This is a genomic window from Streptomyces sp. NPDC057249 (assembly GCF_042669245.1).
Classification (GTDB): Bacteria; Actinomycetota; Actinomycetes; order Streptomycetales; family Streptomycetaceae; genus Streptomyces.
Genome location: NZ_JBHUXS010000013.1, coordinates 112,925 through 169,062, shown reverse-complemented (window position 1 = coordinate 169,062; position 56,138 = coordinate 112,925). Strand labels below are relative to the sequence as shown.

The following is a 56,138-nucleotide window of genomic DNA, read 5'->3' as shown; positions in this document are numbered from 1 at the left end:
TACACCGGAGGACGCACCCTGCTGACGCCGTCACGGCTCAGCGGCATCGACGGCGACGACGAGGTGGACGCGCCCTCCATCGTGGTCTACGGCGGCTGACGGTCCGAAGCATCACGACGGCATCACGGCCCGGTCCTCCCTTGGGAACAGGGGCGGACCGAACCGGAGGACGCCCTCGGACGGGTGGTACAAAGAAGTCCCGCTCGACTGACGTGACACTGCGGAATCCATGCCCGATTCGCTCCATTTCGCCGTGCTCCAGGGGGCCTTGCCCCCGGTGCCGGCGAGATCGCGGGGGAGTCCGGAACGGGCACCGGACCGCACGAAGGGGGACGCGCTGATGACCCAGCCGCCCGGACAGCAACCGCCGCAGGGAGGCTTCGGCGCTCCGCAGGAGCCGCCGCACGGGGTACCGCAGCCGCCCCAGGGCCCGCCGCAGACTCCGCCGCCCGCCGCGCCGCCCCAGGCCCCCGCCGCGCCGCCGACCCCGCCGCCCACGCAGCCGGGCTACGGCTACCCGCAGCAGCCCGGCCCCTACGACAAGCCGCAGCAGCCGGGCCCGTACGGCCAGCAGCCCGGCCCCTACGGACAGCCGCAGCCCGGCCCGTACGGCCAGCAGCCCGGCCCGTACGGGCAGCCGCAGCCGGGTCCGTACGCCCAGCAGCCGCAGGCCGGTTACGGCTTCCCGCCGCAGCAGCACCCCGGCGCGCCCGTGCCGCCCGGTCCGAACGGCCCCGGCGGCGGCAGCCCGTTCAAGCGCAAGCCGACCATGATCATCGGCGCCGCGGTCGCCGCGCTCCTGGTCATCGGCGGCGGCGTGTACTTCGCGACGAGCGGGGGCGACGGCGACGACGACAAGCCGGTCGCCAAGAAGAGCGAGCAGGTCACCAAGCCGTCCGGGTCGCCCTCCGTCGACCAGGGCGACGGGAACGGCACCGGCCGGGAGGAGGACGACGACCTCAACAGCGGCCGCAAGGACGGCGAGGCCAAGGTCCTCTGGCTCCAGAAGAACGACGTCGACCTCCCGCGCAACGGCGCGGACGTCTACGGACCCTGGATCGTCGGCGACACCATCGTCAAGGGCATGTACCGCACGGTCTCCGGCTACTCGGTCGCCGACGGCAAGCAGGCCTGGACGCTGAAGCTGCCGGCCGACATCTGCTCCGCGCCCGAGCAGACCACCTCCGACGGCAAGATCGTCATCGCGATCAAGAACGGCACCACCGACAAGGCCGACTGCTCCGCCCTCCAGCAGATCGACCTCAACACGGGCAAGGCCGGATGGAAGAAGGAGGTCAAGAAGAGCGGCCTCTTCGACATGATGTCCGACCTCTCCATGGCCATCAGCGGCGACACCGTCACAGCCGGCCGCACCGGCGCCTCCGACGCCTTCCGGGTCAGCGACGGCAAGGAGGTCTTCGGCAAGCGGAGCGGCAACTGCCAGCCGTTCGCCTTCGCCGGCGGCCCCAAGCTCATCGCCGCGGTCAACTGCCGCACCGACGACGTCAACAACCCGCAGCAGGAGATCGAGGAACTCGACCCCGCCACCGGCAAGGCGAAGTGGACCTACAAGCCCCCGCGCGGCTGGGAGGTGGAGAAGGTCTACTCGGTGACCCCCCTCGTCGTCTCCCTCACCAAGGGCAATACCAGCGACGACAAGGAGTGGAGCATCCTCGCGCTCCGCGAGAACGGCACGCTGCGCTCCCAGATGAAGAGCGACAAGGGCGACAAGTTCTCCCCGGACTGCGGTGGCGGCTTCACCATCTTCGGCCAGCGGCTCCAGGGCTGCGTCGGCGTGGCCGCCGACGCCAACACCTTCTACATGTCCACCACGGACGACTCCAGCGGCTCCGACCGCACCAACAAGGTCGTCGCGTTCAACCTGAACACCGGCAAGACGAAGTGGAAGGCGAACTCCCCCGCCGAGCAGACCATGCAGCCGCTCGGCATGGAGGGCGGCAACGTCCTGCTCTACATCGACGGCGGCTACAGCAAGGGCGGCGGCATCGCGACCCTCTCCCCGACCGGCGGCAGCCCGAAGATGGTGCTCCAGCACCCGGACTCGACCTCGGAGATCGAGCGCTCCTTCTACAACCCGAAGATCCAGTACGTGGATGGGCGTTCGTTCATCACGAGCGGGCGGGTCAGCGCGGGCAACGACAAGGAAGAGCTGGAGACGAACACCATGATGGCCTTCGGCAACTGACGGCTCCCCCCACCCGGACGAACCCGACCGATCCCCTTTCCCCGAGGTACGCAACGCCATGACCCAGCCGCCCCAGCAGCCGCCCAACGACCCGCCCCAGGGCGGTTTCGGTGCGCCGCAGGACCCGCCGCCCGGCGGTTTCGGCGCGCCGCAGGACCCGCCCCCCGGTGGCTTCGGCGCCCCGACCCCGCCGCCCGGCCCGCCCCAGCAGCAGCCGGGCTACGGCTACCCGCAGCCGCCCACGCAGCCGGGCTACGGCTTCCCGCAGGGCCAGCCGCCCCAGCCGCCCACCCAGCCCGGCTACGGCTTCCCGCAGCAGGGCCAGCAGCAGCCGTACGGCTACCCGACCGCACCGATGCAGCCGGCCTACCAGCCGCCGCAGCAGGGCGGCGGCGGGAAGAAGTTCTCCACCCAGGCCCAGATCATCGTCGCCGCCGTGGTCGCGGTCGCCCTGATCGTCGGCGGCGGCATCTGGTACGCCTCCAGCGGCGGGGACGACAAGAAGGACGAGGCGGGCTCCTCCGCCGGCACCTCCGGCGAGAACAAGGGCGGCAAGGGCGACGACGGCGGGAAGGGCGGTGGCACCGGCGGCAAGGAGAAGGCCCCGGCGAACGTCGACTCGGCCGTCGGCTTCCAGCTCCCGCAGCCCAAGGTCACCGACGTCACCACCGTCGACGGCTCCTGGATCACCGACAAGGCGTACGTGAAGACGGGCGTCAACGAGGTCGTCGGCTATGACCTGGACAAGGGCACCAAGCTCTGGTCGGTGCCGCTGGACGGCCAGGTGTGCGCCGCGTCCCGGCACATGAGCAAGGACTACAAGACCGCCATCCTCTTCGAGGAGGCCAAGCGGACCAAGGCCAAGAGCTACCAGAGCTGCAACAAGGTCGGTGCCCTCGACCTGGCCACCGGCAAGCTGCTGTGGAGCAAGTCGATCACCGCCGCCACCGGCGGCGACCGCCCGATCCGCTTCGCCGAGGTCACCCTCAGCGGCAACACGGTCGCCGCGGGCGGCACCGACGGCGGCGCCGCCTTCAAGCTGGACACCGGCGCCGAGCTCTGGAAGCCGAAGGCCAGCACCGACGGCTGCTACGACGCCGGGTACGGCGGCGGCGAGGCCCTGGCCGTCGTCCGCAAGTGCGGTACGTACGACGACCCGCAGCTGGTCATCCAGGCGCTGAACCCGACGACGGGCGCCCCGCTCTCCTCGTACAAGATGCCGGCCGGCGTCGACTACGCGAGCATCGTCTCCACCAAGCCGCTCGTGGTCGCCGCCGACGTCGGCGACACCGCCGGCGACGGCAGCAGCATCTCGGACTTCTTCTCGATCGACGAGGCCACCGGCAAGCTGAAGATCCGTATCTCCGCCGACGCCGAGAAGTACGCGGCCCGGTGCGGCTCCACCGAGGTCGAGCAGTGCCAGCACCTCGCCGTCGGCAACAACCGCATCTACCTGCCGACCGAGGAGCACGAGGGCACCGGCGAGAGCTTCAGCCGGACCAACGAGATCGTCTCCTTCGACCTCACCACCGGCAAGCAGACCGGCGACCGGGCCGACGCGGGCGAGAAGTTCACGATGTTCCCGCTGCGCATGGACGGCGACAACATCATCGCGTACCGGGAACCCCCGTACGACAAGGGCGGTGAGGTCGTCTCGATCGACGGCAGCACCTTCGAGCAGACGGTCCTGATGCGCAACCCGTCCGACGAGGCCGTCCGGGACGCGGAGACCAGCTTCTCCTCGGACTACGCGGAGTTCCGCTACGCGCAGGGACGCTTCTTCATCTCCGAGACGATGATCAGCGCACCGCGCAAGAGCTCCCTGGATGACAAGGAGTACCTGGTGGTGTCCTTCCGCACCAGCTGAGTGCGGATCACGGATGTGGGGGTGGAACCGGCCGGTTCCACCCCCACTCGCGTACCCGGCCGTGTAACTTGCAGGCCCTGGAGGGGCCGGGGGGTCCGTGCCGCGGTGACGGGGGGAATGGGCGATGGGTGTCCGGCTGATGGTGGTGGACGACCACCGGCTGCTCGCCGAGGCGCTGGCGTCGGCGCTGAAGCTGCGCGGCCACCGGGTGCTGGCCGCCGCCGCGCCCACCACCGGGGCGGCGGACCTCGTCGTCGGCCGGGCCCCGGAGGTCTGCCTGTTCGGCACCGCGTCGCCCGCCGTGCCCGGCACGTTCGACCCCGTCGTCCGCATCCGGCGCGAGCGCCCGCAGACCGCGGTGGTCGTGCTCGGCCCGGTCCCCAGTCCGCGCGGGATCGCCGCCGCGTTCGCGGCCGGGGCCGCCGGGTACGTCCGGCACGACGAGCGGATCGAGGGCGTGGAGCGCGCCATGGCCAAGGCCCGGTCCGGGGAGGTGGCCATCGCGCCCCAGCTCCTCCAGGGCGCCTTCGCCGAACTGCTCGACCCGGTGGCCCAGCCGGACGACGAGGGCCGCCGGCTGCTGCGGCTGCTCACCCCGCGCGAGGTCGAGGTGCTGGTCCGGGTCGCGGAGGGCGAGGACACCCGGCTGATCGCGGCCGGGATGCGGATCGCGCCGAGCACCGCCCGTACGCACGTCCAGCGGGTCCTGATGAAGCTCGGCGTCGGCTCCCGCCTCGAGGCCGCCGCGCTGGCCGCCCGGACCGGGCTGCTGGACCGGGCGGCGGTGACACGCCAGGGGCCGGACCCCGTCGGCTGACGGTGTCCGGCCCCTGTCACGCAAGGTCCTAGCTCCCCGGGGTGTCCTCCGGGGCGGGCTCCGGGGCCTGGGCCGGGCGCAGCTTCATCCAGACCAGGAAGAACAGGCCGAGCGCCAGCATGGCGAGGCCGGTCCACAGGTTGATGTGGACGCCCTGGGCCTTCTCCAGGTCCTCGTCGGACGGGCTGATCCCGGCGATCGTCACGATGATCCCGTAGACCACGAAGAGGCCGCCGATGATCCGCCGGATGTCGAAGAGGCGGGCCGCCGTGGCGGACTTCTGCTCCAGGTCGGAGACTTCCTTGTGCAGGTCGGACATGGTGGGGTGCTCCGATCAGAACGAGTAGGGGACGTAGCACAGGGCGGCGAGCACGATGGCTCCCCAGCCCAGGAGTGCGGGCCTGCGGTACCAGGCGCTGTCGCCCTCCTCGGGCACCTCGGGGGCGCCCGGGGACTCGGTTCCGTAGACGAGGCCGGCGAGTTCGGCCTCGGGCTTGGGAGCGGTGAAGAGCGTGACCGCGATCATGACGACCGCTCCGGCGACGAAGCCGACGATCGCCGAGACGAAGTTGGCGCCCTGGTCGCTCGGGATGTCGATGACGCCCTGCTTGTAGATGACGAAGTAGTTGACCATCGCGGCCGTGGTGCCCGCGAGCAGGCCCCAGACACCGGACTTCATCGAGGCGCGCTTCCAGAACATGCCGATGATGAAGACGACGAAGAGCGGCACGTTGAAGAACGAGAAGAGCGTCTGGAGGTAGCTCATGATGTTCGAGAAGCTGGCGGCGATGAACGCGGTGCCGATGGAGGCCAGCACGCCGAGCGCCGTGATCAGCCGGCCGAAGCGCAGGTAGTACGCGTCCGACTGGTCCTTCTTCACGTACCGCGCCCAGATGTCCGTGGTGAACACGGTGTTGAACGAGGAGACGTTGGCGGCCATGCCCGCCATGAACGCGGCCAGCAGACCGGTCACCGCGATGCCGAGCACACCGTTCGGCAGCAGCTCGCGCATCAGCAGCGGGATCGCGTCGTTGTACGTGGTGCCGGAGCCGGCGGTGCCGATGTTGGGCACGACCACGGCGGCGACCAGACCCGGGATCATCACGGCGAAGACGATGAACATCTTCGGGAAGGCCGCGATCAGCGGGGTGCGCTGGGCGGCCGAGAGGTTCTTCGCGGACAGGGCGCGCTGCACCTCGGCGAAGTTCGTCGTCCAGTAGCCGAAGGAGAGCACGAAGCCGAGGCCGAGGACGATCGTCAGCCAGTTGGCGCCGAGCGGGTTGGCGTCACCGATGCCCGTGCCGCCCCAGGCCGACATGAAGTTGGAGCCGTGCTGCGACGTCAGTGAATCGCTCAGCCCGTCCCAGCCGCCGACGCGCTTGAGGCCCAGCAGGGTCAGCGGGATCAGCGCGGCGAGGATGACGAAGAACTGGAGCACCTCGTTGTAGATCGCGGAGGAGAGCCCGCCGATCGTGATGTAGACGAGGACGAAGAGGCCCGCGACGACGATCGCGACCCACTGCGGCCAGCCGAGGAGCGCCTCCACGACGATCGACAGGGCGTACAGGTTGACGCCCGCGATCAGGATCGCCGAGAAGGCGAAGAGTATGGAGCTCAGCAGGTGCGCGGACTTGTCGAAGCGCTGGAGCAGGAACTCCGGCACCGAGCGCACCTTCGAGCGGTAGTAGAACGGCATCATCACGAGGCCGAGGAAGACCATCGCGGGGATGGCGCCGATCCAGTACCAGTGCACCACCGCGACGCCGTACTGCGCGCCCGTGGCCGCCATGCCGAGGATCTCGGTGGCGCCCAGGTTGGCCGCGACGAAGGCCAGACCGGTCACCCACGCGGGCAGTGACCGTCCGGAGAGGAAGAAGTCGAGGCTGGTCTTGACACTCGCCCGGGCGGCGAAGCCGATGCCGAGCACCACGACGAAGTAGATCGCCAGGATCGTGTAGTCGAGCCCGTTCGTGGGGAGCCGGAGCCCTGCTGCCAGATATTGCATGTGGGGGTCTCGCTTCGTTGCGCGAACTGAACCCGAAGGAAACTACGCTCTTGTGTTCAGAAAGTGAACAGTTCCCAAGAGGTTCTTTGTTTGTTTGTGATCGTATCGACGGAATCACCGCCTTCAACCAGCCGTGAGCCCGCTCGCATCGCCCGTATGCCCCCGCCGTCGACTCATTGACGCATCTGTTGACTTGTGGTTCATTGTGTTTGCTTATGTTTGGTGGGAGGAGTCTGGTGAAGAAGACGGTTACGACGCTCGCCGACGGCCGGGAGCTGATCTACTACGACAGCCGCGACGACCTCGTGCGCGAGGCCGTCGACACACGGCCCCTCGACGCCGTCTCCACCTCGTCCGAGATCCGGCGCGACCCCCTCCTCGGCGACAGCGTGGCCGTCGCCTCGCACCGCCAGGGCCGGACCTACCACCCGCCCGCCGACGAGTGCCCGCTGTGTCCCTCGCGCGAGGGCCGGCAGAGCGAGATCCCGGAGCCCGACTACGACGTCGCCGTCTTCGAGAACCGCTTCCCCTCGCTCGCCGGCGACTCCGGCCGCTGCGAGGTCGTCTGCTTCACCTCCGACCACGACGCCTCGTTCGCCGACCTGACCGAGGAGCAGGCGCGGCTCGTGCTGGACGCCTGGACCGACCGCACCGCGGCCCTGGCCCGGCTCCCGCAGGTCACGCAGGTGTTCTGCTTCGAGAACCGGGGCGCCGAGATCGGCGTCACGCTCGGCCACCCGCACGGCCAGATCTACGGCTACCCCTTCGTCACCCCGCGCACCGAGCTGATGCTCCGCTCGATGGCCGCCCACCACGCGAAGACCGGCCGCAACCTCTTCGACGACGTGATCGCCCGCGAGGAGGAGGACGGCTCCCGGATCGTGCTCGCCGCCGAGCACTGGATCGCCTTCGTCCCGTACGCGGCCCACTGGCCGTACGAGGTCCACCTCCACCCGCGCCGCCGCGTCGCCGACCTGCGGGAGCTGGACGAGGAGGCGCGCACGGAGTTCCCACAGGTCTATCTGGAACTGTTGCGGCGATTCGACCGGATCTTCGGACCCGGAGAGCCGCCGACCCCGTACATCTCCGCCTGGCACCAGGCCCCGTTCGGGGTCCCCGGGCGTGAGGACTTCGGGCTCCACCTCGAGCTTTTCACCATCCGACGGACCTCCGGCAAGCTGAAGTTCCTCGCGGGTTCCGAATCCGGCATGAGCGTGTTCATCAACGACGTGCCGCCGGAGACCGCGGCCCAGCGACTGCGAGAGGTAGCGAGCCAGTGAGCAAGACCCCGAAGAAGTACCTGGTCACCGGTGGTGCCGGTTACGTGGGCAGTGTCGTCGCCCAGCACCTCCTGGAGGCCGGCCACACCGTCACCGTCCTGGACGACCTCTCCACCGGCTTCCGCGAGGGCGTCCCGGCCGGGGCCGACTTCATCGAGGGCCGCGTCCAGGACGCCGCGAAGTGGCTCGACCCCTCCTACGACGGGGTGCTCCACTTCGCCGCGTACTCCCAGGTCGGCGAGTCCGTCACCGACCCCGAGAAGTACTGGCTCAACAACGTCGGCGGCTCCACCGCCCTGCTCGCCGCCATGCGCGACGCCGGGGTGCGCACCCTGGTCTTCTCCTCCACCGCCGCGACCTACGGCGAGCCGGTCTCCAGCCCCATCACGGAGACCGACCCCACCGCGCCGACCAGCCCGTACGGCGCGACCAAGCTCGCCGTCGACCACATGATCACCGGGGAGGCCGCCGCCCACGGCCTGGCCGCCGTCTCGCTGCGCTACTTCAACGTGGCCGGGGCCTACGGCGCCTGCGGCGAGCGGCACAGCCCCGAGTCCCACCTCATCCCGCTCGTGCTCCAGGTCGCCCTCGGACAGCGGGAGTCGATCTCCGTCTACGGCGACGACTACCCGACCCCGGACGGCACCTGCGTCCGCGACTACATCCACGTCGCGGACCTGGCCGAGGCGCACCTCCTCGCGCTCGACGCGGCGGTCCCGGGCGAGCACCTGATCTGCAACCTCGGCAACGGCAACGGCTTCTCGGTCCGCGAGGTCATCGAGACGGTCCGCGAGGTCACCGGCCACCCCGTCCCCGAGACCGCGGCCCCGCGCCGCGCCGGCGACCCGGCCGTCCTCGTCGCCTCCGCGGCCACCGCCAGGGAACGGCTCGGCTGGCAGCCGTCCCGCGCCGACCTGACCGGAATCGTCTCCGACGCCTGGACGTTCGCCCGCCGAGAGGAGCCCACCGCACCATGACCGAGGACCACGCAGAGCTCGCCGCTTCCTTCACCGCGCTGTACGGAAGCGAGCCCGAGGGGATCTGGGCCGCCCCCGGCCGGGTCAACCTGATCGGCGAGTACACCGACTTCAACGACGGCTTCGTCATGCCGCTCGCCCTCCCGCACACCGCGCGCGCCGCGGTCTCCCGCCGCACCGACGGCGAGCTGCGGCTGCACTCCACCGACGTGCCCGGCGGCGTCGTCCGGCTCCGCGTGGACGGGCTGACCCCGAACGAGGGCCACGGCTGGGCCGCCTACCCGGCCGGCGTCGTCTGGGCGCTGCGCGAGGCGGGCCACCAGGTCACCGGCGCCGACATCCAGCTGACCTCCACCGTCCCCACGGGCGCCGGGCTCTCCTCGTCCGCCGCCCTCGAAGTGGTCACCGCCCTCGCCCTCAACGACCTCTTCGGCCTCGGGCTCGACGCGGCGGAGCTCGCGGTCCTCGCCCAGCGCGCCGAGAACGCCTTCGTCGGCGTCCCCTGCGGGGTCATGGACCAGATGGCGTCCGCCTGCTGCACCGAGGGCCACGCCCTGCACCTGGACACCCGGGACCTCGGCCGCCGCCAGGTGCCCTTCGACCTGGCCGCGCACGGGCTGCGGCTCCTGGTGGTCGACACCCGCGTCAAGCACGCGCTCGGCGACGGGGCCTACGCGGAGCGCCGGGCCGGCTGCGAGGAGGGCGCCCGCCTGCTCGGCATACCCACCCTGCGCGACCTGCCGTACGAGGAGCTGGGCGCCGCCCTGGACCGGCTCGCGGAGTCCGGCGCGGACGAGTCCGTGGTGCGGTACGTGCGCCATGTGGTCGGCGACAACCAGCGCGTCGAGCAGGTCATCGCGCTGCTCGACGCGGGCGACGTGCGCGCGGCGGGCCCGGTCCTCACGGCGGGGCACGTCTCGCTCCGCGACGACCTGCGGGTCTCCTGCGTGGAGCTCGACCTGGTGGTCGAGGCGGCCAACGCGGCCGGGGCGCTCGGGGCGCGGATGACCGGGGGCGGCTTCGGCGGCTCGGCGATCGTGCTGGTCGAGGAGGAGCGGGCGGACGCGGTCACCACGTCCGTCCTGGAGGCGTTCACCGCGGCCGGCTACGGCAACCCGGGCGTCTTCCCGGCGGTGCCGTCGGCCGGGGCGCACCGGCTGGTCTGACCGGAGCCCGCCGAGTCCGGCGCGGTGTCGCCGTCCCGCGGCAACCGGTGCGGCTGTGCACGCCGTTCCCTGTCCACTTCTGTCTCACGATGCAACATGCGCCCCACTCCAGGGCGCACCCCTGGACAACTTCCGCCAATTCCCCTCCCCCCAGGCCCCCCGCCCGTACGCTGATGCTCAGCGCCGGCGGGGGGCCTGCGCCGTATTCAGGGGTACGAGACAGCCGGGCGCAGCACCGTGCGGGTCCGGCCCCGCCGGGGGACGCACGCGTGGGGCGCCCCGTCATTCACAGCATGGGGGTGCCTGTGGCCCGTATCCGGGTTCTCGTGGTGGACGACCACCGGATCTTCGCCGAGTCGCTGGCCGCCGCGCTCGCGGCCGAACCGGACGTCGAGGTGGCCGCGGCCGGCAGCGGCCCGGCGGCGCTGCGCTGTCTGGAGCGCGCGGCGGCCGAGGGCCGGGAGTACGACGTGCTGCTGGCCGACGCGGAGCTGGGCGCCCTCGCCGCGCCGGCCCGCACCGGCGCGGGCCCGGTGCCCGCCCCGCGCTCCGGACCGGTCAAGGCCGGTCCGGTCGACGGGATCGCCCTGGTCGGCGCGGTCCGCCTGGCGCGGCCCTCGGTGCGTACGGTGGTGCTCGCCGAGAAGGACGATCCGGCCCGGGCCGCGCTCGCCCTCCAGGCCGGGGCCTGCGGCTGGGTCGCCAAGGACAGCTCGCTGCAACGGCTGCTTGCGGTGATCCGGGGGGTGCTGCGCGACGAGACGCATCTGCCCGCCGCCCTGCTGACGGGGGTGCTGCGCGAGCTGCTGGCCGACCGGAAGCACCGCACCGAGAGCGAGAAGCTGGTCGAGTCGCTGACCCCGCGCGAGCGCGAGGTGCTGCGGTGCATGGTGGCGGGGCTGGGCCGCAAGGCGGTCGCGGAGCGGCTGTTCCTCTCCCCGCACACCGTGCGGACGCACATGCAGAACGTGCTGGGGAAGCTGGGCGTCCACTCGACGCTGGCCGCCGTGGCGCTGGCCCGGCGCGCGGGCGTCGGCCCGGTCGAGCTGGAGGAGCCGGCGCTAACCGGGGATGTTGTCGAACGGGGCAGTCAACTGGCGTAGCAGACCGGCCAGTTCGGCGCGCTGCTGGCGGGAGAGCTCGCCGAGGATGGCGCGCTCCTGGGCGAGGAGGCCCGCCAGGGACTGGTCGGCCTTGTCGCGGCCCTCGGCGGTGAGCCGGACCAGGACGCCGCGCCGGTCGCTGGGGTCGGGCAGCCGCTCGACCAGGTTCTTCTTGGTGAGGCGGTCGATGCGGTTGGTCATCGTGCCCGAGGTGACCAGGGTCTGGGTGAGCAGCTGGCCGGGGGAGAGCTGGTAGGGGGCGCCGGCCCGGCGGAGCGACGTGAGGACGTCGAACTCCCACGGTTCGAGCTGGTGCTCGGCGAAGGCGATGCGGCGGGCCCGGTCGAGGTGCCGGGCCAGGCGGGAGACGCGGCTGAGGACCTCGAGCGGTTCCACGTCGAGGTCGGGGCGCTCGCGGCGCCATGCAGCGACCAGACGGTCGACCTCGTCCTCCATGTGGATCAGTGTAGATGGTCTGTCGACATGAAGTCTCTTGAATTCGAGTGTCTTGACATCAAGATACCGTCGGCCGACCCTGGAACCCATGACCACACCCCTCTGGGACCCGCGGCAGTACCTGCGCCACGCGGACCACCGCACCCGCCCCTTCCACGACCTCCTGGCCCGCGTCCCCGACCCGCCGGACAGCCCCGGAGACACCCCCGCGCCCCGCATCGCCGACCTCGGCTGCGGCGCCGGCAACGCCACCGCCCTGCTCGCCCGGCGCTGGCCGCACGCCCGGATCACCGGCTACGACAACTCCCCGCAGATGCTGGAGCGGGCCCGCGCCCACACCACGGAGCTGCTCGACTTCGCCGAGGCCGACGCGGCCGTCTGGACGCCCCCGGAGCCGTACGGCCTGATCGTCTCCAACGCCCTGCTCCCATGGGTCCCCGGCCACGCCGCCCGCCTGCCGCTCTGGCTGGACGCCCTGCTCCCCGGCGGCACTTTCGCCCTTCAGGTCCCCGGCAACTTCGACCAGCCCTCGCACGTCCTGATGCGCGAACTCGCGGAGTCCCCGCGCTGGCGTCCCCGCCTCGGCGGCCTGCTGCGCCACGCGGACGCCGTGCTGAGCCCCGCCGGATACCTGGACGCGCTGACCGGGCCCGGCACCGCCGCCGACGTCTGGGAGACCACCTACCTCCACCTGCTGCCGGGCGAGGACCCCGTCCTGGACTGGGTCAAGGGCACCGGACTGCGCCCCGTGCTCACCGCACTCGCCGAGGACGAGGAGGCCCGGGACGCCTTCCTCGCCGACTACCGCGACCGCCTGCGCACGGCCTACCCGCGCGGCCCGCACGGCACGGTCTTCCCCTTCCGCCGCATCTTCGCCGTCGCCCACCGGGAGCCTTGATGATCGCCTTGCTCGACCACGTCCAGCTCGCCGCGCCCGCCGGCAGCGAGGAAGCCCTGCGCGCGTACTACCGGGACGCCCTCGGCATGACGGAGATCCCGAAGCCGCCGGTGCTCGCGGCCCGGGGCGGCTGCTGGTTCGCCGCCGGACCGGTCCAGCTGCACCTGGGCATCGAGGCCGACTTCCGCCCGGCCCGCAAGGCCCACCCGGGCCTGCGCGTCACGGACATCGAGGCGTACGCGGCCCGGCTGGCCGGGCACGGCGCCGAAGTGGTCTGGGACGACGCCCTGCCGGGCCACCGCCGCTTCTACAGCCACGACCCGGTGGGCAACCGGCTGGAGTTCCTGGAGCCGGTGACCGGCTGAGCCCCGGCACACGGCAGCGCCCCGCCCCCGCGGGTGCGGGAACGGGGCGCCGTACGCCACGCCGGCCTAGTACAGACCGTTGTAGATGTCCCAGCCGTAGCCGATCTTTACGCGCTTCTCGATGTCGCCGGTGCCGGTGGACGAGTAGCGGTACACGTCGCCCGCGCCGTCGACGCCGACCAGGTCGGCGAAGCCGTCGCCGTCGAGGTCGCCCGGGGCGGCGAACAGCTCGTACGTGTTGTAGCCGTAGCCGATCTTGACGCGGGCCGACAGCGGCTTCGCGGCGTCGCCGGTCCCCTTGTACAGGTAAAGGTCGCCCTTGGTGTCGCGGGCCACGACGTCCGCGATGCCGTCGCCGCTGAGGTCGCCGGCGCCGACGATCTTGTTGTACGTGTCGTAGCCGTAGCCGACCTTGACCTTGGCCGCGAACTTCGTGGCGGACCCGTCGCCCTGGTACAGGTACAGGTCGCCGCTGGTGTCGCGGGCCAGCAGGTCGCCCTTGCCGTCGCCGCTCAGGTCGCCGGGGCCGGTCAGGCTGTTGTAGACCTGCCAGCCGGAGCCGATCTGCTCGGCGCCGACCCAGAGGGTGCCCTTGTAGACCTGGAGGAGCTCGGCCCAGCCGTCGTTGTCCAGCGAGGAGGCCAGCGACAGGCTCACCTGGTTCCAGCCGGTGTCCGAGCTGTCCAGGTAGCGCGGGAAGAACTTCTCGTTGTTCCGGCTCTGGTACCAGTACAGGCTGCCGCCGGTGGTCCGCGCCTCCAGCTCCTGCTTGCCCCAGTGCGGGTTGCCGCCGGCGCCGGCGAACAGCGCGGCGGCGTTCCAGCCCTTGCCCGCCTCGACGCGCGCCTCGAACGTGCCGTCGCCCTTGGAGAGGTACGTGTACAGGTCGCCGCCCGGCTTACGGGTGACGATGTCGCCCAGGCCGTCGCCGTCGAGGTCGTCGAAGCTGACCAGCTGGTTGTAGATGTCCCAGCCGTAGCCCACCTTCACGCGCGCCGCGAAGGGCTTCGCCGCGTCACCGGTGCCGGCGTAGAAGTACACGTCACCGGCCGGCGTACGGGCGATGACGTCGCCCAGGCCGTCGCCGTTGACATCGCCGGCGCCGACGATCTGGTCGTACGTGTCCCAGCCGTAGCCCACCTTGGCACCGGCCTGGAAGGGCTCGCCGCTCACGTCGCCGGTGGAGATGTAGACGTAGATGTCACCCGCGGGCGTACGCGCGATCAGGTCCCCGCGGCCGTCGCCGTCCAGGTCGCCGGGGGCGGAGACCTTGTTGTACCTCTGCCAGCCGTTGCCCGACCAGGAGACGGGGCCGGTGCCGTCCGCGCCCTGGCTCCGGTGGAGCGAGAGCGTGCCCGTCGCCGAGAGCGTCAGGACCTCGGCCATGCCGTCGCCGTCGAGGTCGCCCGGCGTGATGATGTCCTTGGCCATCTCGAACGCGTCGGCACTGTCGATCGTGTACGTGTGCGAGTCGCCCCCCGAGTCCGTGACGGCGTACAGATTGCCGTCGAGGCCCCGGTACAGCATGTCGCCGGCGCCGTCGCCGTCGAGGTCCGCGCGCGGCTTGGCCGGGACGACGGAGGACGGGGACTGGGCCCCCGCCACGCCCGACGCGCCGGACTTCTTCTCCGCGGTGCGCTTCGGCAGGCCGAGCGTCGGCTGCCCGCCGAGCGCGGGAGTGGACTGCGCGGTGGCGCCGACCGGGGCGGGCGCGGAGTCATCGGCCGAGGCCGGGGCCGCCAGCAGCATGCCGGCGGAGAGAACGAGTGCGGTGCAGGCCGCGATCCGGCTCGCGCGCTTCGGGCGCGCGACGAAACGGCCGGGTTCCACAGAAGTCAAAGCCCCCCCAGGGGTGAAGTGGTGGAACCGGGAGAGACGCCTTCACGGGCACGCTACGTGCAAGGTGAAGCATTCCCGGGATGTGCCCAGACTCTACAGCGCCCCGCCCCCGCGCGTGCGGGAACGGGGCGTCATGGTCCGACTGTCGGACGGGCCTAGTACAGGCCGTTGTAGATGTCCCAGCCGTAGCCGATCTTGACGGGCTCGGAGAGCGGCTCGGAGGGCACGCCGGTGGACGTGTGGAGGTAGGCGTCGCCCTTGCTGTCGACGCCGATCAGGTCGGCCTTGCCGTCACCGCTGATGTCGCCCGGTGCGACCCACTGGCGGTAGATGTCGAAGTTGACGCCGATCACGGTGCGGTACTTCGTGAACGGTGCGGAGGCGTTGCCCGTGCTTCGGTACATGTAGAGCGTGCCGCTCGGCGTACGGCCCACCACGTCGCTCAGACCGTCGCCGTCGAGGTCGCCCGCGCCGATGATCTTGTCGTAGATGCCGTAGTTGAAGCCGACCTTGATCCGGGCCGCGAATCCGGTGCCCGATCCGTTGCCCCGGTAGAGGTACAGGTCGCCGGACTTGGTGCGGGCGAGCAGGTCGCCCTTGCCGTCGCCGCTCAGGTCGCCGGGGCCGATCAGGGCGTCGTAGTCGCCCCAGCCACCGCCGAGGCTCGAACCCTGGTTGTAGAGGGTGCCGCCGGAAATCTCCAGCAGGTCGGCGTAGCCGTCGTTGTCGAGCGACGAGGCGAGGCTGATGGCCGCGCCGGCCCAGCCGCCGTCGTCGCTCGCCTTCGTACGGGCGCTGAGCTTGGCGTTGTTCAGCCCGTAATACCAGTAGAGGGTGCCGCCGGTGGTCCGCGCCATCAGTCCGCTCTTGCCGAAGAAGGGGTTGCCGCCCTGGCCCGCGAAATGAGAGGAAACGTTCCAGCCGGTGCCGCCGGCCGTCCGCTTGAGGAAGGTGCCGTCGCCGGTGGACTCGTAGAAGTACAGCGTGCCGCCCGGGGTGCGCCCCAGCAGGTCGCCGAGGCCGTCGCCGGTGGCGTCGTCGACCGGGACGATCTGGTTGTAGACGTCCCAGCCGTAGCCCACCTTGACGCGCGCCTTGTACGGTGCGGCCGCGTCGCCGGTCCCCGCGTAGTAGTACACGTCACCGGTGAACGTACGGGTGTAGATGTCGCCGATCCCGTCGCCGTTGACGTCGTTGGCGCCGACGATCTGGTCGTAGACGCCCCAGCCGTATCCCACCTTGACGCCGGCCTTGAAGGGGGCGCCGGTGACGTTGCCGGTGGCGGCGTACAGGTAGAGGTCGCCGGACGGCGTACGGGCGAGCAGGTCGCCGCGGCCGTCGCCGGTCAGGTCGCCGGGGGCGGCGACCTTGTTGTACTTCTGCCAGCCCCTGCCGGACCAGTCGGCGTGACCGGAGGTGCTGGGGTCCAGGAGCTGGTGGATCGAGAGCGTGCCGTCCGCCGTCAGGGTGAACAGCTCGGGCGCGCCGTCGCCGTTCAGGTCGCCCGGCGTGATCACGTCCTTGAGCTGCTCGTCGGGGTCACCGGTGTGCACGGCGAACGCGTACGGGCCCGCCCCGTCGGCCGGAACGAGGGAGTAGTGACCGTCGATCCCGCGGTACAGCATGTCGCTGTAGCCGTCACCGTCCACGTCGAAACGCGGCGCGGCGGGAGCGGCAGCCTTCGCACTGTCGGAGGCCGCTGCCGAGGGCTTCTTCTTCGCCGGGTGCTTCGGCAGCGTCAGCGTGGGCTGCGCGTCGAGGGCGGGGACGCGGGGCTGGGTGGCGCGGTGCGGCGCGGGTGTCACGTCATCGGCCGAGGCCGGGGCGGCCAGCAGCATACCGGCCGAGAGAACGAGTGCGGTGCAGGCGGCAAGCCGACGCGCGCGCTTCGCGCGTGCAGGCATGGCACGGCCGGATTCCACAGAAGACAAGGCCCCCCCCAGGGGTTCGTGGTGGAACCGGGAGAAACGCCTTCACACGTGCGTCACGCGCAGCGTGAGGCACTCCCGGATGCTCGCGGACTCTACAGCGCCCCGCTCCCGTGAAACCCGGGAACGGGGCGCTGTGGCAACGCGGTTGTGGCCTAGTAAAGGCCGTTGTAGATGTCCCAGCCGTAGCCGATCTTCACGCGCTTCTCGACCTTGCCGGTGCCGGTGGACGAGTAGCGGTACACGTTGCCCTTGCCGTCGACGCCGACCAGGTCGGCGAAGCCGTCGCCGTCGAGGTCGCCCGTGGCGGCGAACTGCTTGTACGTGTTGTAGCCGTAGCCGATCTTGACGCGGGCCTTGAGCGGCTTGGTGGCGCTGCCCGTGCCCTTGTACAGGTACAGGTTGCCCTTGGTGTCGCGGGCCACGACGTCCGCGATGCCGTCGCCGCTGAGGTCGCCGGCGCCGACGATCTTGTTGTACGTGTTGAAGCCGTAGCCGACCTTGATCCGGGAGGCGAGCTTGGTGCCGTACCCGTTGCCCTTGAACAGGTACAGGTCACCGGACTTGGTACGGCCGAGCAGGTCGCCCCTGCCGTCGGCGTTCAGGTCGCCGGGGCCCACGATGGCGGTGTAGCCGCTCCAGCCGCCGCCGAGGCTCGAACCCTCGTTGTAGAGCGTGCCGTTGTACGTCTCCATCAGGTCGGCCATGCCGTCGTTGTCGAGCGACGACGGGAAGTTGATGGTCGCCCCGGCCCAGCCGCCGCTGTCGCTCGCCTTGATGCGGGCGCTGAGCTTGCCGTTGTTCTTCGCGTAGTACCAGTAGAGCGTGCCGCCCTTGGTGCGCGCCATCAGCTCGTTCTTGCCGAAGTCGGGGTTGCCGCCCTGGCCCGCGAAGAGGGACGCGACGTTCCAGCCGGTGCCGCCGGCCGTCCGCTTGAGGAAGGTGCCGTAGCCGGTGGACTCGTAGAAGTAGAGCGTGCCGCCGGGCGTACGGGCCATCAGGTCGCTGAGGCCGTCGCCGGTGAAGTCGTCCGTGGCGATGACCTGGTTGTACGTGTCGTACCCGTAGCCGACCTTGACGCGCGCCTTGTACGGCGACGCGGCGTTCCCGGTGCCCGCGTAGTAGTACAGGTCACCGGCGGGCGTACGGGCGTAGATGTCGCCGATCCCGTCACCGTTGACGTCGTTGGCGCCGACGATCTGGTCGTACGAGCTCCAGCCGTAGCCCACCTTGACGCCGGCCTTGAAGGGCCCGCTGCTCAGGTTGCCCGTGGCGGTGTACAGGTAGATGTCGCCCGACGGGGTGCGGGCGAGGAGGTCGCCGCGGCCGTCGCCGTTCAGGTCGCCCGCCGAGACGACCTTGTTGTACCGCTGCCAGCCGGCGCCGCTCCAGTAGGAGTAGGACGCCCCGGTGGAGCCCTGGCCCGAGTGGAGCGAGAGCGTGCCGGACGCGGACAGCGTGAGGATCTCGGGGCTGCCGTCGCCGTTCAGGTCGCCCGGCGTGATGACGTCCTTGAGGCGCTCCTCGTAGTCACCGGCGGTCACGGTGAACTCGTACGGGCTCGCCCCGTTCGCCGGAATGAGGTAGTAGCGGCCATTGATCCCGCGGTACAGCGTGTCGCTCCAGCCGTCGCCGTCCACGTCGAAGCGCGGCGCGGCGGGAACCACCGCCGCCTTCTCACCCTCGACGCCCGCGGCCGGCGACTTCTTCTTCTTCGCGGTGGGCGCGGGCAGCGTCAGCGTGGGCTGCGCGTCGAGCGCGGGGACGCGGGGCTGGGCGGCGCGGTGCGGCGCGGGGGTGGTGTCATCGGCCGAGGCCGGGGCGGCCAGCAGCATGCCGGCCGAGAGAACGAGTGCGGTGCCGGCGGCGAGCCGACGCGCACGCTTGGTGCGCGCGGGCGTGGCGCGGCCGGGTTCCACAGAAGTCAAAGTCCCCCCAGAGGTAAGTGGTGGAACCGGGAGAAAATCTTCACAGGTGCATTACATGCAGGGTGAAGCGTTCCCGGGATGCCCACAGACTCTACAACTGTGACCCCTGGGACTGAAGTGGTTTACCGATTAATCACTGAGCGGCCCGGCCGCGCCACGGCCGCCCGCACCGTCAGCTCTTCCGGTGCCCTATCAGCCGCGGTTTCGACTCCAGGTTCTCCAGACCGTGCCAGGCCAGGTTCACCAGATGGGCCGCGACCTCCGCCTTCTTCGGCTTGCGCGCGTTCACCCACCACTGGCCGGTCAGCGCCACCATGCCCACCAGCGCCTGCGCGTACAGCGGGGCCAGCTTCGGGTCGAAGCCGCGGGCCTTGAACTCCAGCCCCAGGATGTCCTCGACCTGGGTCGCGATATCGCTGATCAGGGAGGCGAACGTACCCGTCGACTGGGCGACCGGAGAGTCCCGGACCAGGATGCGGAACCCGTCGGTGTACGTCTCGATGTAGTCCAGCAGCGCGAACGCCGCCTGCTCCAGGAGCTCCCGCGGGTGCCCCGCGGTCAGCGCACCGGTCACCATGTCCAGCAGCTGGCGCATCTCCCGGTCCACCACGACCGCGTACAGCCCCTCCTTGCCGCCGAAGTGCTCGTAGACGACCGGCTTCGACACCCCGGCCCGGGCCGCGATCTCCTCGACCGACGTGCCCTCGAAGCCCTTGTCGGCGAACAGGGTGCGACCGATGTCCAGCAACTGCTCGCGGCGTTCCTTCCCGGTCATCCGCACCCGGCGGGCCCGCCGGGACGAAGGTGCACGGGTGTTCTCGCTGCCTGCGCTGGAGTCGGTCGCCACGTCGTCCATCATGCCGCGTCGGCCGCCGCGCGGTTGCGCCGGGACTCGATACGGGCGTCGTCCGGCCAGCGCACGTCGTACGCCCAGCCGGCCTGCTCGAACCAGCGGATGAGGCGCGCGCTCGAATCGATCTGACCGCGCATCACACCGTGCCGCGCGCTCGTCGGGTCCGCGTGGTGCAGGTTGTGCCAGGACTCACCGCAGGACAGGACCGCCAGCCACCACACGTTGCCCGACTTGTCCCGGGACTTGAAGGGGCGCTTGCCGACCGCGTGGCAGATCGAGTTGATCGACCACGTCACGTGGTGCAGCAGCGCCACCCGCACCAGCGAGCCCCAGAAGAACGCCGTCGCCGCACCCCACCACGACATCGTCACGAGACCGCCGACCAGCGGGGGGATCGCCAGCGAGATGATCGTGAAGGTCATGAAGTGACGCGAGATCCGGCGGATCGCCGGGTCCTTGATCAGGTCCGGCGCGTACTTCTGCTGCGGGGTCTGCTCCTCGTCGAACATCCATGCGATGTGGGCCCACCACAGACCCTTCAGCAGCGCCGGCAGCGTCTCGCCGAACCGCCACGGCGAATGCGGGTCGCCCTCCGCGTCCGAGAACCGGTGGTGCTTGCGGTGATCGGCCACCCAGCGCACCAGGGGACCCTCCACCGCCAGCGACCCGGCCACCGCCAGGGCGATACGGAGCGGACGCTTCGCCTTGAACGAGCCGTGCGTGAAGTACCGGTGGAAGCCGATCGTGATGCCGTGGCAGCCGATGAAGTACATCGCCACCAGCAGACCCAGATCGAGCCAGCTCACACCGCGGCCCCAGGCCAGCGGCACCGCCGCCACCAGGGCCACGAACGGCAGGATGATGAACAGCAGGAGCGCGATCTGCTCGATCGACCGCTTGTTGTCCCCGCCGAGCGTGGCGGAGGGAAGAGCCTGATCACCGGCCGCCGGGGCGGCGGCCTCGATCACATCGGGGCTGGTCTTCATGGGGAGTCCCCTGAGGGTGAGAACGGGACGGACAACCGTGGTTACGCACCCGTAACCTACGGCCTCGTAAGTATGGCAGCGCGGAGGCCCGCCCACGAGAGGGCGAAACACCGCGCACAGACGCACGAATTACGGGTAGACACACACCGCGTACCCCGCCCGGGCCCTCCGTCCACATCGATGTCCGTACGGGGCGCGAACAGCACCGAAAGCACGGACACCTATTCTGGAGAGGTCGGACAGCGCGGTCCGCACCCTGCTTTCCGGGGTGGCGTCGGCATTCGCCGACCGCGGTCCCGGGTCCCGTGCACAACCACTGCAAGGAGCCGCACACTGTGAGCAGTGCCGACCAGACCCCCGCCGCCAGCCCCGAGCTGCGCGCCGACATCCGCCGCCTCGGCGACCTCCTGGGCGAGACCCTGGTACGCCAGGAGGGTCAGGAACTCCTCGACCTCGTCGAGCGCGTACGCGCCCTGACCCGCACCGACGGCGAGGCCGCGGCCGAGCTCCTCGGCGACACCGGGCTGGAGACCGCCGCCAAGCTCGTCCGCGCCTTCTCCACCTACTTCCACCTGGCCAACGTGACCGAGCAGGTCCACCGCGCCCACGAGATGCGCGACCGCCGGTCCGCCGAGGGCGGCCTCCTCGCCCGCACCGCCGACCGGCTCAAGGACGCCGACCCCGAGCACCTGCGCGCCACCGTCAAGAACCTCAACGTGCGCCCCGTCTTCACCGCGCACCCCACCGAGGCCGCCCGGCGCTCCGTCCTCAACAAGCTCCGCCGCATCGCCGCCCTCCTGGAGACCCCGGTCATCGAGGCCGACCGCCGCCGCCAGGACCTCCGGCTCGCCGAGAACATCGACCTCATCTGGCAGACCGACGAGCTCCGCGTCGTACGCCCCGAGCCCACCGACGAGGCCCGGAACGCGATCTACTACCTGGACGAGCTGCACGCCAACGCCGTCGGAGACGTCCTGGAGGACCTGGCCGCCGAGCTGGAGCGCGTCGGCGTCGAACTCCCCGCCGGCACCCGCCCCCTCACCTTCGGCACCTGGATCGGCGGCGACCGCGACGGCAACCCCAACGTGACCCCCGCGGTCACCTGGGACGTCCTCATCCTCCAGCACGAGCACGGCATCACCGACGCCCTCGAACTGGTCGACCAGCTCCGCGGACTCCTCTCCAACTCCATCCGCTACACCGGCGCCACCGACGAACTCCTCGCCTCCCTCCAGGCCGACCTGGACCTCCTCCCCGAGATCAGCCCCCGCTACAAGCGGCTGAACGCCGAGGAGCCCTACCGGCTCAAGGCCACCTGCATCCGCCAGAAGCTCGTCAACACCCGCGAACGCCTCGCCAGCGGACGCCCCCACCGCCCCGGCTGCGACTACCTCGGCACCGCCGAGCTGGTCAGCGACCTGGCCCTCATCCAGGACTCCCTGCGTCGCCACAAGGCCGGGATCGTCGCCGACGGCCGCATGGACCGCACCATCCGCACGCTCTCCGCGTTCGGACTCCAGCTCGCCACCATGGACGTCCGCGAACACGCCGACGCCCACCACCACGCCCTCGGCCAGCTCTTCGACCGGCTCGGCGAGGAGTCCTGGCGCTACGCCGACATGCCCCGCGACTACCGGCAGAAGCTCCTCGCCAAGGAACTGCGCTCCCGCCGCCCCCTCGCACCCACCCCCGCCCCGCTCGACGCCGCCGGCGAGAAGACCCTCGGCGTCTTCCACACCATCAAGGAAGCGTTCGAGCGCTTCGGCCCCGAGGTCATCGAGTCCTACATCATCTCGATGTGCCAGGGCGCCGACGACGTCTTCGCCGCCGCCGTCCTCGCCCGCGAGGCCGGCCTCGTCGACCTGCACGCCGGCTGGGCCAAGATCGGCATCGTCCCGCTCCTGGAGACCACCGACGAACTGCGCGCCGCCGACGTCATCCTGGACGAGATGCTCGCCGACCCCTCCTACCGGCGCCTGGTCTCCCTGCGCGGCGACGTCCAGGAGGTCATGCTCGGCTACTCCGACTCCTCCAAGTTCGGCGGCATCACCACCTCCCAGTGGGAGATCCACCGCGCCCAGCGCCGACTGCGCGACGTCGCCCACCGCTACGGCGTACGGCTGCGCCTCTTCCACGGCCGCGGCGGCACCGTCGGCCGCGGCGGCGGTCCCTCGCACGACGCGATCCTCGCCCAGCCCTGGGGCACCCTGGAGGGCGAGATCAAGGTCACCGAACAGGGCGAGGTCATCTCCGACAAGTACCTCATCCCGGCGCTCGCCCGGGAGAACCTGGAGCTGACCGTCGCCGCCACCCTCCAGGCGTCCGCCCTGCACACCGCCCCCCGCCAGTCCGACGAGGCCCTGGCCCGCTGGGACGCGGCCATGGACACCGTCTCGGACGCCGCCCACGCCGCGTACCGCAAGCTGGTCGAGGACCCCGACCTGCCGTCGTACTTCCTCGCCTCCACCCCGGTGGACCAGCTCGGCAACCTCCACCTGGGCTCGCGGCCCTCCCGCCGCCCCGGCTCCGGCGTCTCGCTCGACGGACTCCGCGCCATCCCGTGGGTCTTCGGCTGGACCCAGTCCCGCCAGATCATCCCCGGCTGGTTCGGCGTCGGCTCCGGCCTCAAGGCCCTGCGCGAAGCCGGTCTCGACACGGTCCTGGAAGAGATGCACGAGCAGTGGCACTTCTTCCGCAACTTCCTCTCCAACGTCGAGATGACCCTCGCCAAGACCGACCTGCGCATCGCCCGGCACTACGTCGACACCCTGGTCCCCGACGAGCTCAAGCACGTCTTCGACGCCATCGAGGCCGAACACGCCCTCACCGTGCAGGAGGTCCTGCGCGTCACCGGCGGCGAGAAGCTGCTCGACACCAACCCCGTGCTCCAGCAGACCTTCGCCATCCGCGACGCCTACCTGGACCCGATCTCCTACCTCCAGGTCTCCCTGCTCGCCCGCCAGCGCCAGGCCGCCGAAGCCGGCGAGGAGGAGGACCCGCTCCTCGCCCGCGCCCTGCTGCTCACCGTCAACGGTGTCGCCGCCGGCCTCCGCAACACCGGCTGACCCGGCACCGCACGACGACGGGGCGCGGGGAACACCTCCCCGCGCCCCGTCGCACGTTCACAGCGCGATGAACGCCGCCAGCAGCAACGCCCCGCCCGCGGCCCCCGCACCCCACGCCGTACGCGTCAGCCGCAGGCCCCCGCCGATGACCACGGCCGCCAGCACCAGCGCCCCGCCCAGCGGCACCCACGCGTGCAGGAACCCCGGCACCCCCGTCCGCACCACGACATCCGTCCCCGGCTTCACCACCACCGGGAAACGGTCACCCCTCCGCGCCGCGACCGAACTGTCCACCGACACCCGCGCCCGCGCCCCGGCCCCGTCCCGCCCCGGCACGAACGGCCCCGTACAGACGTCGTCACCGCACCCCGTCACCGTCATCGTCCCGTGCTCCCGGCCCTTGGCCAGCACGATGTGGTGCGCCGCGTCCCACGACGTCAGCACACCCGCCACCAGCAGCACCACGACGACGAGGCCGCACACCGCACTGCGGCCGTACGACAGGGCACGGTGGGAGGGGTTCCGCTTCATGGGCCCAGATCCTTGGCCAGAGCCGTGCGACCGGTCAAGCCGGGCCCGTACCCCTCAGGAGTTGTACGCGGACTGCGCCCGCTCCAGACCCTCCGCCAGCAGGCACTCCACCGCGTCCGCCGCCCGGTCCACCTCGAACGCCAGCTCCTTGCGCTCCGTGGACGAGAAGTCCTTCAGCACGAAGTCCGCGACCTGCATCCGCCCCGGCGGCCGGCCGATCCCGAACCGCACCCGGTGATAGTCCGCACCCATCGCCTTCGTCATCGACTTCAGCCCGTTGTGCCCGTTGTCGCCGCCGCCCAGCTTCACCCGCAGCGTCCCGTAGTCGATGTCCAGCTCGTCGTGGACCGCCACCACATGGCCCAGCGGCACCTTGTAGAAGTCCCGCAGCGCCGCCACCGGGCCCCCGGACAGATTCATGTACGACATCGGCTTCGCGACCACGACCCGGCGGCTCAGCGGCCCGGGCGGCCCGATCCGCCCCTCCAGCACCTGCGCCTGGGCCTTGGGGGCGCGCTTGAACCTGCCGCCGATCCGCTCGGCGAGCAGGTCGGCGACCATGAAACCGACGTTGTGCCGGTTCGCCGCGTACTCGGGGCCGGGATTGCCCAGCCCCACGATCAGCCAGGGGTCGGTGGCGTCGGACATCGCGCGAAGTCTCCTCGTTCGTACGCGTACAGCGGCGTGGACAGGAAAACGGGGCGGCGGCTCCCGGAAAGGGAGACCACCGCCCCGTCAGTCAAGCAGGCGGGACGGGACTCAGCCCTCCTCGCCCTCACCCTCGGCGGAGTCGGCGGCCGGCTCCTCGGCCTGCGCGGCGACGACCTGGAGCACGATGGCGTCCTCGTCACCGGCGAGCACGGAGCCCTTGGGCAGCGGGATGTCCTTCGCGAGCACCGAGGCGCCGGCGTCCAGACCCTGCACGGAGACCGTGACGGACTCGGGGATGTGAGTGGCCTCGGCCTCGACGAGGAGGGTGTTCTGCACGTACTCCAGCAGGTTGCCGCCGGGGGCCAGGTCGCCCTCGACCTGCACCGCGATCTCGACGTTGACCTTCTCGCCGCGCTTCACGGTCAGCAGGTCCACGTGCTCGATGTCGCCCTTGAGCGGGTTGCGCTGCACGGCCTTGGGGATGACCAGGGCGTCCTTGCCGTCGATCTCCAGACCGATCAGGACGTTGGCGGTACGGAGCGCGAGCAGCAGCTCGTGGCCGGGAAGGGTGATGTGGACCGGCTCGGCACCGTGGCCGTAGACGACCGCGGGGACCTGGTGGGCACGGCGCGCGCGGCGGGCGGCACCCTTGCCGAACTCGGTACGGACCTGGGCGGCGAGCTTGATCTCGGCCATGGTGGCACTCCTCGTGGGGTGACGGAACAACGGACGGTCACCCGGCCATCAACTGGCCTGCTACGAAGAGCGCGCCGATAACGGATCGCCGTACATGAGTACGGCCTCCCTCGCCGAGCAACTCACTGAGTCTACCCGGCGGGGAGGCCGCACCCCAAAGTGGATCAACGGCGGCGCACCCGCCGCCCCGCTCCTACTGCTCCTCGAACAGGCTCGTGACCGAGCCGTCCTCGAAGACCTCGCGCACCGCGCGGGCGATCGTCGGGGCGATCGACAGCACCTTGATCTTGTCGAGCTCCAGCTCACCCGGCGTCGGCAGGGTGTCCGTGAACACGAACTCGCTGACCTTCGAGTTCTTCAGGCGGTCCGCCGCGGGGCCCGAGAGCACACCGTGCGTTGCCGTCACGATGACGTCCTCGGCGCCGTGCGCGAACAGGGCGTCGGCGGCGGCGCAGATCGTGCCGCCCGTGTCGATCATGTCGTCGACCAGGACACAGACCCGGCCCTTCACATTGCCGACGACCTCGTGCACGGTCACCTGGTTGGCGACGTCCTTGTCACGGCGCTTGTGCACGATCGCCAGCGGGGCGTCGAGCCGGTCGCACCAGCGGTCGGCGACGCGCACCCGGCCGGCGTCCGGCGAGACGATCGTCAGCTTCGAGCGGTCCACCTTGGCGCCCACGTAGTCCGCCAGGATCGGCAGCGCGAAGAGGTGGTCCACCGGGCCGTCGAAGAAGCCCTGGATCTGGTCCGTGTGCAGGTCGACGGTCAGTATCCGGTCCGCGCCCGCCGTCTTCATCAGGTCCGCGATCAGACGGGCCGAGATCGGCTCGCGGCCGCGGTGCTTCTTGTCCTGGCGGGCGTAGCCGTAGAACGGCACGATCACCGTGATCGAACGCGCCGACGCGCGCTTCAGCGCGTCGATCATGATCAGCTGCTCCATGATCCACTTGTTGATCGGAGCCGTGTGGCTCTGGATCAGGAAGCAGTCCGCGCCACGTGCCGACTCCTGGAAGCGGACGTAGATCTCACCGTTGGCGAAATCGAAGGCCTTCGTCGGCACGAGGCCCACACCCAGCTGGTGCGCGACCTCCTCGGCCAGCTCGGGGTGGGCGCGGCCGGAGAAGAGCATCAGTTTCTTCTCGCCGGTCGTCTTGATCCCGGTCACAGCACAGTCTCCTCAGACGTGTTCCTGGCGCCGCACGCAGATGTCCCGATGTGCAACGAGCCAGCCGAAATGGGGTGAGCATCTATCACGGTACGCGGTGCTGGACGCACCTGTTTCCGGTCAGCTTTCGCCGGCCGGCCTCTCCTCCGCCGCCTGAGCCGCCTGCGCGGCGGCGCTCCCGGGACGCTTGCGCGCCACCCAACCCTCGATATTCCTTTGCTGGCCCCGGGCCACGGCCAGCGAACCGGACGGCACGTCCTTCGTGATGACCGAACCGGCGGCGGTGTAAACACCGTCCCCGACCGTGACAGGCGCCACAAACATATTGTCCGACCCGGTACGGCAGTGCGACCCGATCGTCGTGTGGTGCTTGGCCACCCCGTCGTAGTTCACGAACACGCTCGCGGCGCCGATGTTGGTGTGGTCACCGATGGTGGCGTCGCCCACGTACGACAGGTGCGGGACCTTGGTCCCCTCGCCGATCGTCGCGTTCTTCATCTCGACGTACGTCCCGGCCTTGGCCTTCGGGCCCAGCTTGGTGCCCGGCCGCAGGTAGGCGTACGGGCCCACCAGCGCGCCCGGGCCCACCTCGGCGCCGTCCGCCACCGTGTTGTCCACCCGCGCGCCCGCGTGCACGACGGTGTCCGTCAGCCGCGAGTTCGGGCCGACCTCGGCGTCCTCCGCGAGGTGCGTGGTGCCCAGCAGCTGCGTCCCCGGGTGCACGATCGCGTCCCGCTCGAACGTCACCGTGACGTCGATCAGCGTCGAGCCGGGGTCGACCACGGTCACACCGGCCGTCATGGCGCGCTCCAGCAGCCGCTGGTTCAGCAGCCGGCGGGCCTCCGCCAGCTGGACGCGGTTGTTGATGCCCAGGATCTCCCGGTGGTCGCCCGCCACGCACGCGCCGACCCGGTGCCCGGCCTCGCGCAGGATCGACAACACGTCGGTGAGGTACTCCTCGCCCTGGCTGTTGTCCGTCCGCACCTGCCCCAGCGCCTCGGCTAGCAGCTTCCCGTCGAACGCGAACACCCCGGAGTTGATCTCCCGGATCGCCCGCTGCTCGTCGCTCGCGTCCTTGTGCTCCACGATCTCGGTGACCGCACCGCTCGCCGCGTCGCGCACGATCCGCCCGTAGCCGGTGGAGTCGGGGACCTCGGCGCTGAGCACGGTGACCGCGTTGCCGTCGGCGGCGTGCGTGCCGGCGAGCGCGCCCAGCGTCTCGCCGGACAGCAGCGGGGTGTCCCCGCACACGACGACGACGGTGCCCTCGACGGCCCCGCCCAGCTCGTCGAGCGCGACCCGCACCGCGTTCCCGGTGCCCTTCTGCTCGGCCTGGTAGGCGGTGCGCACCTGCGCGTCGGCGCCGCTGAGGTGGGCGGTGACCTGCTCGTGCGCGTGGCCCACGACGACGACGAGGTGCTGGGGGTCCAGCTCGCGGGAGGCGGCGACGACATGACCGACGAGCGAGCGCCCGGAGATCTGGTGCAGAACCTTGGGGGTCTTCGACTTCATGCGGGTGCCCTCACCCGCTGCGAGGACGACGACGGCTGCCGGGCGTACGGAGCTCACGGATAGGCCCTTCGGCTTCGGGTGGTGGACATCCGCAGGATACCGGGGGGTGCCGGGCCGGACATGGGCGCGGGCCCCGACCGAGGTGGTCGGGGCCCGTGTAAGTTGCTCCCCCACCAGGATTTGAACCTGGACATACGAGACCAAAACTCGCAGTGCTGCCTGATTACACCATGGGGGAGTAAACCCGGCTGAATCGGACATTGCGTCAGCTCGCCGGATCGGCACCCAACACTATGCCGTACCAAGCGCCCTCGACGCGACGATAAAGCTCGGCGCTCTTGGTTACGTAGACGATGAGGCACCCGTGATAGGCGGCGCCCGTGTTCTTGCGGTTGGTCTTCGGTTGGTGCTTCTTGAGGGTGGCCCTCTGGAATTCGGCGCGGGGCACGCCTGTCAGGTCCGCCCAAAACTCCTCGGCGGCGGCTACATCGGCTGTTTCGTGAATGCTGACGCGAAGGCGCAGGCGGTCCTGTGTGACATCGAGTAGGGCGAGCCACTTCAGGTACACCTTGATCACGTTGGGATCGCTGTTGATGAAGACCAGGTTCTCTCGACGGCTATACGGCTTGTCTTTGGCGCCCTCGGCCCAGTAGAGCGTCACCCCTGCCAGGAAAAGCTCCCGGTCGGAGAGCTGGCCCACTGACTCACGTGCGACCCGCTTGGTCTCCTGGCGCACCTCGTCCCGTGCGGCGCGCAGGTTGGCCAGGCCGGCGTTCATGAGCGCAAGGCGCTCTTCCTCTGTGTAGCGGGGCTCAGGCTTCGGCAGATCCCGCACCCACAACGAGATCGAACTCTTCGAACACCCCAGCTCCAGCTGGATCTGGTCATACGTCTTTCCCTCAAGGCGCAGCTCCCGCGCCTTCGCCCGCAGGTCGTCCTTCGCGCGTGGGCGCTTGGTCCACTCCGGCGGGGGCTCGCCCTGCAGCAGGCGGTGGAGGGTGTCGTTGTTGCAGACCTTCAGGCGGTCCCGGATCTGGCGCACGCTCAGCCCCTCCCGCCGCAACGCCACCGCCCGCTCGCGCAGGCCCTCGAAATCCGCGTACTTGCTCGTGATGTCCGTCATGTGCCAAGCGTTGTCCGGAATGCGGACGTCCGGGTCGAATGGGCGGTCGATTCGCTATATCGGGCGGTTGTTCCCCAATCGGCCTCCGGTCGAACGTACGACGTGCTGTGCAGGTCACCCGAAAATGGGATGCGGGCGCCCGTACGCTGGATGCCATGACCGCAACGGGGGAAGACCGGGAAGCGGCGGGTCCGACCACCCGTGGCTACTGGTGGTGGGAACGGCGACGGAGTGTCGCGCTGGATGTGGGGCTCGCGCTCGTTTCGGCGGTGGAGTGCGGGTTCGAAGGGGTGGACTTCGCGGGGGACACCGGGCTTCCGGTGCCCTTCGGCGTGGTGTTCGGGGTGATCGCGGGGACCGTGCTGCTGGTGCGGCGGCGGTGGCCGATCGCCGTGGTGCTGGTCTCGATCGCGACGACGCCCGCCGAGATGGGCTACCTGATGGGCTTCGTCGGCCTGTACACGCTGGCCGCGTCCGAGGTGCCCCGGCGGATCACCGCGGTGCTGATGAGCATGTCCCTGGTGGGGACGTTCATCGTGACGTACGTACGGCTGCGCCAGGGCGTCGACGAGAACGCCGACTTCGGGCCCGGCGACGCGTATGTGCCGTTGCTGTCCCTCTTCATGGCCGTCGGGCTGGCCGCCCCGCCCGTGCTGTTCGGGCTGTACATAGGGGCCCGGCGCCGGCTGATGGAGAGCCTGCGGGAGCGCGCGGACTCGCTGGAGCGGGAGCTGTCCCTGCTCGCGGACCGGGCCGAGGAGCGGGCCGAGTGGGCCCGTACGGAGGAGCGGACCCGGATCGCCCGCGAGATGCACGACGTGGTCGCCCACCGGGTGAGCCTGATGGTCGTGCACGCGGCGGCGCTCCAGGCCGTGGCGCCCAAGGACCCCGCGAAGGCCGTGCGCAACGCGGCCCTGGTCGGCGACATGGGCCGCCAGGCGCTCACCGAGCTGCGCGAGATGCTGGGCGTCCTGCGCACCGGCGAGCCGATGCGGGCGCCGGTGGACCGGGTGCCGCTGGCCTCCGTGGGCCGGGCGGCGCAGGCCGCGGCGGAGGACGGGCCGCGGCTGGACGAGGTGGAGGCGCTGGTCGGCCAGTCGCGGGCGGCGGGCATGACCGTGGAGCTGTCGGTCGAGGGCTCCGCCCGCGCGTACGCGCCCGAGGTCGAGCAGACGGCGTACCGGGTGGTCCAGGAGGCCCTGACCAACGTCCACAAGCACGCGGCGGGCGCGCGGACGTGGGTGCGGCTGGCGCACCGGGGCGCCGAGGTCGCCATGCAGGTGGAGAACGGCCCGACGGACGCGGCGACCGCCGACGCGGGCCTGCCCAGTGGCGGCAACGGCCTGGTGGGCATGCGTGAACGAGTCCTCGCCCTGGGCGGTGTCTTCGTCTCGGGCCCTACGGACGCGGGCGGCTTCCGGGTCTCGGCGGTCCTCCCGGACGAGGGCGAGGGCATTTAGCCCGTCCGGCGTTTGAGGACGGAACCCCCGCGGTGGTGGCCGCGCACCCGGCGTGAGCCGGCGACCCGAGGGACCTGCGGCGACCGCGCACCGCACCCGGCGTGCTCCGGCGCGCCGGAGACCCGGGCTCAGCCCGAGACCAACCGTTCCGGCTGCAATCCCGTCACCAGCGTCGCCAGCGCCGTGTCGATGTCCTGGCCGAGGTACCAGTCGCCGGTGTGGTCGATGGAGTAGACCCGCCCGGTCAGGTCGATCGCGAGGACGGCCTGCCCGTCCCCCTCCTCGCCGAGCGGCGCGACCTCGGTCGCCAGCGCGCGGCCGAGGTCGCCGAGGGTGCGGGCCAGGTGCAGTCCGCTCAGCGGGTCGATGCGGACGGCCGGCGGTGCGATCTGGCGGCCCGGCGCCGTCGCGGTGATCCGGAGGCCGCCGAATTCGGCCCACGCCTCGACCGCGGCCGGGAAGACCGCGTGCTGGTGCCCGGCGGGGGAGGCGTGCGCGCGTAGGGCGTCGGCCCACTCCTCGGCCTGGCGGATGTCCCAGCGGCCGGGTGCCCAGCCGGCGGCGCGCAGGGCGGCGTCGACGGCGACGGGGAAGCGGGTGGCGGACTGGCGGTCGGGGCCGGTCTGCCGGGGCAGGTCGGTGCGGTCGTGCATGGACGCGGTCAGCTCTTCTCTGCGGTGGTGGCCGCGCCGGTCGCGGTGAGGTCGACCGGGCGTACGCCGAAGTGGGCGAGCATGACGGCGCAGGAGCGGCAGGGTGCCGCGTAGCTGCCGTGCAGCGGGTCGCCGTCCTCGCGGATGCGGCGGGCGGTGAGCCGGGCGTGCTTGAGGGAGCGGCGGGCCTCGCCGTTGGTGAGGGGTTTGCGCTGGGCGCGCTTGGAGCGCCCGGCCTCGGCGGCGGTGAGGTGCCGGGAGAGGAGTATGGCCTCGGGGCAGCGGCCGGTGAAGCGTTCGCGCTGGGCGCTGGGGAGGGTGTCCAGGAAGTCCTGGACGAGGTGGTGGAGCACCGGTGGCTGGTCGCCCTTGCCGGCGGTGCAGGTGAGTGTTTCGCCGCGTACGGACAGGGCGGCGGCGACGGCGGGCAGGATGCCGTCGCGGCGCTGGCCGAGCCGGGGCGCGGGGCCCTTGTCGGTGCTGCTCCAGCTGAGTCGTGGGTCCCCGGTCGTGACGGTCTGTGCAGAGTGTGCGGTGTGCATGGTGCTGTGTCCCTCCCGTGCCCGCAGCGGCCGCTGCCTTCTGTGCACGCCCCCGTGTTTGCGGGTGACAGCCTGCCAAATGTGTCGGGTCCTGTGAAAGCTGGGTCGGTGAAACGTGTCTGCGTGTCGCGGATCGGTGGCGCTCCCGTCGCTCGTCCGTCACGTGGTTGTGACGTTTGGTGACGGTTGTGGCCAGGGGACGGCGGGGCCGGTTCCCGTACGGGTGACACCGCTTAGGCTGTGCCTGGACCGCCTCCTGGGCAGGTCGGTCCTCATCAGCCAGACGCAGCAGGGGGCAACCGCCATGACGACAGGTCGGCTCGGGCAGCAAGCCGCGCCACCGAACGCGGCCTACGCCGGGCAGCTCGTGCACTTCCCGGACCCGGTCCGGGCGTCCCGGCATCCCAGAGGGGTGCGGATGGACGAGAACGGCTGTCCGGACTTCTCGCCGTACGCGCGTGCCGCGGCGGAGATCGCGGAGCCTCCGCAGGGTTTCGGTGTGGACGAGCTGCGGCTCACGGACTACGTGTCCGCGAACGCGGCGCTGGCCGAGGCCGGGCACGAGCTGTGGGACACGATTCCGCCGGTGGCGACACCGCACGGCTGGACCTGGCACCACGTGCCGGGTGGCCGCCGGATGGAGCTGGTCCCGGTCGAGGTGAAGGCGCTGCTGCGCCACCACGGCGGGCTGGCGTCCACGGAGGTCGACCAGGACAAGCGGGGGACGCGCCCGCTCCAGGAGACGCGCCCCGCGCACTTCCGGCTGCCCAAGGGCGCCGTGGCGGTGAGCGAGCAGCAGATCCTGGGTGTCGAGGAGGACCTCGGTTACCGGCTGCCGGGGGCGTACCGCTCGTTCCTGAAGGCGGCCGGCGGTTCGGCCCCGGTGGGCACGGCGCTCGACGCGGAGCTGGGTCTCCTGATCGACCAGCCGTTCTTCACGGTGCGCGAGGAGGCCGCCGTGAACGATCTGGTGTACGTCAACAAGTGCCTGCGCGACCACCTGACGAAGGACTATCTCGGTGTCGCCTTCGTGCAGGGCGGTCTGCTCGCGGTGAAGGTGCGCGGCGAGCGGCTGGGTTCGGTGTGGTTCTGCGCGTACGACGACGCCCGGGACCGGGACGGCTGGACGGTGCAGGAGCGGGTGGACCGGCTGCTGCTGCCGTGCGGTGAGGACTTCGACGCGTTTCTCCAGCGGCTGGCGGGCAATCCGCCGGAGCTGGAGACGGTGGCGAACCTGATGGTGGACGGCGGCTTCGCGCAGGCCGTCCCGGTGGAGGGGTGAGCGCGATGGTGACCTTCGCTCAGGCGCAGGAGCGCGCGGACGAGTGGGTGAACGGCGACGTTCCGGCGTACCAGCACCGGGAGGTGCGCGTCCGCGAATTCGAACTCGGATTCGTGGTGTGGGCCGAGGACCGTGCGGACGGACCGGTCTCCGACGGTGGCCGGCAGCGGCTGGTGATCGCGCGGGACAGCGGTGAGGCGACGCTGTGGCCCGGGCTGCCGGTCGGCGAGGTGATCCGGCGGTACGAGGAGGAGTACGGCGTGCAGGAGGCGGAGCCGGCCGCTCCGGCGCCGCCGCCCGAGCGGGTGGACCTGAACCAGACGTCGTTCCTGCTGAGCCCGCCCGAGTGGCTTCAGGAGGCGGCGGACAAGCTGGGCATCCCGGACCGGCGTGCGGACCGGGACGACACCCCGCCGCCCGCACCGGAGGCCCCGTCGTCCTTCCCGCCGCCCGCCCCGATCCCGTCCCCTTCGACGCCCTCGCAGGGCGGTTCGGTGGCGTACGAGCCGACCGCGTCGGACGGTGTGCCGGCGTCGTCGCTCCAGCCTCCCGTCGGGGCCACGCCGTGGGCGGGGACCGATGTGAACGCGGACTCGGACGACGCGGAGGTGGCGCTTCCGGCGACGGTGTTCGCGCCGCCGCTGTCGGGCGCCGACGACGAGGAGGAGCTGCCTCCGGTCGTTCCGGCGGACGCGCCGACGGCGCTGATGTCGGGTGGCAGCCAGCTGCCGAAGACGGCGATCGCGCCGAGCCTGGGCGGCGAGCGCCCGCCGGCGGGTCCGCCGGTGCCGGGTCCGCCGGTTCCGGGGACCGCGGTGCCGGGTCCGCCGGTTCCGGGGACGAGCGTGCCGGGTCCGCCCGTGCCCGGGCAGCACACCCCGCCGCCGGCTCAGCACACCCCGCCGCCCGGTCCGCCGGTCGGGCCCGGGGCCGGGGACATCGCCGATGCCGCGACGAGCAAGGCGGCCATCCCGCCGCGCGCCCCGCGCGGGGGTACGCCTCCGCCGCCGCCCGGTGCCCCCGGGACCCCGGGTGCGCGGCCGGGTGCGCCGGTGCCGCCGCCCTCGGGGCCGGGTGCGCCCGGCGCGCCCGCGGGCGGCTATGTGCCGACGCAGCTCGTCTCCCAGCTGGGCCCGCCCGGGGCCCCGCAGCCGCCCGGTCCGCCGACCCCGCCGCCCGCCGGCGGGGTGCACCAGGCGGCCACGATGTTCGCCGACCCGAACGCGTCGTCCGGTGCGGGCGTCCCGCAGCCGCCCGGTCCGCCGGGTGTTCCGGGCGCGCCCCAGCCGCCCGGTCCGCCGGGTGCGCCCGGCGCGCCCGTCGGGCAGCAGCCGCCTCCGCCGCCGGGTGCGACGCCTCCGCCCGGCCCGGGCGGGGTGCACCACGCGGCGACGATGCTCGCGGGGCCGGCGCAGACCGGTCCGGGCGCGCCGCAGCCGCCGGGTCCGCCGGTGGGCGCGCCGCCCGCGTACGGCTATCCGCAGGCGCCGCCCGGTCAGCCGACCGTCGGGCCGGGTTACCAGGCCGTGCTGCGGTTCCGGGCGCCGGACGGCAGCGAGCAGCAGCTGATCCGCCGCTCGGCGCCGGGTACGCCGCACCCGGAGTGGCAGATGCTGCACGAGCTGCGGGCGATGAACGTGCCGCCGCAGCAGGTGATCGAGCTGCACACGGAGCTGGAGTCCTGTGAGCTGCCCGGCGGCTACTGCGCCCGGATGATCCGGGAGACCTGGCCGCAGGTGCGGATCACCTCCGTCGCCCCGTACGGCACGGACCACGCGAGCCGGCAGCAGGGCATGCAGCATCTGCTGACGCACCAGGGCGAGCTGCACCAGGTGGCGGACGGTCCCGCGCGGCCCGCGCCGGTGCGGGCTCCGCTGCCGCAGATGCAGCCCGCGCCGCCGGTGCCGCCGGAGGCGCTGGCCGAGGAGATGATGCAGACCTTCGGTCCGCAGGGCGTGCTCCGCTTCGACCAGCGCGCGGTGTCGCGTCAGGGCGTGCCGGAGATCGTGGCGCGGACCCTGGTGTGGGCGGGGCTGCCCGCCGACTTCGGGCCGTTCTTCTGGGCGCAGCCGGGCCAGCCGGTGGTGCCGACCCTGGCGGAGCTGGCGGCCCAGCGGCAGGTGCAGCCGGCGTCGGACGCGGGGTCGTACCTGGTGATGGGCTCGGACTTCGGCCGGGCGATCTGCGTGCAGTACGGGACCGCGCACATCGTGGCCGTGCCAGTGGAGGCGGGTCCGGGCGGTGCGCCGGTGCCGCCGCAGTTCGTGAACACGGGGCTGCCGGAGTTCGTGCGCTGCATGGCGTTGCTGGGCCGGATGTGGCGGCTGCGGTACGGGCTGAACCCGGAGCAGGCGGGCCGCTGGACGGTGGACTTCCAGGCGCAGCTGGTGGCGCTGGACGCGGCGGCGCTGGCGTCGCCGGAGAGCTGGTGGTCGGTGCTGCTGGAACAGATGTGGGACGGCCTCATCTGATCGTTCGGTTCGCGAGGCGGGGTGCCCGGTCCCTTTCGGGGGGCCGGGCATCCCGCCTTTCCGGCATGTGATGCCGGTCGCTTCCGTCCGGAAAGCGCCGCATCGATTCCGACTTCCCGACCAATTGCCGCATCCTTGACCTATCGCTCGTTGGCCGGAGCGGCGGAGTCGGGAAGATCGGAAAGAGGCGTCAGGGATGAGTTCTGCACCGGGGTCCGCGTACGGGTTCGTCGGTGTGCGGGGCCGTGGGTACCGCCCGGAGCAGGTGGACCGTGCGGTGGCGGCCCTGTCCGCGGAGCGCGACGAGGCCGTGGCGCGGGTGGCCCGGCTGACGGAGCTGGTGGAGGAGCTGGCGGCGGAGTCGGCCCGGCTGGACGAGGCCGTGGCGCGGCTGGCCCCGCCGGACTACGGGCCGCTGGGGGAGCGGGCGCAGCGGATTCTGGCGCTGGCGGAGGAGGAGGCGGGGGAGCTTCTGGGTGCGGCTCGGGAGGAGGCGCGGGCGCTCCGGGACGAGGCGGACGCGGCTGCCCGGGCCCTGCGGGACGCGGCGCGCTCGGACGCGGAGGCGGTCCGGGCGGCGGCGGAGAGCGCGGCCGGTGAGCTGGTGGCGGCGGCGGAGGCGGCGGCCGGTGCGGCGCTGGAGGCGGCGCGTGCCGAAGCGGCCGGGCTGCGCGAGGAGGCGGAGTCCGCGATGGCGGCGACCCGCAGCCGTACGGCGAGCGTGCTGGCGCACCAGGAGCAGGAGCACGCCGAGCGGCACAAGGCGGCGGAGCGGGAGCTCGCGGAGGCCGGGGCGGCGCAGGCGGCGGAGCACGCCGGGCTGATGGAGCGCGCGGAGGCGGAGCTCGCCGCGGCGCGCCGGGCCCGGGCGGAGGCGGAGGAGGCCGCGCGGCACGGCCAGGAGGACGCGGAGGCGCGGGCGGCCGAGCTGATCGCGCGGGCGCGGGTGCGTGAGGAGCGGGTGGTGCGGGAGACCGAGCGCGTCCTGCGGGTGCACGAGGAGGGCCGCGAGGAGGTCCAGGCCCACATGGCCCACGTGCGCAGTTCGCTGGCGGCGCTGACGGGCCGGGTGTCCCCGGCGGCGGAGCCCGCACGGGAGGAGACGGCGCGGGTGCCCGCTCAGGAGCGGGCCCGCGGCTGACGGGCCCTCAGGGTCGGGGCCAGGGGCGGCACGAGAGCTGTTCGATGCTGCTGTTGAAGCGTTTGAGGTAGCCGGCGAAGGCCGCGATGTCCTCGTCGGGCCAGTCGTGCATGACCTGGTCCAGGGAGCGCACGACGCGTTCGCGCTCCGCGTCCAGGAGCCGCGCGCCCTCGTCGGTGATGCGGAACTTGCGGGCCATGCCGCCGTCGGGGTCCGGGATGCGTTCGGCGAGTCCGGCGCGGGTGACCGCGGCGGTCTGGCGGTTGAGGGTGGAGGCGTCGAGGCCGAAGGCGTCGCTGAGTTCGCCGTTGGACATGGGGCCCTGGACGCGCAGCCGGCTCAGCAGGATGTACGCGCTCCGGTCGAGGAGGGCGTACTTGTGGCGTCCGCCGCGGTGGTCGGCGAGGCTGTGGCGGCCGAGCAGCATCTGCTCGTACTCCACCTCTTCCGTGGGCCTGGGCATGGCACGGCCTCCTGCTTCTGCTGCTCGTGGGCGGCGGTTCATTCTCGCACGGAGTGTGTACGTGGCACATAATGTGTATGACGCATTGAGCATGTACGATGCATGTCGCTGTCCCGGAAGGCGGGACCACGCCCCAAGGAGTCCCCCTCATGGATGCCCCCCAGCCGTCGGCGAGGACAGGCGCCGTCGTCGCCACCCTGGCCTTCGCCGGCACCGTGGCAGCGGTCATGCAGACCCTGGTCACGCCCCTCATCGCGGAACTGCCCAAGATCCTCGACACCTCGTCGTCCAACGCCGCCTGGGTCATCACCGTGACCCTGCTGGTCTCCGCGGTGTGCGTGCCGGTCTCCGGCCGCCTCGGCGACCTGCTGGGCAAGCGGCGCATGCTGCTCGCCTGCTCGGTGCCGCTGATCGCCGGCTCGGTGGTCTGCGCGCTCTCGTCCTCCGTCGTGCCGATGATCGTCGGCCGCGGACTCCAGGGCATGGGCATGGGCATGGTCCCGCTCGGGATCGCCCTGCTGCGCGACGTGGTGCCGCCGGAGAAGATGAGCTCGTCCATCGCGCTGGTCAGCGCCTCGCTCGGCATCGGCGGCGCGCTCGGCCTGCCGATCGCCTCCGCGGTCGCCCAGTACGCCAGCTGGCGCGTGCTGTTCTGGGGCTCGGCCGTGCTGGCCGCCGCGATCTGCGCGCTGATCTGGTTCCTGATCCCGGACGTCCCGGCGGGTGCCAAGGGGCAGCGCTTCGACGTGCCCGGCGCGCTCGGCCTCGCGGCCGGCCTGGTCTCCCTGCTCCTCGCCGTCTCCAAGGGCGCCGACTGGGGCTGGGCCTCCACGACGACCATCGGCCTGTTCGCCGCCGCCGTCGTGATCCTCCTCGCCTGGGGCTTCTGGGAGCTGCGCACCACGGACCCGCTGGTCGACCTGCGCACCACGGCCCGCCCCCGGGTGCTCATCACCAACCTCGCGTCGCTCTTCGTCGGCTTCGGCATGTACGCGGGCATGCTGATCGCGCCGCAGCTGCTCCAGTTCCCCGAGGCCACCGGCTACGGGCTCGGCCAGACGATGCTCCAGGCCGGCCTGTGGATGGCCCCCGGCGGCATCATGATGATGGTCGTCTCCCCGTTCGGCGGGAAGCTCACCGACGCCCGCGGCCCGAAGTTCACCCTGATCTGCGGCGTCCTCGTCATCGCCGCCGCCTACGGCCTGGGCGTCCTGCTGATGGGCTCCGCCTGGGGCCTGATGCTGTTCCTCATGGTCAGCAGCAGCGGCGTCGGCCTCGCGTACGGGGCGATGCCCGCCCTCATCATGAGCGCGGTACCGGCTTCCGAGACCGCCGCCGCGAACGGCTTCAACACCCTGATGCGCGCCCTCGGCACCTCGGTCGGCGCCGCCGTGATCGGCGCGGTCCTCGCCCAGATGACCACCGAGACGGCCGGCTACACCTTCACCTCGGAGTCCGGCTTCCGCACGGGCCTGCTCCTCGGCTGCGGCGTCGCCCTGATCGCGGTCGCGATCTCCGCCTTCATCCCGGCGGTACGCGGCTCCGCCACCGCCTCCGACACGGCGGACGCGCCGTCCGCCCCGGAGACGGCGGCGGCCAAGGGCTGACCCGCCACGCACCCCGGACCGCCCGGCTCACCGCCCCCGCACGGGGCACCGAGCCGGGCGGTCCGCATTCCCCCGGAGCCTCACGCCCCCAGGCCGTGCCGGGCCGCCCACGCGCTGATCGCCGAGGCCAGCTCCTCCGGACGGTCCTCCGGGGAGTGGTGGCCGGCCGGTCCGTGGCGGGAGACCTCCAGGCCCGCGATGTTCGCCTCGCACCAGGCCACGGCCGCCGCGTCGGTCATGGCGCCGGGGCCGGGCTCGAACGCGGCCAGGAGCTTGGGCACGTCCGGGCTCGCGGCCAGCCAGGCGTCGTAGCGCTCGATCCGGGCCACCACGTCGGCGGGCTCACCGTCCAGCGGCATCATGCGCGTCCACGCCAGGACCGGGCGGCGGCTGTCCGGGGTCGGGAAGGGGCGCCGGTAGACGTCCAGGTCGGCGGGGTCGAGCGGGGTGGCGAGCGTCCCCGGCAGCCCCTCGATGAACGCGTTCCGCTCCAGGACGACGTCCTCGCCCGCCCCCGGCGTCCGCAGGAGCGTGAACAGCTCGCGTCCGGCGGCCGGGAACTCGTCGCCGTACAGCGGCTTGACGATCGTCTCCGTGAAGGCCAGGCCCCGGACGGTTCCGGGGAGGCGCGCGGCCCGGTCGAAGGCGAGCGCGCCGCCCCAGTCGTGCCCGATCAGCACGGCCTCGGCCAGGCCGAGCGCGTCGAACCAGGCGTCCAGGTGCCGGGCGTGGTCCTCGAAGGAGTAGGCGAGGTCGGGCTTGCCGGAGTCGCCCATGCCGATGAGGTCGGGGGCCAGCAGCCGGCGGCCGGGCGCGGCCACCCCGGGCAGGACGTCGCGCCAGAGGTGGGACGAGGTCGGGTTGCCGTGCAGGAAGACGAACGGCAGGCCGTCGGGGTCGCCGGACTCACGGTGGTGGACGGTGGTGCCGAGGACGGGAACGGTGGGCATGGCGGAACGTCACATCGCTTTCGATTCAGGGGGCTTCAGACGTTGAGGCTCAGGTGCCGGTCGATCGTGATCTCGATGACCGCCAGGTCCGGCGGGGCGGGCGGCGCGGAGCCGTACCGGGCGGTGTAGCGGCGGACCGCCTCCGCCAGGCGCACGGGATCGGCGCCGACCGACGCCCGGCCTTCGAGGGTGATCCAGCGCGGCCCGTCCGCCTGGCAGAGGGCGACCCGGGCCGCCGGGCCGCCCGCCGCCACGTTGCGCGCCTTGCGGGCGGCGGCCCGGGTGGTCACCCGGGCGAGGCCGGTGGCCGGGTCGAAGGTGAAGCGGACCGGGGCGACGTGCGGGGTGCCGTCGGGGCGCAGCGTAGTGAGCGTGGCGGTGTGCGGGAGGGCGAGGAAGGCGCGGGCGGCGCGGGTCAGCGTGATGCTCATGACGGGGTGCTTCCTTCGTGCGGCGGCGGGACTCCCTTGACTGTGGAGATCACGCCCCGCACGCTCAACGCTGATGAATAACGCCGTGGCCGCCCCCGCCCGGCCCCGTGGCCGGCCCCGGGGCAATCCGCCGACCCGCGCCTCGCTCGTCGTGGCGGCGCGGGTGCTGTTCCTGGAGCGCGGCTACCGGGCCACCACGCTGCGCGCCGTGGCCGCCGCCGCCGGCGTCGACCCGGCTCTGATCTCGTATCACTTCGGTTCCAAGAAGAGCCTGTTCGCCGAGGTGATGCAGGTCGGATGTGCCGAGGCGCTGGCGGTGGACGAGGTGCTGGGCGGTGACCCGGCCACCCTGCCCGGACGGCTCGTCGACGCGGTGACGGGCCTGTGGGAGGACGCCGAGTTCCGCCGGCTCGCCACCCGGGGCGGGGCCGCCGACGAAGCCGTCCGCGACTACCTGGAACAGGAGCTGCTGGGGCGGCTCGTTGAATTTCTCGGCGGTCCGGACGCGACCGCCCGGGCCACCGCCGTGGTGACCGTGCTCGGCGGGATCATCTACACCCGCTATCTGAACCCGCTCCCCACCCCGGCCGCCCTCACCCCGGCCGAGACCCGCGCCGCCCTCGTTCCGGCCGTCCGCGCGGCACTCGCCCCCCGGCGTCGGTAGGGCCTCGGCTCCACCCCGAGGCGTGGACCCCTGGGTGCACTCCCTGAGACCGGGGTCCACCCGGGGGCCCAGCCCCCTAGGGGGAGCTCCTTACCGCGGGCCAGGGGCCGTTCCTCCCGGTGGAGGACGTGCGGGGGCGGGGTCTCTCCGTAGCGTTGTCGTCGTACCGCAGACGTACCGCAGACGCACCGCAGACGCACCGCAGACGCACCGCCGAAGGGCGGACCACAGGGGACGGGGTGGGGAAAACCCCACCGGAAGACTGCGCTGGGCACCAGCGCGCCGGACCCCCTCCGCACAGCAGACTTCACAGCAGACGGCGACAACCCGTCGCTGACCGACATAGGAGAAATACCGTGACAACGGCTGTAACCATTCCCAGGCACGGGGGCACTGGAGGGCGTACGGCCGTGGCTGCGCGGGCGCGGCAGGTCGTCAAGGCGTACGGGTCCGGAGAGACCCGGGTCGTCGCACTCGACCACGTGGACGTGGACATCGCCCGCGGGCAGTTCACCGCGATCATGGGCCCGTCCGGCTCCGGCAAGTCGACGCTGATGCACTGCCTGGCGGGCCTGGACACCGTGACGTCCGGCCAGATCCACGTCGCCGACACCGAGATCACCGGGCTCAAGGACAAGAAGCTCACCCAGCTCCGGCGCGACCGCATCGGGTTCATCTTCCAGGCGTTCAACCTGCTGCCGACGCTGAACGCGCTGGAGAACATCACGCTGCCGATGGACATCGCCGGCCGCAAGCCCGACGCCGCCTGGCTCGACCAGGTCGTGGAGACCGTCGGCCTGGCCGGCCGCCTCAAGCACCGGCCGACCCAGCTCTCCGGCGGCCAGCAGCAGCGCGTCGCGGTGGCGCGGGCCCTCGCCGCCAAGCCGGAGATCATCTTCGGCGACGAGCCGACCGGGAACCTGGACTCCCGGGCCGGCGCCGAGGTCCTGAGCTTCCTGCGCAGGTCCGTGGACGAGCTGGGCCAGACCATCGTCATGGTCACCCACGACCCGGTCGCCGCCTCCTACGCGGACCGGGTGCTCTACCTCGCCGACGGGCGCATCGTGGACGAGATGCACAACCCCACCGCCGACCAGGTGCTGGACCGCATGAAGGACTTCGACGCGCGTGGGCGGACGTCATGACCGTCTGGAAGACCTCGATGCGCAACTTCCTCGCGCACAAGGGACGCATGGCGCTCTCCGCCGTCGCCGTCCTGCTCTCGGTGGCGTTCGTCTGCGGCACGCTCGTCTTCACCGACACCATGAACACCACGTTCGACAAGCTCTTCGCCGCCACCTCCGCCGACGTCACCGTCAGCCCGAAGAAGGCGAAGGTGGACGACATACCGGAGAACGGGAAGCCGGAATCGCTGCCCGCCTCCCTCCTCGCGAAGGCCGCGAAGGCCGACGGGGTGAAGAAGGCCGAGGGCGGCGTCTCCAGCTCCTCCGTCACCGTCGTCGACAGCCACAACGAGAACATGGGCTCCGAGACCGGCGCCCCCACCATCGCGGGCAACTGGACGCAGAACGACCTGCGGTCCATGGAGATCACCTCCGGCCACGCCCCGCGCGGCCCGACCGAGGTCATGGTCGACGCCGACACCGCCGAGAAGCACCACCTGAAGATCGGTGACGAGCTGCGCACCATCGCGGCCACCGGCGACCTCAAGGGGAAGATCACCGGCATCGTCGCCTTCAAGGTGACCAACCCGGGCGCGGCCATCGTCTACCTGGACACCGCCACCGCCCAGCGCGCGCTGCTCGGTGCCCCCGACCGCTTCTCGCACCTCTCCATCACCGCCGAACAGGGCGTCAGCGACGCCCAGCTGAAGCGGAACGTGACCCAGGCGCTCGACGGCTCCGCCGCGTACAAGATCCGGACGCAGGCGGAGGCCGCGGCCGAGAACAAGGACTCCATGGGGTCGTTCCTCGACGTCATGAAGTACGCGATGCTCGGCTTCGCCGGGATCGCCTTCCTCGTCGGCATCTTCCTCATCGTCAACACCTTCTCGATGCTGGTCGCCCAGCGCACCCGCGAGATCGGTCTGATGCGGGCCATCGGCTCCAGCCGCAAGCAGGTCAACCGCTCGGTGCTGCTCGAAGCGGTGCTCCTGGGCATCGTCGGCTCCGTGCTCGGCGTCGGCGCCGGCATCGGCCTCGCCGTCGGGCTGATGAAGGTCATGGGCGCCATCGGCATGGAGCTGTCCACCGAGGACCTGACCATCGCCTGGACGACCCCGGTGGTCGGGCTCGCGCTCGGCATCGTCGTCACCGTCCTCGCCGCGTACATCCCGGCCCGCCGGGCCGGCAAGGTCTCCCCGATGGCCGCCCTGCGCGACGCCGGCACCCCGGCGGACGCCAAGTCCGGCTGGGTCAGGGCCGGCCTCGGCCTGGTGGTCACCGGCGCCGGCGCCGCCGCCCTCTGGGCGACGACGCGGGTGGACGAGGCGAGTGACGGCTCCGGCCTCCTCGGCCTCGGCGTGCTGCTGACGCTCGTCGGCTTCATCGTGATCGGCCCGCTGCTCGCCGGAGTCGTCGTACGGGCGCTGAGCGCCGTCCTGCTGAGGTTCTTCGGCCCGGTCGGCCGGCTCGCCGAGCGCAACGCGCTGCGCAACCCGCGCCGCACCGGTGCCACCGGCGCGGCCCTGATGATCGGCCTCGCCCTGGTGGCGTGCCTGTCCGTGGTCGGTTCGTCCATGGTCGCCTCGGCCACCGACGAACTGGACAAGTCGGTGGGCGCGGACTTCATCGTCCAGTCGGCCAACGGCCAGCTGATCGTCCCGCAGGCCGCCGAGGCCCTGGCCTCCGCCCCGGGCATCGACCACCTCACGCACTACAAGGTCCTGAGCGCGAAGCTGACCGGCCCGGACGGCAAGGCGTCCGACGAGGAGGTCACGGCGGCCGACCCGACGTACGCCGAGGACGTGCGCCGCGACGTCCTCTCCGGCGACCTGGACGAGGCGTACGGCAAGGACGCCATGTCGGTCGGCGAGGAGTACGCCACCGCGCACGGCATCGAGGTCGGCGACACGGTCACCGTCGCGTTCAAGGCCGGCGACGAGGCGAAGCTGAGGGTCGCCGCGATCACCTCGGACGAGACCAGCCTCGACCAGGGCGCGATGTACCTGAACACCACGACCGCCCAGCGGTACGTCCCCGCCGACAAGATGCCCCAGAACATGATCATGTTCGCCAAGGCGAAGGACGGCCAGGAGGACGCGGCGTACGCGGCGCTGAAGAGCGCGGTCGCGAAGTACCCGCAGTACAAGGTGCAGAATCAGGCCGACTTCAAGGAGGACCTGAAGGACCAGATCGGCCAGCTCCTGAACGTCGTGTACGGCCTGCTCGCCCTGGCGATCATCGTCGCGGTGCTCGGTGTGGTGAACACCCTGGCCCTGTCGGTGGTGGAGCGGACCCGCGAGATCGGCCTGATGCGCGCCATCGGCCTCTCCCGGCGCCAGCTGCGCCGCATGATCCGGCTGGAGTCCGTGGTCATCGCCCTCTTCGGCGCCCTGCTCGGCCTCGGCCTGGGCATGGGCTGGGGCACCTCGGCCCAGCAGCTGCTGGCCCTGGAGGGCCTGGGCGTCCTGGACATCCCGTGGCCGACCATCATCACGGTGTTCGTCGCCTCCGCCTTCGTCGGACTGTTCGCCGCCCTGGTCCCGGCCTTCCGGGCGGGCCGGATGAACGTGCTGAACGCGATCGCCACGGACGGGTGAGACGGACGGCCCCGCACGGACGGAATCCGGCCCCGGCGCGCTCCTCGGAGCGCGCCGGGGCCGGTGCGTGTGCGGTACGTGTGTGGCTTGTGGGCCGCTGTCGCGCAAGCGGCCGTCTTCCCCGGGTCGTACGCTAGTAACCCCCGGCCCGTCACCCGTGTCGGGCCCTTCGCGTTGCCCCCGGGGCGGCGCGCCCTGGCGGCAGCCGGCCGTCAGAGCCCTTCTTCTCACCCGGACGGAAGCCCTTCATGAGCCTGAACGGTCTGCTGGATGTCGTCGTACGTGATCCGGCGCTCGACGAAGCGGTGAAGGCCGCCGGTGACGGCCGCCGGATGCACATCGACCTGGTGGGCCCGCCCGCCGCGCGGCCCTTCGCCGTTGCCGCGCTGGCCCGGGACGCCGGGCGGACGGTCCTCGCGGTCACCGCGACCGGCCGGGAGGCGGAGGACCTGGCGACCGCGCTGCGCACCATGCTGCCGCCGGACACGATCGCGGAGTTCCCGTCCTGGGAGACCCTGCCGCACGAGCGCCTGTCGCCCCGCTCCGACACCGTGGGCCGCCGGCTCGCCGTGCTGCGGCGCCTGGCGCACCCGCGCGCCGACGACCCGGAGACCGGGCCGGTCTCGGTCGTCGTCGCGCCGATCCGGTCCGTGCTCCAGCCGCAGGTCAAGGGGCTCGCGGACCTGGAGCCCGTCTCGTTGCGCACCGGGCAGAGCGCCGACCTCGGCGAGACCGTGGAGGCGCTGGCGGCAGCCGCGTACGCCCGGGTCGAACTGGTCGAGAAGCGCGGCGAGTTCGCGGTGCGCGGCGGCATCCTGGACGTGTTCCCGCCCACCGAGGAGCACCCGCTCCGGGTGGAGTTCTGGGGTGACGACGTCGAGGAGATCCGCTACTTCAAGATCGCCGACCAGCGGTCCCTGGAGGTCGCCGAGCACGGCCTGTGGGCGCCGCCCTGCCGGGAGCTCCTGCTGACGGACGAGGTGCGGGAGCGGGCCGCCGCGCTCGCCGAGGCCCACCCGGAGCTGGGCGAACTCCTCGACAAGATCGCCGAGGGCATCGCGGTGGAGGGCATGGAGTCCCTGGCACCGGTCCTCGTGGACGACATGGAACTGCTGCTCGACGTGCTGCCCGAGGGCGCGATGGCCGTCGTCTGCGACCCCGAGCGGGTCCGGACCCGGGCCGCGGACCTTGTCGCGACCAGCCAGGAGTTCCTCCAGGCGTCCTGGGCGGCGTCGGCGGGTGGTGGCGAGGCCCCGATCGACGTCGGCGCGGCCTCGCTGCGCGGCATCGCGGACGTGCGCGAGCGGGCCCGTGAGCTGGACATGATGTGGTGGTCGATCTCCCCGTTCGCGGCGGACGCGGAGCTGGACGCGGACACCCTGGCGCTGGGCATGCAGGCGCCGGAGATGTACCGGGGGGACACCGCGCGGGCGTTCGCCGACACCAAGGGCCGGCTGGCCGACGGCTGGCGCACGGTGTACGTCACGGAGGGCCAGGGGCTCGCCTCGCGTACGGTCGAGATGCTGGGCGGCGAGGGGATCGCGGCCCGGCTCGACCCGGACCTGGACGAGATCACCCCGTCCGTGGTGCACGTCTCGTGCGGGGCCATCGACCACGGCTTCGTCCACCCCGGCCTGAAGCTCGCGGTGCTCACGGAGACCGACCTCACCGGGCAGCGCACCGCCACCAAGGACCTGGGCCGGATGCCGGTGCGGCGGCGCAAGACGATCGACCCGCTGACGCTGGAGGCCGGCGACTACATCGTGCACGAGCAGCACGGCGTGGGCCGCTACATCGAGATGGTGCAGCGCACCGTGCAGGGGGCGACGCGCGAGTACCTGCTGGTCGAGTACGCCCCCGCCAAGCGCGGGCAGCCCGGCGACCGGCTGTACATCCCGACCGACCAGCTGGAGCAGGTCACCAAGTACGTCGGCGGCGAGGCCCCGACCCTGCACCGGCTCGGCGGCGCGGACTGGACGAAGACGAAGGCGCGCGCCAAGAAGGCCGTCAAGGAGATCGCCGCCGACCTGATCAAGCTGTACTCGGCCCGGATGGCGGCCCCCGGCCACACCTTCGGCCCGGACACCCCCTGGCAGCGCGAGCTGGAGGACGCGTTCCCGTACGCGGAGACGCCCGACCAGCTGACGACGATCGCCGAGGTCAAGGAGGACATGGAGAAGTCGGTCCCGATGGACCGGCTGATCTGCGGCGACGTGGGGTACGGCAAGACGGAGATCGCGGTCCGCGCCGCGTTCAAGGCGGTGCAGGACGGGAAGCAGGTCGCCGTCCTCGTCCCCACCACACTGCTCGTGCAGCAGCACTACGGCACGTTCACCGAGCGCTATTCCCAGTTCCCCGTCAACGTGCGCGCGCTGAGCCGCTTCCAGTCCGAGGCCGAGTCCAAGGCGACGCTGGCCGGGCTGAAGGACGGCTCCGTCGACCTGGTCATCGGCACCCACCGCCTGTTCTCCTCGGAGACGAAGTTCAAGGACCTGGGCCTCGTGATCGTGGACGAGGAGCAGCGGTTCGGCGTCGAGCACAAGGAGCAGCTGAAGAAGCTCCGCGCCAACGTGGACGTGCTGACCATGTCCGCGACGCCCATCCCCCGTACGCTCGAAATGGCGGTCACCGGCATCCGCGAGATGTCGACCATCACCACCCCGCCCGAGGAGCGCCACCCGGTCCTGACCTTCGTCGGCCCGTACGAGGAGAAGCAGATCGGCGCCGCGATCCGGCGTGAACTGCTGCGTGAGGGCCAGGCGTTCTACATCCACAACCGGGTCGAGTCGATCGACCGGGCGGCGGCGCGGCTGCGCGAGATCGTGCCGGAGGCGCGGATCGCCACGGCGCACGGGCAGATGTCCGAACAGGCCCTGGAACAGGTCGTGGTGGACTTCTGGGAGAAGAAGTTCGACGTGCTGGTCTCCACGACGATCGTGGAGTCCGGCATCGACATCTCCAACGCGAACACGCTGATCGTGGAGCGCGGCGACAACTTCGGCCTCTCCCAGCTGCACCAGCTGCGCGGCCGGGTCGGCCGTGGCCGCGACCGGGGCTACGCGTACTTCCTCTACCCCCCGGAGAAGCCCCTGACGGAGACCGCCCACGAGCGCCTGGCCACGATCGCCCAGCACACCGAGATGGGCGCGGGCATGTACGTGGCCATGAAGGACCTGGAGATCCGCGGCGCGGGCAACCTGCTCGGCGGCGAGCAGTCCGGTCACATCGCGGGCGTCGGCTTCGACCTGTACGTACGCATGGTGGGCGAGGCGGTCGCGGACTACCGGGCGTCCCTGGAGGGCGGCGTCGAGGAGGAGCCGCCGCTGGAGGTCAAGATCGAGCTCCCGGTCGACGCGCACGTCCCGCACGACTACGCCCCCGGCGAGCGGCTGCGCCTCCAGGCGTACCGCTCGATCGCCTCGGCGTCCTCGGAGGACGACATCAAGGCGGTCCGCGAGGAGCTGACCGACCGCTACGGCAAGCTTCCGGAGCCGGTCGAGAACCTGCTCCTGGTGGCGGGCCTGCGCATGCTGGCGCGCGCCTGCGGGGTCGGCGACATCGTGCTCCAGGGGCCGAACATCCGCTTCGCGCCGGTGGAGCTGCGCGAGTCGCAGGAGCTGCGGCTGAAGCGGCTGTACCCGAAGACGGTCATCAAGCCGGCGGTCCACCAGATCCTGGTGCCGCGCCCGACGACGGGCAAGATCGGCGGCAAGCCGGTGGTGGGACGCGAACTGCTGGCGTGGACGGGCGAGTTCCTGACGACGATCCTGGGGTCGTGAGGGTCTGAGCGCGGACGCGGGTGCGGTACGCCGACGACGTACCGCACCCGCACCCGTTCCCGTTTCCGCGAAGGTGTCAGCCGATGGATCGCAGCCGCATCGCGGTGGGGCCCTGGCCGGCGGTGTTGGTGCAGCGGCGGTCGCCCGACGGCTGCTCCAGCTGGAGGGTCAGGCAGGTGCCGAGGGCCTGCTGGCCGTAGCTGTTGGGGTGCAGGGACTCCTGCTTCTGGCCCTGGCCGTAGCCGGAGGTCACGAAGCGGACCCACTCGCTGGTGTCACCGGAGGGGGAGTGGGTGGCGTCGGCGTGCCGGGTGCTGGTCGAGCACACTTCGCGGCCCTCGAACGACCGGGACAGGTCCAGGAACTCCGCGCCGCCCTCGTCGGCCGCGTCCGCCAGGACCGAACTGATCTCCGGGACCAGCTCGTCGTGCGCCCAGGTGAGGTCCTTGTCGTAGAAGGGGCAGCCGCCGGACTGGAGCCGGTCGTACTTCTCGCCGGGGTAGCGGATGCGGCCGGCGTCCGGGAGCGGGGAGGGGTACGACTGGAGGATCAGCCGGTACGAGCCGGCCGGGTGGCCCGCCCGGTCGAGCGCGGTCCGCACGTCGGCGAGGGTGTTCACGGCCGCCTGCCGCACGCCGGGCAGCCGCTCGGCGACCTGCTCGGCCGCGTCCGGTGCGCACGGTGAGCCGCCGATGACGAACTCGGTCGCGCAGCCGGTGATGATGTCGGAGAAGCCGAGGTCGTTGCCGCCGATCGACACGACGACCGCGCGCACCTCGCGGCCGATCGCCACGTCCTCCAGCTCCCTGGCCTGCGAGCGCTCGCCCTTGAACGGCGCGCCGCCGTGCTCGGGGAGGAGCACCGCCTTCGAGGTCGCCCCCGAGCAGGCGAGGTTGAGCCGGCTGACGTCGAGCGTGACGGACTGGACCTCGGCCACGTCGGAGCGGTTGCAGCCGCTGTCGTAGGACGACCCGTACACCCGGTACGGGTCGCTCTCACCGGTCGCCGGGTCCCAGGCCCGGTCGGTGCCGGAGTAACCGTTGGCGCTCACGTTGCTGTTGCCGGACCAGCGCCCGGCCTCACCGGAGATGAAGCTGTCACCGATGGACACCAGCAGCGGTGCCTCGGCGGGGGCGGCCGGCGCGGTCCGGTCGGCGGAGGCGGAGGCGGGCAGCGCGCCCGAGACGGTGAGCGCGCACAGGGTGGCGGCTGCGGCGGTGAGGGCCTTGGAGCGTGTGGAGCGGGAAGTGATCATGCTGTGGTTGTCGGCAGGCGTGCGGGGGCGGGTGAAGTGCCGCCACCCGTTTGCAGCCGAATGGGCCAGCTCACGAGGTGAGTTACGGCCCAAGAGCGACAGAAGAGGTCAGGACCGATCACGCCCTTTGCGGAATGTGAGAGCCGACTTTCACGGTGAGGTCTTGAAGATCAGCCACACGGTCTTGCCGACGACGTGGTCATCGACTCCGAAGTCGTCGGCGAGTTCCCGGACGAGGTGCAAGCCGCGTCCGGAGCAGGCATCGTCGGCGGCTTGTTGGACGCGTGGCTGCCCCGGTCCGCTGTCGCGGACCTCCAGACGTACCAGGTCCTCGGCCCGGTGGAGGCCGACGCTGAACTCCCGGCCGGGCGGCACGCCGTGCAGCAACGCGTTGGTGGCGAGTTCCGACACGCACAGCGTTATGTCCTCGATCAAGGTGTGGAGCCGCCACTCGGTGAGGACGCCGGTGACGAAGTCGCGTGAGGCACCGACGGAGGTGCGCCTGCGGGTGAAGCGTCGTTGCTGCACCAGGAACACGGTGGTTCACCGCCTTGCTTGCGGGCTGTAACGTGACGACGACTGTACTGCTATTCGCGAAAAGCGGCAAGGTAACCTTCGGGTGGGAGTGCGGCTGGGCCTCCCGTCCGGACATGAGGCACGCTGGGTGTCGTCGGTGGGAGCTACGGAGGAGAGAGACGTGGGCGGTCGTGAATGGGTCAGTACGTCGACGCCCTATCTCGCCGCGTCCTCCGGCGCTCCGGGCGACACCTGGGCGGCCGAGGCCGCTGCCGAGGGGCGGCGCGGGAGTCAGCGCATCGTCCAGGCGGGCGAGGTGGACGCCCCGGCAGCGGTCGCGGAGCTGTTCGGGGTGGAGGTCGGGGAGAGCGTCGTCGCCCGGCGCAGGATCATGTACCTCGACGCCGTCCCTTGTGAGTTGACGGACACGTACTACCCGCTGGCCATCGCCGGCGGCACCGGTCTCGCCGGTACGGCCAAGATCCCCGGCGGGGCGGTCAGGCTCCTGGCGGAGCTGGGCCACATCGGCGTGCGCGTACGCGAAGAGGTGACCGCGCGGCGGGCGACCGGGCCCGAGGCCGAGCAGCTGGGGCTGGCGGAGGGCGACCCAGTCCTCCAGCTCACCCGGCTCACTCTGGACGAGGTGGACCGGCCCATTCAGGTCGACATCATGGCCATGCCTCCGCAACGCCAGAAGCTGCGCTACGAGATCAGGATCGGATGACCGTGCCCAAACCCGAAGCCGACGCCGCCGACCGCCGTTCGCTGCATGAGCGGATCGCGGCCGATCTCAGGGACGAGATCATGGGCGGGGACCTCGCGCCCGGCGCGAACCTGCCCTCGACGGCCCACCTCAAGCAGCGGTTCGACGCCTCGAACGCGACGATCCAGAAGGCGGTGCAGCTGCTCAAGGACGAGGAACTGGTGATCAGCAGGGCGGGCGCGTCGGTGACCGTGCGCGAGCACCGCCAGCGGACTGTCCGCCCGGCCGCGTCCATGGCTCCGGCGGGCGTCGGGGAACCGTACCGCTGGCTGGCCGAAGCGGCGAAGGGCGGCTCTCGGGCCCACAGCACGCTGCTCGAAGTGGCCGAGGTCCAGCCGCCGGCGGATATCGCGGAGGCGCTGAGGCTTCCGGAGGGCGCTCCGGCCCTGCTGCGGCGCCAGTTGCTCGCGATCGACGACGAACCCGCCGAACTCGTGGCCTCCTACTACCCGCTGGACATCGTCAGCGGTACGGCGATGACGGATCGCCGCAAGATTCCGGGCGGGACCCCGACGCTGCTCGCGGGCCTGGGGTACCCTCCACGGCTCAGCGTCGACCGTGTGTCCGCACGCGTGCCCACCCAGGAGCAGTACCAGGCGCTGCGCCTGCCGGGAGGGTTGCCGGTACTGCGTACGCTGCGCGTCGTCTACAGCGACGGCGAGCGGCCCATCGAGGCGACGGTCATGGTGAAGGCCGGGCACCTGTACGAGGTGCAGTACGAGTTCACGGCCGAGTAGGCCCTATCGGCCGGGTGCGTCCTCCGCGTTGAACAGCAGCCGGCCGACAAGGCGGAAGACGTCCTCCGGGTCGCGGTCGCCCACCGCGTCGTCCAGGTTGCCGCTGAGGAGCAGTGTGGCGAAGCCGTGGGCGAGGGACCAGGCGGCCACGCCCGCGAGGCGGGGGTCGTCGGTGGGGGGCACGGTGGCGACGCCCGCGCGCAGTTCGGCCGTGGCGCGGGCCTTGGCCGTGAGCAGGTCCGGGTCGTCCGCGCGGTGGAGGTCCGGCTGGAACATCACCTGGAAGTGGGCCGGGTGCGTCGCCGCGAACCGTACGTACGCCACGCCCCGCTCGCGCAGGTCCGGGGCGGCTGCCAGGGCGTCCGCGAACAGGGCGTAGCCCTCGGCGGCGATCGCGGTGAGCAGGCCCGTGCGGTCCTTGAAGTGGTGGGCGGGCGCGGCGTGGGAGACGCCGGCCCGGCGGGCCAGGTCGCGCAGGCTGAGCGCGGCGGGGCCCTCGGTGCGGATGACGTCGAGGGCGGCGGTGAGCACGGCCCGCCGCAGGTCGCCGTGGTGGTAGGCGCGGTCGCTGGTCATGGACAGCAGGGTACGCGGGATCTAGTCGTTGACAAGTTCGCCGATCGCGCGCACCCTGGGGATCTAGGCAGTGGCTAGATGCTGGCCGGTGTGTGGCGGAAGGTGGGGACATGTCCGATGAACTGGGGCGCGTACGGCAGCTGTGGCACCTGCTGGAGCCCGTGCACGCCGTTCTGTACTACGCGCCGGAGGCGTTCGAGGAGGCCGCCGCGCTCGGGTACGCGGTCGACGAGCGGTGGCCGAGCTACTTCGCCTGGCGGGCGGCGCCGCTGGGCGAGGCGGGGGCGGACCGGGTCGCGGAGGTGTTCTACAGCTTCAGCCCGCGCATGGTCGGCGCGTACGTCCCCGCCGTCTGGGCGGTCGCCTCGCCGGACGCGGTGCTCGCCGCGCGCGGCCGGGCCGTGGACCGCGCGTACCGGAAGCTGCTCGGGGAGGCGGTCGCCGCGCCGGGGACGGCCGAGGCCGCCGCGCTGCTGCGGCGCGTCGCGGAGGCGGCCGGCCCGGCGGACCGGCCGATGGCCGCCGCGAACGCCGCGCTGCCCCGGCCGGACGAACCGCACCTCGCGGTCTGGCACGCGGCGACCGTGCTGCGCGAGCACCGGGGCGACGGCCATCTCGCCGCGCTGGCGCACGCGGAGCTGGACCCGGTCGAGGCGCTGGTCTCCTTCGCGGCGGTCGGGGCGGCCCGGCCGGAGGTCTTCGGCAGCCGGGGCTGGGACGAGGGCGAGTGGCGGGCGGCGCTCGAACGGCTGCAGAAGCGGGGGCTGGTGGCCGGTGACGGCACGGCGACCGAGGCGGGCCGGGCGCTGCGGGCGGAGGTCGAGCGGCGTACGGACGAGGCGGCGGCCGGACCGTGGCGGGTACTCGCGGCGGAGGAGCGGGAACGGCTCGCCGAACTGCTGGGGCCGCTGTGGGTGGCGGCGGTCGGCTCGGGGCTGCTGCCGTCCGAGAACACGTTGGGGATCGGGAAGGTGTGACGAGGCGCGGCGCGAGGTGTGGTCCGGCCCGCACGCGGGAACGCCTCGCGGTCATGAAATCCTCCTCGCGGGGAAGACATTCGTAGAATTCCCCGGTTGGTTCGGCTTTCTCACCGTCAGGACGGCTACGAGTGATATCCCCCCGCGTGTGTCGAGTGATGGTGCCCGCCCTGGCCGCCGCGGTCGTGCTGGCGCTGAGCGGTTGCGACCCCGATCAGCTCCCCTCGGACATCGACGCGTCCGGCCGGGGCGCGGACGGCGGCCGGTCCGCCACCGGTTTCGGCGCCAGCCCGCTGACCAACGACGACGGTACGAAGCCCGGCCTCGCGCCCCTCACGTCGGAGAAGGACCGGGCGGCGGCACGGAGGATCATCGAGAAGGTCGCCACCAAGGGGCGCGGCCCCAAGACCGGTTACGAGCGGGACAAGTTCGGGTACGCGTGGAAGGACTCGGTGGACGACGTCCCCCTGTCCCACAACGGCTGCGACACCCGCAACGACCTGCTCGCCCGGGACGGCAAGGACGTCGAGCTGCGTTCCGGTTCGAAGTGCGTGGTCGTCTCCATGACGCTCAAGGACCCGTATACCGGCAAGACCATCGAGTGGCGCAAGCAGCAGGCGACCAAGGTCCAGATCGACCACGTCATGCCGCTGTCGTACGACTGGCAGATGGGCGCCGCCCACTGGAACGAGGCCAAGCGGCAGCAGATCGCCAACGACCCGCTCAACCTCCTCCCCGTGGACGGCCCGGCCAACAACGCCAAGCGGGACGCGGGCCCCGCGACCTGGCTCCCCCCGTACAAGCCGATCCGCTGTGCGTACGTGCTCCGCTTCGCGCAGGTCTCGCTGAAGTACGACCTGCCGGTGACGAGCGCGGACAAGGACATGATGCTGAAGCAGTGCGGCGGCTGACGTACCGGCAGGGCGGGCCCCGCGGAGGGGCCCGCCCCTCCTCAGAGCGCCGTGCCGCCCGTCGCGTCGATCACCGTGCCCGTCACCCAGCGGGAGTCGTCCGAGGCGAGGAACGCCACGACGTCCGCGACGTCCTCCACCCGTCCGACCCGGCCCAGGGCGGCCAGTGAGGCGGACCGGGCCTGGGCCTCGGCGTCGCCGCGCAGCCAGCCCGCGTTGATGTCGGTGTCGATGATGCCGGGAGCCACCGAGTTGACCGTGATGCCGCGCGGGCCCAGCTCCTTGGCGAGGGTCAGCGTGAAGTTGTCCAGAGCACCCTTCGTCGCGCTGTAGGCGATGATGTCCGGCATCGCGACCCGGGCCGCGCCGCTGGATATGTTGACGACCCGGCCGCCGTCGCGCAGCCGGCCGAGCCCGTGGCGGACGATGAAGAACGGTGCCCGCACGTTGACGGCGAAGACCGCGTCGAACGCCTCCTCGGTGAGCGAGGACAGCTCGGAGAAGAGCCCGGTGCCCGCGTTGTTGACGATGATGTCGACCCCGCCGCCGGGCGCGTGCGCGGTGATCTCCTCGTCGAACGCCTCCCACAGCGCGGCCGCGTCGCCGTGGGCGCCCAGTTCGGCGCGGAGGGCGAACGCCGTGCCGCCGTTCTTCCGGATGACCTCGACGACCTCGTCGGCCGCCGCCGCGTCCCGGGCGTAGGCGACGGCGACGACGGCCCCGTCCCGCCCCAGCCGTTCCGCGATGCCCCTGCCGATGCCCCGGCTGCCGCCGGTGACCAGTGCGACCTTGCCCTCAAGTGCGCGTGCAGACATGGCTGTTACCCCTCGCGATTTATTGAGCGATCGTTCCGGAAAAAAACGTAGCACGGTTTCTTGAGCGGGCGCTCTAGAATGTGGTCATGGGTGAGACAGGTGCGGGGCGCGGACGGCCGCGCTCCTTCGACCGGGACGCCGCGCTCGCGGCGGCCGTCCGGCTGTTCTGGGAGCGGGGCTACGGGGCGACCTCGATCGGTGAGCTGACGGAGGCGATGGGCATCCGGCCCGCCAGCCTCTACGCCGCTTTCGGCGACAAGAGGTCGCTCTTCGAGGAGGCGGTCGCCGCCTACGGCAGGACGCCGGGCGGGACCTTCATACGCGACGCCCTGGAGCAGGAGCCCACCGCCTACCGCGCGTTCGCGCGCATCCTGCGAGAGGCCGCCCGGATCTACGCCGACCGCTCGCACCCGGCGGGCTGCATGGTGATCACGGCGGCCGTCAACGTCGCCCCGCAGGACGCCGAGGTGGGCGCCCGGCTGCGCGAGATGCGCAACGGCAACATCGAGGCGTGGGAGGCGCGGCTGCGGGACGCGCGGCGCACGGGCGAACTGCCGGAGCGGGTGGACCCCCGGGTCCTCGCCGGCTACTTCGCCGCCGTCGTCCAGGGCATGTCGCAGCGCTCCCGCGACGGGGTGGGCCGGGACGAGCTGGCCGAGATCGCCGAACTGGCGCTGGCCGCCTGGCCCGGGGAGCGCTCCTGAGCGTGCCCCGACGCGGAGAACCCGCCCTGGGGGCGGGTTCCACGGGCGCCGGGGTCGCTGTGCGGGTCAGAGCTTCAGGTCCCACTGCGTCGAGTCGTACGAGAAGTCGGGGTTGACCTCGACGGTCAGGAGCTTCGCGTCGGCCGGCGCGTCGAACGCGTAGAGCACCGTGACCTTCTTGCCGGGCAGGATCGTGCCGCTGAAGCCCTCGCCGACCTTGTCGTCGAAGATCTGCTCCGCGTCCACCCCGTCCGCGCCGGCCCGGGCCTCCACGGTGACCAGCGCGGAGTCGAACTTCTC

At 71.8% G+C, this 56,138-nt stretch carries 49 protein-coding genes (2 of these 49 running past the window's edge); 25 read left to right on the top strand and 24 right to left on the bottom strand.

The genetic code is table 11. From position 1 onward, the window contains the following. From ACFUJY_RS24040 to ACFUJY_RS24025, 4 genes are all read left to right on the top strand, one after another. Nucleotides 1–99, top strand: partial view of a PQQ-binding-like beta-propeller repeat protein gene (locus ACFUJY_RS24040; protein WP_383303062.1) — the 3' portion only. 1,626 nt of this gene lie to the left of the window's left edge; only the last 99 of its 1,725 coding nucleotides appear in the window; the start codon falls outside the window, past its left edge; its stop codon occupies nt 97–99. Between the two features lie 241 nt (nt 100–340). Continuing rightward, nucleotides 341–2,206, top strand: coding sequence for a PQQ-binding-like beta-propeller repeat protein (locus ACFUJY_RS24035; RefSeq protein ID WP_383303059.1), 1,866 nt, complete (start codon nt 341–343; stop codon nt 2,204–2,206). 58 nt (nt 2,207–2,264) lie between these two features. After that, on the top strand, nt 2,265–4,073 hold the full coding sequence (locus ACFUJY_RS24030) for a PQQ-binding-like beta-propeller repeat protein (protein ID WP_383303057.1): 1,809 nt from the start codon (nt 2,265–2,267) through the stop codon (nt 4,071–4,073). A gap of 124 nt (nt 4,074–4,197) precedes the next feature. After that, a complete protein-coding gene (locus tag ACFUJY_RS24025; RefSeq protein WP_383303054.1) occupies nt 4,198–4,890 on the top strand; it encodes a LuxR C-terminal-related transcriptional regulator in 693 nt (230 codons plus the stop codon). 28 nt (nt 4,891–4,918) lie between these two features. Here ACFUJY_RS24025 and ACFUJY_RS24020 read toward each other — a convergent pair whose 3' ends face one another. Further along, entirely contained in the window at nt 4,919–5,209 is a 291-nt protein-coding gene (locus ACFUJY_RS24020) for a hypothetical protein (protein ID WP_383303052.1), read from the bottom strand. 15 nt (nt 5,210–5,224) lie between these two features. Beyond that, nucleotides 5,225–6,895 carry a sodium:solute symporter family protein gene (locus ACFUJY_RS24015; RefSeq protein ID WP_383303049.1) on the bottom strand — a complete coding sequence of 557 codons (1,671 nt, stop codon included), beginning with the start codon at nt 6,893–6,895 and terminating at the stop codon, nt 5,225–5,227. A 236-nt stretch (nt 6,896–7,131) separates the two neighbouring features. Between ACFUJY_RS24015 and galT the strand changes: the two genes are divergently transcribed. The 4 genes from galT (at nt 7,132) to ACFUJY_RS23995 (ending at nt 11,421) form a co-directional block, all read left to right on the top strand. Next, nucleotides 7,132–8,175: a galactose-1-phosphate uridylyltransferase gene (gene galT / locus ACFUJY_RS24010; RefSeq protein ID WP_383303047.1), complete on the top strand. Its 1,044-nt coding sequence runs from the start codon at nt 7,132–7,134 to the stop codon at nt 8,173–8,175. Beyond that, nucleotides 8,172–9,152 (top strand): UDP-glucose 4-epimerase GalE, encoded by a 981-nt coding sequence (gene galE, locus ACFUJY_RS24005; protein WP_383303044.1) that lies wholly within the window; start codon nt 8,172–8,174, stop codon nt 9,150–9,152. The genes galT and galE overlap by 4 nt, the downstream gene beginning before the upstream one ends. Next, on the top strand, nt 9,149–10,318 hold the full coding sequence (gene galK, locus ACFUJY_RS24000; protein ID WP_383303041.1) for a galactokinase: 1,170 nt from the start codon (nt 9,149–9,151) through the stop codon (nt 10,316–10,318). Before galE ends, galK begins: the two co-directional genes overlap by 4 nt. A 293-nt stretch (nt 10,319–10,611) precedes the next feature. Then, nucleotides 10,612–11,421: a LuxR C-terminal-related transcriptional regulator gene (locus ACFUJY_RS23995; RefSeq protein ID WP_383303038.1), complete on the top strand. Its 810-nt coding sequence runs from the start codon at nt 10,612–10,614 to the stop codon at nt 11,419–11,421. Here the strand turns inward: ACFUJY_RS23995 and ACFUJY_RS23990 are convergent. Further along, entirely contained in the window at nt 11,380–11,877 is a 498-nt protein-coding gene (locus tag ACFUJY_RS23990; protein WP_073864884.1) for a MarR family winged helix-turn-helix transcriptional regulator, read from the bottom strand. The two genes, ACFUJY_RS23995 and ACFUJY_RS23990, sit on opposite strands and share 42 nt — an antisense overlap. A gap of 88 nt (nt 11,878–11,965) precedes the next feature. Here ACFUJY_RS23990 and ACFUJY_RS23985 point away from each other — a divergent pair, with 88 nt between their 5' ends. Together ACFUJY_RS23985 and ACFUJY_RS23980 are read left to right on the top strand one after the other, a co-directional pair. After that, a complete protein-coding gene (locus tag ACFUJY_RS23985; protein ID WP_383303036.1) occupies nt 11,966–12,775 on the top strand; it encodes a trans-aconitate 2-methyltransferase in 810 nt (269 codons plus the stop codon). Beyond that, nucleotides 12,775–13,140, top strand: coding sequence for a VOC family protein (locus tag ACFUJY_RS23980; protein WP_383303034.1), 366 nt, complete (start codon nt 12,775–12,777; stop codon nt 13,138–13,140). Before ACFUJY_RS23985 ends, ACFUJY_RS23980 begins: the two co-directional genes overlap by 1 nt. A gap of 66 nt (nt 13,141–13,206) precedes the next feature. On the opposite strand, the gene ACFUJY_RS23975 is transcribed toward ACFUJY_RS23980, so the two are convergent. The 5 genes from ACFUJY_RS23975 to ACFUJY_RS23955 form a co-directional block, all read right to left on the bottom strand. Then, the gene (locus ACFUJY_RS23975; RefSeq protein WP_383303219.1) at nt 13,207–14,970 is read right to left on the bottom strand and encodes an FG-GAP repeat domain-containing protein; all 1,764 of its coding nucleotides are present in this window, start codon (nt 14,968–14,970) and stop codon (nt 13,207–13,209) included. A 164-nt stretch (nt 14,971–15,134) separates the two neighbouring features. Then, nucleotides 15,135–16,883 (bottom strand): FG-GAP repeat domain-containing protein, encoded by a 1,749-nt coding sequence (locus tag ACFUJY_RS23970; protein ID WP_383303031.1) that lies wholly within the window; start codon nt 16,881–16,883, stop codon nt 15,135–15,137. 179 nt (nt 16,884–17,062) lie between these two features. Continuing rightward, nucleotides 17,063–18,742, bottom strand: a complete 1,680-nt coding sequence (locus ACFUJY_RS23965; protein ID WP_383303216.1) for an FG-GAP-like repeat-containing protein — start codon at nt 18,740–18,742, stop codon at nt 17,063–17,065. 265 nt (nt 18,743–19,007) lie between these two features. Then, on the bottom strand, nt 19,008–19,694 hold the full coding sequence (locus tag ACFUJY_RS23960; RefSeq protein WP_143620829.1) for a TetR/AcrR family transcriptional regulator: 687 nt from the start codon (nt 19,692–19,694) through the stop codon (nt 19,008–19,010). Further along, nucleotides 19,691–20,674 (bottom strand): acyl-CoA desaturase, encoded by a 984-nt coding sequence (locus tag ACFUJY_RS23955; protein ID WP_383303029.1) that lies wholly within the window; start codon nt 20,672–20,674, stop codon nt 19,691–19,693. Before ACFUJY_RS23955 ends, ACFUJY_RS23960 begins: the two co-directional genes overlap by 4 nt. 335 nt (nt 20,675–21,009) lie before the next feature. On the opposite strand from ACFUJY_RS23955, the gene ppc reads away from it, so the two are divergent. Beyond that, entirely contained in the window at nt 21,010–23,739 is a 2,730-nt protein-coding gene (ppc, locus tag ACFUJY_RS23950) for a phosphoenolpyruvate carboxylase (RefSeq protein WP_383303027.1), read from the top strand. A 57-nt stretch (nt 23,740–23,796) separates the two neighbouring features. Here the strand turns inward: ppc and ACFUJY_RS23945 are convergent, their stop codons facing one another. The 6 genes from ACFUJY_RS23945 to ACFUJY_RS23920 all read right to left on the bottom strand — a co-directional run bounded on the left by ACFUJY_RS23945 (nt 23,797) and on the right by ACFUJY_RS23920 (nt 29,420). Further along, nucleotides 23,797–24,270 carry a hypothetical protein gene (locus tag ACFUJY_RS23945; RefSeq protein ID WP_383303026.1) on the bottom strand — a complete coding sequence of 158 codons (474 nt, stop codon included), beginning with the start codon at nt 24,268–24,270 and terminating at the stop codon, nt 23,797–23,799. A gap of 54 nt (nt 24,271–24,324) precedes the next feature. Next, nucleotides 24,325–24,918 (bottom strand): aminoacyl-tRNA hydrolase, encoded by a 594-nt coding sequence (gene pth, locus ACFUJY_RS23940; RefSeq protein WP_383303023.1) that lies wholly within the window; start codon nt 24,916–24,918, stop codon nt 24,325–24,327. A gap of 111 nt (nt 24,919–25,029) precedes the next feature. Beyond that, on the bottom strand, nt 25,030–25,617 hold the full coding sequence (locus ACFUJY_RS23935) for a 50S ribosomal protein L25/general stress protein Ctc (RefSeq protein ID WP_383303020.1): 588 nt from the start codon (nt 25,615–25,617) through the stop codon (nt 25,030–25,032). A 193-nt stretch (nt 25,618–25,810) separates the two neighbouring features. Continuing rightward, nucleotides 25,811–26,785 (bottom strand): ribose-phosphate diphosphokinase, encoded by a 975-nt coding sequence (locus tag ACFUJY_RS23930; RefSeq protein ID WP_073968578.1) that lies wholly within the window; start codon nt 26,783–26,785, stop codon nt 25,811–25,813. Nucleotides 26,786–26,905: 120 nt separating this feature from the next. Further along, a complete protein-coding gene (glmU, locus tag ACFUJY_RS23925) occupies nt 26,906–28,354 on the bottom strand; it encodes a bifunctional UDP-N-acetylglucosamine diphosphorylase/glucosamine-1-phosphate N-acetyltransferase GlmU (RefSeq protein ID WP_383303018.1) in 1,449 nt (482 codons plus the stop codon). 208 nt (nt 28,355–28,562) lie between these two features. Further along, a complete protein-coding gene (locus ACFUJY_RS23920; RefSeq protein WP_383303016.1) occupies nt 28,563–29,420 on the bottom strand; it encodes a hypothetical protein in 858 nt (285 codons plus the stop codon). Nucleotides 29,421–29,575: 155 nt separating this feature from the next. Here ACFUJY_RS23920 and ACFUJY_RS23915 point away from each other — a divergent pair, with 155 nt between their 5' ends. After that, a complete protein-coding gene (locus tag ACFUJY_RS23915) occupies nt 29,576–30,880 on the top strand; it encodes a sensor histidine kinase (RefSeq protein WP_383303014.1) in 1,305 nt (434 codons plus the stop codon). 128 nt (nt 30,881–31,008) lie between these two features. On the opposite strand, the gene ACFUJY_RS23910 is transcribed toward ACFUJY_RS23915, so the two are convergent. Together ACFUJY_RS23910 and ACFUJY_RS23905 are read right to left on the bottom strand one after the other, a co-directional pair. Beyond that, entirely contained in the window at nt 31,009–31,533 is a 525-nt protein-coding gene (locus ACFUJY_RS23910) for an SUKH-3 domain-containing protein (RefSeq protein WP_383303011.1), read from the bottom strand. 8 nt (nt 31,534–31,541) lie between these two features. After that, entirely contained in the window at nt 31,542–32,075 is a 534-nt protein-coding gene (locus ACFUJY_RS23905; protein WP_383303008.1) for a YwqJ-related putative deaminase, read from the bottom strand. A 304-nt stretch (nt 32,076–32,379) separates the two neighbouring features. On the opposite strand from ACFUJY_RS23905, the gene ACFUJY_RS23900 reads away from it, so the two are divergent. From ACFUJY_RS23900 to ACFUJY_RS23890, 3 genes are all read left to right on the top strand, one after another. Further along, a complete protein-coding gene (locus ACFUJY_RS23900) occupies nt 32,380–33,357 on the top strand; it encodes an SMI1/KNR4 family protein (protein WP_164402033.1) in 978 nt (325 codons plus the stop codon). A gap of 5 nt (nt 33,358–33,362) precedes the next feature. Next, a complete protein-coding gene (locus ACFUJY_RS23895) occupies nt 33,363–35,828 on the top strand; it encodes an SUKH-4 family immunity protein (RefSeq protein ID WP_383303006.1) in 2,466 nt (821 codons plus the stop codon). Between the two features lie 196 nt (nt 35,829–36,024). Beyond that, the gene (locus ACFUJY_RS23890; protein WP_383303004.1) at nt 36,025–36,969 is read left to right on the top strand and encodes a cellulose-binding protein; all 945 of its coding nucleotides are present in this window, start codon (nt 36,025–36,027) and stop codon (nt 36,967–36,969) included. Nucleotides 36,970–36,976: 7 nt separating this feature from the next. Here the strand turns inward: ACFUJY_RS23890 and ACFUJY_RS23885 are convergent, their stop codons facing one another. Then, on the bottom strand, nt 36,977–37,432 hold the full coding sequence (locus tag ACFUJY_RS23885) for a MarR family winged helix-turn-helix transcriptional regulator (protein ID WP_143620806.1): 456 nt from the start codon (nt 37,430–37,432) through the stop codon (nt 36,977–36,979). Nucleotides 37,433–37,581: 149 nt separating this feature from the next. Between ACFUJY_RS23885 and ACFUJY_RS23880 the strand changes: the two genes are divergently transcribed. After that, on the top strand, nt 37,582–39,039 hold the full coding sequence (locus ACFUJY_RS23880; RefSeq protein WP_383303003.1) for an MFS transporter: 1,458 nt from the start codon (nt 37,582–37,584) through the stop codon (nt 39,037–39,039). Nucleotides 39,040–39,119: 80 nt separating this feature from the next. On the opposite strand, the gene ACFUJY_RS23875 is transcribed toward ACFUJY_RS23880, so the two are convergent. After that, entirely contained in the window at nt 39,120–39,989 is an 870-nt protein-coding gene (locus ACFUJY_RS23875; RefSeq protein ID WP_383303000.1) for a haloalkane dehalogenase, read from the bottom strand. A gap of 35 nt (nt 39,990–40,024) precedes the next feature. Further along, complete coding sequence (locus tag ACFUJY_RS23870; protein ID WP_383302999.1) at nt 40,025–40,420, bottom strand: pyridoxamine 5'-phosphate oxidase family protein; 396 nt, start codon at nt 40,418–40,420, stop codon at nt 40,025–40,027. A 73-nt stretch (nt 40,421–40,493) separates the two neighbouring features. On the opposite strand from ACFUJY_RS23870, the gene ACFUJY_RS23865 reads away from it, so the two are divergent. The 4 genes from ACFUJY_RS23865 to mfd all read left to right on the top strand — a co-directional run bounded on the left by ACFUJY_RS23865 (nt 40,494) and on the right by mfd (nt 48,584). Next, nucleotides 40,494–41,084: a TetR family transcriptional regulator gene (locus ACFUJY_RS23865; RefSeq protein WP_383302998.1), complete on the top strand. Its 591-nt coding sequence runs from the start codon at nt 40,494–40,496 to the stop codon at nt 41,082–41,084. A gap of 356 nt (nt 41,085–41,440) precedes the next feature. After that, complete coding sequence (locus ACFUJY_RS23860) at nt 41,441–42,229, top strand: ABC transporter ATP-binding protein (RefSeq protein WP_383302995.1); 789 nt, start codon at nt 41,441–41,443, stop codon at nt 42,227–42,229. Beyond that, complete coding sequence (locus ACFUJY_RS23855) at nt 42,226–44,805, top strand: ABC transporter permease (protein WP_383302992.1); 2,580 nt, start codon at nt 42,226–42,228, stop codon at nt 44,803–44,805. The genes ACFUJY_RS23860 and ACFUJY_RS23855 overlap by 4 nt, the downstream gene beginning before the upstream one ends. A gap of 248 nt (nt 44,806–45,053) precedes the next feature. Beyond that, entirely contained in the window at nt 45,054–48,584 is a 3,531-nt protein-coding gene (gene mfd / locus ACFUJY_RS23850; RefSeq protein ID WP_383302990.1) for a transcription-repair coupling factor, read from the top strand. A 76-nt stretch (nt 48,585–48,660) separates the two neighbouring features. On the opposite strand, the gene ACFUJY_RS23845 is transcribed toward mfd, so the two are convergent. Both ACFUJY_RS23845 and ACFUJY_RS23840 read right to left on the bottom strand, forming a co-directional pair. Beyond that, nucleotides 48,661–49,839: a GDSL-type esterase/lipase family protein gene (locus ACFUJY_RS23845; protein WP_383302987.1), complete on the bottom strand. Its 1,179-nt coding sequence runs from the start codon at nt 49,837–49,839 to the stop codon at nt 48,661–48,663. A 150-nt stretch (nt 49,840–49,989) separates the two neighbouring features. Further along, nucleotides 49,990–50,376 carry an ATP-binding protein gene (locus tag ACFUJY_RS23840; RefSeq protein ID WP_383302986.1) on the bottom strand — a complete coding sequence of 129 codons (387 nt, stop codon included), beginning with the start codon at nt 50,374–50,376 and terminating at the stop codon, nt 49,990–49,992. A 160-nt stretch (nt 50,377–50,536) separates the two neighbouring features. Here ACFUJY_RS23840 and ACFUJY_RS23835 point away from each other — a divergent pair, with 160 nt between their 5' ends. Next, nucleotides 50,537–51,079, top strand: a complete 543-nt coding sequence (locus ACFUJY_RS23835) for a GntR family transcriptional regulator (protein ID WP_383302983.1) — start codon at nt 50,537–50,539, stop codon at nt 51,077–51,079. Beyond that, nucleotides 51,076–51,855, top strand: coding sequence for a GntR family transcriptional regulator (locus ACFUJY_RS23830; protein ID WP_383302981.1), 780 nt, complete (start codon nt 51,076–51,078; stop codon nt 51,853–51,855). Before ACFUJY_RS23835 ends, ACFUJY_RS23830 begins: the two co-directional genes overlap by 4 nt. A 3-nt stretch (nt 51,856–51,858) precedes the next feature. On the opposite strand, the gene ACFUJY_RS23825 is transcribed toward ACFUJY_RS23830, so the two are convergent. Beyond that, nucleotides 51,859–52,431, bottom strand: a complete 573-nt coding sequence (locus ACFUJY_RS23825; protein WP_383302978.1) for a TetR/AcrR family transcriptional regulator — start codon at nt 52,429–52,431, stop codon at nt 51,859–51,861. Nucleotides 52,432–52,541: 110 nt separating this feature from the next. On the opposite strand from ACFUJY_RS23825, the gene ACFUJY_RS23820 reads away from it, so the two are divergent. Together ACFUJY_RS23820 and ACFUJY_RS23815 are read left to right on the top strand one after the other, a co-directional pair. After that, nucleotides 52,542–53,408, top strand: a complete 867-nt coding sequence (locus ACFUJY_RS23820; RefSeq protein WP_383302976.1) for a hypothetical protein — start codon at nt 52,542–52,544, stop codon at nt 53,406–53,408. Between the two features lie 158 nt (nt 53,409–53,566). Further along, on the top strand, nt 53,567–54,319 hold the full coding sequence (locus tag ACFUJY_RS23815; RefSeq protein ID WP_383302973.1) for an HNH endonuclease family protein: 753 nt from the start codon (nt 53,567–53,569) through the stop codon (nt 54,317–54,319). Between the two features lie 41 nt (nt 54,320–54,360). Here ACFUJY_RS23815 and ACFUJY_RS23810 read toward each other — a convergent pair whose 3' ends face one another. After that, nucleotides 54,361–55,134, bottom strand: coding sequence for an SDR family oxidoreductase (locus ACFUJY_RS23810; RefSeq protein ID WP_383302971.1), 774 nt, complete (start codon nt 55,132–55,134; stop codon nt 54,361–54,363). A gap of 86 nt (nt 55,135–55,220) precedes the next feature. On the opposite strand from ACFUJY_RS23810, the gene ACFUJY_RS23805 reads away from it, so the two are divergent. After that, complete coding sequence (locus ACFUJY_RS23805) at nt 55,221–55,838, top strand: TetR/AcrR family transcriptional regulator (RefSeq protein WP_383302969.1); 618 nt, start codon at nt 55,221–55,223, stop codon at nt 55,836–55,838. Nucleotides 55,839–55,904: 66 nt separating this feature from the next. Here the strand turns inward: ACFUJY_RS23805 and ACFUJY_RS23800 are convergent, their stop codons facing one another. Beyond that, on the bottom strand, nt 55,905–56,138 hold the final stretch of the coding sequence (locus tag ACFUJY_RS23800) for a DUF4190 domain-containing protein (protein ID WP_383302966.1). It continues 642 nt past the right edge of the window; the window shows 234 of its 876 coding nt (coding positions 643–876); its start codon lies beyond the right edge, outside the window; the stop codon is at nt 55,905–55,907.

Excerpts from the sequence above, each read along its gene's own strand:
- ACFUJY_RS23960 (WP_143620829.1), bottom strand. The coding sequence starts at position 19,694 with ATGATGGACGACGTGGCGACCGACTCCAGCGCAGGCAGCGAGAACACC.
- ACFUJY_RS23895 (WP_383303006.1), top strand. The coding sequence starts at position 33,363 with ATGGTGACCTTCGCTCAGGCGCAGGAGCGCGCGGACGAGTGGGTGAAC.
- ACFUJY_RS23965 (WP_383303216.1), bottom strand. The coding sequence starts at position 18,742 with ATGCTGCTGGCCGCCCCGGCCTCGGCCGATGACACCACCCCCGCGCCG.
- galK (WP_383303041.1), top strand. The coding sequence starts at position 9,149 with ATGACCGAGGACCACGCAGAGCTCGCCGCTTCCTTCACCGCGCTGTAC.
- ACFUJY_RS23825 (WP_383302978.1), bottom strand. The coding sequence starts at position 52,431 with ATGACCAGCGACCGCGCCTACCACCACGGCGACCTGCGGCGGGCCGTG.
- pth (WP_383303023.1), bottom strand. The coding sequence starts at position 24,918 with ATGTCCGACGCCACCGACCCCTGGCTGATCGTGGGGCTGGGCAATCCC.
- ACFUJY_RS23915 (WP_383303014.1), top strand. The coding sequence starts at position 29,576 with ATGACCGCAACGGGGGAAGACCGGGAAGCGGCGGGTCCGACCACCCGT.
- ACFUJY_RS23945 (WP_383303026.1), bottom strand. The coding sequence starts at position 24,270 with ATGAAGCGGAACCCCTCCCACCGTGCCCTGTCGTACGGCCGCAGTGCG.
- ACFUJY_RS23905 (WP_383303008.1), bottom strand. The coding sequence starts at position 32,075 with ATGCACACCGCACACTCTGCACAGACCGTCACGACCGGGGACCCACGA.
- ACFUJY_RS23935 (WP_383303020.1), bottom strand. The coding sequence starts at position 25,617 with ATGGCCGAGATCAAGCTCGCCGCCCAGGTCCGTACCGAGTTCGGCAAG.
- ACFUJY_RS23845 (WP_383302987.1), bottom strand. The coding sequence starts at position 49,839 with ATGATCACTTCCCGCTCCACACGCTCCAAGGCCCTCACCGCCGCAGCC.
- ACFUJY_RS23870 (WP_383302999.1), bottom strand. The coding sequence starts at position 40,420 with ATGAGCATCACGCTGACCCGCGCCGCCCGCGCCTTCCTCGCCCTCCCG.
- ACFUJY_RS23865 (WP_383302998.1), top strand. The coding sequence starts at position 40,494 with ATGAATAACGCCGTGGCCGCCCCCGCCCGGCCCCGTGGCCGGCCCCGG.
- ACFUJY_RS23815 (WP_383302973.1), top strand. The coding sequence starts at position 53,567 with ATGGTGCCCGCCCTGGCCGCCGCGGTCGTGCTGGCGCTGAGCGGTTGC.
- ACFUJY_RS24020 (WP_383303052.1), bottom strand. The coding sequence starts at position 5,209 with ATGTCCGACCTGCACAAGGAAGTCTCCGACCTGGAGCAGAAGTCCGCC.
- ACFUJY_RS23920 (WP_383303016.1), bottom strand. The coding sequence starts at position 29,420 with ATGACGGACATCACGAGCAAGTACGCGGATTTCGAGGGCCTGCGCGAG.
- ACFUJY_RS23890 (WP_383303004.1), top strand. The coding sequence starts at position 36,025 with ATGAGTTCTGCACCGGGGTCCGCGTACGGGTTCGTCGGTGTGCGGGGC.
- ACFUJY_RS23900 (WP_164402033.1), top strand. The coding sequence starts at position 32,380 with ATGACGACAGGTCGGCTCGGGCAGCAAGCCGCGCCACCGAACGCGGCC.
- ACFUJY_RS23880 (WP_383303003.1), top strand. The coding sequence starts at position 37,582 with ATGGATGCCCCCCAGCCGTCGGCGAGGACAGGCGCCGTCGTCGCCACC.
- ACFUJY_RS24015 (WP_383303049.1), bottom strand. The coding sequence starts at position 6,895 with ATGCAATATCTGGCAGCAGGGCTCCGGCTCCCCACGAACGGGCTCGAC.
- ACFUJY_RS23990 (WP_073864884.1), bottom strand. The coding sequence starts at position 11,877 with ATGGAGGACGAGGTCGACCGTCTGGTCGCTGCATGGCGCCGCGAGCGC.
- ACFUJY_RS23985 (WP_383303036.1), top strand. The coding sequence starts at position 11,966 with ATGACCACACCCCTCTGGGACCCGCGGCAGTACCTGCGCCACGCGGAC.
- ACFUJY_RS23955 (WP_383303029.1), bottom strand. The coding sequence starts at position 20,674 with ATGAAGACCAGCCCCGATGTGATCGAGGCCGCCGCCCCGGCGGCCGGT.
- ACFUJY_RS23875 (WP_383303000.1), bottom strand. The coding sequence starts at position 39,989 with ATGCCCACCGTTCCCGTCCTCGGCACCACCGTCCACCACCGTGAGTCC.
- ACFUJY_RS23805 (WP_383302969.1), top strand. The coding sequence starts at position 55,221 with ATGGGTGAGACAGGTGCGGGGCGCGGACGGCCGCGCTCCTTCGACCGG.
- ACFUJY_RS23810 (WP_383302971.1), bottom strand. The coding sequence starts at position 55,134 with ATGTCTGCACGCGCACTTGAGGGCAAGGTCGCACTGGTCACCGGCGGC.
- ACFUJY_RS23980 (WP_383303034.1), top strand. The coding sequence starts at position 12,775 with ATGATCGCCTTGCTCGACCACGTCCAGCTCGCCGCGCCCGCCGGCAGC.
- ACFUJY_RS24030 (WP_383303057.1), top strand. The coding sequence starts at position 2,265 with ATGACCCAGCCGCCCCAGCAGCCGCCCAACGACCCGCCCCAGGGCGGT.
- ACFUJY_RS24025 (WP_383303054.1), top strand. The coding sequence starts at position 4,198 with ATGGGTGTCCGGCTGATGGTGGTGGACGACCACCGGCTGCTCGCCGAG.
- ACFUJY_RS23995 (WP_383303038.1), top strand. The coding sequence starts at position 10,612 with ATGGGGGTGCCTGTGGCCCGTATCCGGGTTCTCGTGGTGGACGACCAC.
- ACFUJY_RS24035 (WP_383303059.1), top strand. The coding sequence starts at position 341 with ATGACCCAGCCGCCCGGACAGCAACCGCCGCAGGGAGGCTTCGGCGCT.
- ACFUJY_RS23885 (WP_143620806.1), bottom strand. The coding sequence starts at position 37,432 with ATGCCCAGGCCCACGGAAGAGGTGGAGTACGAGCAGATGCTGCTCGGC.
- ACFUJY_RS23830 (WP_383302981.1), top strand. The coding sequence starts at position 51,076 with ATGACCGTGCCCAAACCCGAAGCCGACGCCGCCGACCGCCGTTCGCTG.
- ACFUJY_RS23820 (WP_383302976.1), top strand. The coding sequence starts at position 52,542 with ATGTCCGATGAACTGGGGCGCGTACGGCAGCTGTGGCACCTGCTGGAG.
- ACFUJY_RS23910 (WP_383303011.1), bottom strand. The coding sequence starts at position 31,533 with ATGCACGACCGCACCGACCTGCCCCGGCAGACCGGCCCCGACCGCCAG.
- mfd (WP_383302990.1), top strand. The coding sequence starts at position 45,054 with ATGAGCCTGAACGGTCTGCTGGATGTCGTCGTACGTGATCCGGCGCTC.
- ACFUJY_RS23855 (WP_383302992.1), top strand. The coding sequence starts at position 42,226 with ATGACCGTCTGGAAGACCTCGATGCGCAACTTCCTCGCGCACAAGGGA.
- ACFUJY_RS23970 (WP_383303031.1), bottom strand. The coding sequence starts at position 16,883 with ATGCCTGCACGCGCGAAGCGCGCGCGTCGGCTTGCCGCCTGCACCGCA.